Origin of the sequence: Collimonas sp. (genome assembly GCF_039923675.1) — a bacterium.
Taxonomy (GTDB): Bacteria; Pseudomonadota; Gammaproteobacteria; order Burkholderiales; family Burkholderiaceae_D; genus Collimonas.
The window spans coordinates 1-57,671 of record NZ_JBDTCG010000014.1 but is presented as its reverse complement, the minus strand read 5'-3'; the positions used below and the strand labels follow the sequence as shown (position 1 = coordinate 57,671).

The 57,671-nt window shown below is 57.8% G+C and carries 50 protein-coding genes, 1 rRNA gene and 1 riboswitch (1 of these 52 running past the window's edge); of the genes, 20 read left to right on the top strand and 31 right to left on the bottom strand.

Annotated elements, in window-relative coordinates; translation table 11 throughout:
• A protein-coding gene (gene glpD, locus ABI171_RS02715) for a glycerol-3-phosphate dehydrogenase (RefSeq protein ID WP_348091070.1) crosses the window boundary here: on the bottom strand, positions 1 to 411 show its beginning. 1,128 nt of this gene lie to the left of the window's left edge; the window shows 411 of its 1,539 coding nt (coding positions 1–411); its start codon is at positions 409 to 411; its stop codon lies beyond the left edge, outside the window.
• A 297-nt stretch (positions 412 to 708) separates the two neighbouring features.
• Positions 709 to 1,518, bottom strand: coding sequence for a DeoR/GlpR family DNA-binding transcription regulator (locus tag ABI171_RS02710; protein WP_348091069.1), 810 nt, complete (start codon positions 1,516 to 1,518; stop codon positions 709 to 711).
• Positions 1,519 to 1,689: 171 nt separating this feature from the next.
• Between ABI171_RS02710 and ABI171_RS02705 the strand changes: the two genes are divergently transcribed.
• The 8 genes from ABI171_RS02705 to ABI171_RS02670 all read left to right on the top strand — a co-directional run bounded on the left by ABI171_RS02705 (position 1,690) and on the right by ABI171_RS02670 (position 11,983).
• The gene (locus tag ABI171_RS02705) at positions 1,690 to 2,763 is read left to right on the top strand and encodes a LacI family DNA-binding transcriptional regulator (RefSeq protein ID WP_348091068.1); all 1,074 of its coding nucleotides are present in this window, start codon (positions 1,690 to 1,692) and stop codon (positions 2,761 to 2,763) included.
• Positions 2,764 to 2,935: 172 nt separating this feature from the next.
• Entirely contained in the window at positions 2,936 to 4,303 is a 1,368-nt protein-coding gene (gudD, locus tag ABI171_RS02700) for a glucarate dehydratase (protein ID WP_348091067.1), read from the top strand.
• A gap of 40 nt (positions 4,304 to 4,343) precedes the next feature.
• On the top strand, positions 4,344 to 5,231 hold the full coding sequence (locus ABI171_RS02695; RefSeq protein ID WP_348091066.1) for an SMP-30/gluconolactonase/LRE family protein: 888 nt from the start codon (positions 4,344 to 4,346) through the stop codon (positions 5,229 to 5,231).
• Positions 5,228 to 6,016 carry an NAD(P)-dependent oxidoreductase gene (locus ABI171_RS02690; RefSeq protein WP_348091065.1) on the top strand — a complete coding sequence of 263 codons (789 nt, stop codon included), beginning with the start codon at positions 5,228 to 5,230 and terminating at the stop codon, positions 6,014 to 6,016. The genes ABI171_RS02695 and ABI171_RS02690 overlap by 4 nt, the downstream gene beginning before the upstream one ends.
• Complete coding sequence (locus ABI171_RS02685; RefSeq protein ID WP_348091064.1) at positions 6,013 to 6,969, top strand: aldose 1-epimerase; 957 nt, start codon at positions 6,013 to 6,015, stop codon at positions 6,967 to 6,969. The genes ABI171_RS02690 and ABI171_RS02685 overlap by 4 nt, the downstream gene beginning before the upstream one ends.
• A gap of 45 nt (positions 6,970 to 7,014) precedes the next feature.
• Positions 7,015 to 8,292, top strand: a complete 1,278-nt coding sequence (locus tag ABI171_RS02680) for an MFS transporter (protein WP_348091063.1) — start codon at positions 7,015 to 7,017, stop codon at positions 8,290 to 8,292.
• A 22-nt stretch (positions 8,293 to 8,314) separates the two neighbouring features.
• Positions 8,315 to 10,786: a glycoside hydrolase family 31 protein gene (locus ABI171_RS02675; protein ID WP_348091062.1), complete on the top strand. Its 2,472-nt coding sequence runs from the start codon at positions 8,315 to 8,317 to the stop codon at positions 10,784 to 10,786.
• Positions 10,787 to 10,801: 15 nt separating this feature from the next.
• Complete coding sequence (locus ABI171_RS02670) at positions 10,802 to 11,983, top strand: porin (protein WP_348091061.1); 1,182 nt, start codon at positions 10,802 to 10,804, stop codon at positions 11,981 to 11,983.
• 51 nt (positions 11,984 to 12,034) lie between these two features.
• Here ABI171_RS02670 and glcF read toward each other — a convergent pair whose 3' ends face one another.
• From glcF to ABI171_RS02645, 5 genes are all read right to left on the bottom strand, one after another.
• Positions 12,035 to 13,285, bottom strand: a complete 1,251-nt coding sequence (glcF, locus tag ABI171_RS02665) for a glycolate oxidase subunit GlcF (RefSeq protein WP_348091060.1) — start codon at positions 13,283 to 13,285, stop codon at positions 12,035 to 12,037.
• Between the two features lie 20 nt (positions 13,286 to 13,305).
• Entirely contained in the window at positions 13,306 to 14,394 is a 1,089-nt protein-coding gene (gene glcE, locus ABI171_RS02660) for a glycolate oxidase subunit GlcE (protein WP_348091059.1), read from the bottom strand.
• Between the two features lie 8 nt (positions 14,395 to 14,402).
• Positions 14,403 to 15,926, bottom strand: a complete 1,524-nt coding sequence (locus ABI171_RS02655) for an FAD-linked oxidase C-terminal domain-containing protein (RefSeq protein WP_348091058.1) — start codon at positions 15,924 to 15,926, stop codon at positions 14,403 to 14,405.
• A gap of 156 nt (positions 15,927 to 16,082) precedes the next feature.
• Entirely contained in the window at positions 16,083 to 16,970 is an 888-nt protein-coding gene (locus ABI171_RS02650) for a LysR substrate-binding domain-containing protein (protein ID WP_348091103.1), read from the bottom strand.
• 38 nt (positions 16,971 to 17,008) lie between these two features.
• Positions 17,009 to 18,418: an FAD-linked oxidase C-terminal domain-containing protein gene (locus ABI171_RS02645; RefSeq protein ID WP_348091057.1), complete on the bottom strand. Its 1,410-nt coding sequence runs from the start codon at positions 18,416 to 18,418 to the stop codon at positions 17,009 to 17,011.
• 98 nt (positions 18,419 to 18,516) lie between these two features.
• Between ABI171_RS02645 and ABI171_RS02640 the strand changes: the two genes are divergently transcribed.
• Positions 18,517 to 19,074, top strand: a complete 558-nt coding sequence (locus ABI171_RS02640; RefSeq protein ID WP_348091056.1) for a cob(I)yrinic acid a,c-diamide adenosyltransferase — start codon at positions 18,517 to 18,519, stop codon at positions 19,072 to 19,074.
• A 43-nt stretch (positions 19,075 to 19,117) separates the two neighbouring features.
• Here the strand turns inward: ABI171_RS02640 and folE2 are convergent, their stop codons facing one another.
• From folE2 to ABI171_RS02620, 4 genes are all read right to left on the bottom strand, one after another.
• A complete protein-coding gene (gene folE2, locus ABI171_RS02635) occupies positions 19,118 to 19,921 on the bottom strand; it encodes a GTP cyclohydrolase FolE2 (protein ID WP_348091055.1) in 804 nt (267 codons plus the stop codon).
• A gap of 370 nt (positions 19,922 to 20,291) precedes the next feature.
• The gene (gene dxs / locus ABI171_RS02630; RefSeq protein WP_348091054.1) at positions 20,292 to 22,163 is read right to left on the bottom strand and encodes a 1-deoxy-D-xylulose-5-phosphate synthase; all 1,872 of its coding nucleotides are present in this window, start codon (positions 22,161 to 22,163) and stop codon (positions 20,292 to 20,294) included.
• A 12-nt stretch (positions 22,164 to 22,175) separates the two neighbouring features.
• On the bottom strand, positions 22,176 to 23,102 hold the full coding sequence (locus tag ABI171_RS02625) for a polyprenyl synthetase family protein (protein ID WP_348091053.1): 927 nt from the start codon (positions 23,100 to 23,102) through the stop codon (positions 22,176 to 22,178).
• Entirely contained in the window at positions 23,099 to 23,365 is a 267-nt protein-coding gene (locus ABI171_RS02620) for an exodeoxyribonuclease VII small subunit (RefSeq protein WP_348091052.1), read from the bottom strand. The genes ABI171_RS02625 and ABI171_RS02620 overlap by 4 nt, the downstream gene beginning before the upstream one ends.
• Before the next feature lie 500 nt (positions 23,366 to 23,865).
• Between ABI171_RS02620 and ABI171_RS02615 the strand changes: the two genes are divergently transcribed.
• Complete coding sequence (locus tag ABI171_RS02615) at positions 23,866 to 24,978, top strand: aromatic ring-hydroxylating dioxygenase subunit alpha (RefSeq protein ID WP_348091051.1); 1,113 nt, start codon at positions 23,866 to 23,868, stop codon at positions 24,976 to 24,978.
• A gap of 87 nt (positions 24,979 to 25,065) precedes the next feature.
• Here ABI171_RS02615 and ABI171_RS02610 read toward each other — a convergent pair whose 3' ends face one another.
• From ABI171_RS02610 to ABI171_RS02585, 6 genes are all read right to left on the bottom strand, one after another.
• Positions 25,066 to 25,602: a fimbrial protein gene (locus ABI171_RS02610; protein ID WP_348091050.1), complete on the bottom strand. Its 537-nt coding sequence runs from the start codon at positions 25,600 to 25,602 to the stop codon at positions 25,066 to 25,068.
• A gap of 31 nt (positions 25,603 to 25,633) precedes the next feature.
• Positions 25,634 to 26,143, bottom strand: coding sequence for a fimbrial protein (locus ABI171_RS02605; protein ID WP_348091049.1), 510 nt, complete (start codon positions 26,141 to 26,143; stop codon positions 25,634 to 25,636).
• A gap of 36 nt (positions 26,144 to 26,179) precedes the next feature.
• Entirely contained in the window at positions 26,180 to 27,097 is a 918-nt protein-coding gene (locus ABI171_RS02600; RefSeq protein ID WP_348091048.1) for a fimbrial protein, read from the bottom strand.
• 182 nt (positions 27,098 to 27,279) lie between these two features.
• A complete protein-coding gene (locus ABI171_RS02595) occupies positions 27,280 to 30,129 on the bottom strand; it encodes a fimbria/pilus outer membrane usher protein (RefSeq protein WP_348091047.1) in 2,850 nt (949 codons plus the stop codon).
• A 142-nt stretch (positions 30,130 to 30,271) separates the two neighbouring features.
• Positions 30,272 to 31,027 carry a fimbria/pilus periplasmic chaperone gene (locus tag ABI171_RS02590; protein ID WP_348091046.1) on the bottom strand — a complete coding sequence of 252 codons (756 nt, stop codon included), beginning with the start codon at positions 31,025 to 31,027 and terminating at the stop codon, positions 30,272 to 30,274.
• A 213-nt stretch (positions 31,028 to 31,240) separates the two neighbouring features.
• Positions 31,241 to 31,789 carry a fimbrial protein gene (locus ABI171_RS02585; RefSeq protein ID WP_348091045.1) on the bottom strand — a complete coding sequence of 183 codons (549 nt, stop codon included), beginning with the start codon at positions 31,787 to 31,789 and terminating at the stop codon, positions 31,241 to 31,243.
• A gap of 588 nt (positions 31,790 to 32,377) precedes the next feature.
• Here ABI171_RS02585 and ABI171_RS02580 point away from each other — a divergent pair.
• Positions 32,378 to 33,244: a sulfurtransferase gene (locus ABI171_RS02580; RefSeq protein ID WP_348091044.1), complete on the top strand. Its 867-nt coding sequence runs from the start codon at positions 32,378 to 32,380 to the stop codon at positions 33,242 to 33,244.
• 71 nt (positions 33,245 to 33,315) lie between these two features.
• On the opposite strand, the gene ABI171_RS02575 is transcribed toward ABI171_RS02580, so the two are convergent.
• Entirely contained in the window at positions 33,316 to 34,059 is a 744-nt protein-coding gene (locus ABI171_RS02575) for a ZIP family metal transporter (RefSeq protein ID WP_348091102.1), read from the bottom strand.
• Between ABI171_RS02575 and ABI171_RS02570 the strand changes: the two genes are divergently transcribed.
• Positions 33,962 to 34,180, top strand: coding sequence for a hypothetical protein (locus ABI171_RS02570; protein WP_348091105.1), 219 nt, complete (start codon positions 33,962 to 33,964; stop codon positions 34,178 to 34,180). The two genes, ABI171_RS02575 and ABI171_RS02570, sit on opposite strands and share 98 nt — an antisense overlap.
• A 92-nt stretch (positions 34,181 to 34,272) precedes the next feature.
• On the opposite strand, the gene ABI171_RS02565 is transcribed toward ABI171_RS02570, so the two are convergent.
• Together ABI171_RS02565 and polA are read right to left on the bottom strand one after the other, a co-directional pair.
• Positions 34,273 to 35,157 carry a dienelactone hydrolase family protein gene (locus tag ABI171_RS02565; protein WP_348091043.1) on the bottom strand — a complete coding sequence of 295 codons (885 nt, stop codon included), beginning with the start codon at positions 35,155 to 35,157 and terminating at the stop codon, positions 34,273 to 34,275.
• 72 nt (positions 35,158 to 35,229) lie between these two features.
• On the bottom strand, positions 35,230 to 38,019 hold the full coding sequence (gene polA, locus ABI171_RS02560) for a DNA polymerase I (RefSeq protein ID WP_348091042.1): 2,790 nt from the start codon (positions 38,017 to 38,019) through the stop codon (positions 35,230 to 35,232).
• Here polA and ABI171_RS02555 point away from each other — a divergent pair, their 5' ends adjacent.
• The 4 genes from ABI171_RS02555 (at position 38,020) to ABI171_RS02540 (ending at position 41,202) form a co-directional block, all read left to right on the top strand.
• On the top strand, positions 38,020 to 38,757 hold the full coding sequence (locus ABI171_RS02555) for a TIGR00730 family Rossman fold protein (RefSeq protein WP_348091041.1): 738 nt from the start codon (positions 38,020 to 38,022) through the stop codon (positions 38,755 to 38,757).
• 127 nt (positions 38,758 to 38,884) lie between these two features.
• A complete protein-coding gene (locus tag ABI171_RS02550; protein WP_348091040.1) occupies positions 38,885 to 39,322 on the top strand; it encodes a DUF2782 domain-containing protein in 438 nt (145 codons plus the stop codon).
• A gap of 114 nt (positions 39,323 to 39,436) precedes the next feature.
• Complete coding sequence (locus ABI171_RS02545; protein ID WP_348091039.1) at positions 39,437 to 40,393, top strand: homoserine kinase; 957 nt, start codon at positions 39,437 to 39,439, stop codon at positions 40,391 to 40,393.
• Positions 40,394 to 40,404: 11 nt separating this feature from the next.
• The gene (locus ABI171_RS02540; protein WP_348091038.1) at positions 40,405 to 41,202 is read left to right on the top strand and encodes a BPSS1780 family membrane protein; all 798 of its coding nucleotides are present in this window, start codon (positions 40,405 to 40,407) and stop codon (positions 41,200 to 41,202) included.
• A gap of 41 nt (positions 41,203 to 41,243) precedes the next feature.
• Here ABI171_RS02540 and ABI171_RS02535 read toward each other — a convergent pair whose 3' ends face one another.
• Positions 41,244 to 43,523: a UvrD-helicase domain-containing protein gene (locus tag ABI171_RS02535; RefSeq protein WP_348091037.1), complete on the bottom strand. Its 2,280-nt coding sequence runs from the start codon at positions 43,521 to 43,523 to the stop codon at positions 41,244 to 41,246.
• A gap of 260 nt (positions 43,524 to 43,783) precedes the next feature.
• Here ABI171_RS02535 and ABI171_RS02530 point away from each other — a divergent pair, with 260 nt between their 5' ends.
• Positions 43,784 to 45,010: an MFS transporter gene (locus tag ABI171_RS02530; RefSeq protein ID WP_348091036.1), complete on the top strand. Its 1,227-nt coding sequence runs from the start codon at positions 43,784 to 43,786 to the stop codon at positions 45,008 to 45,010.
• 104 nt (positions 45,011 to 45,114) lie between these two features.
• Positions 45,115 to 45,603: a Dps family protein gene (locus tag ABI171_RS02525; RefSeq protein WP_348091035.1), complete on the top strand. Its 489-nt coding sequence runs from the start codon at positions 45,115 to 45,117 to the stop codon at positions 45,601 to 45,603.
• A 16-nt stretch (positions 45,604 to 45,619) separates the two neighbouring features.
• Here ABI171_RS02525 and thiE read toward each other — a convergent pair whose 3' ends face one another.
• From thiE to thiC, 5 genes are all read right to left on the bottom strand, one after another.
• Positions 45,620 to 46,234: a thiamine phosphate synthase gene (thiE, locus tag ABI171_RS02520; RefSeq protein WP_348091034.1), complete on the bottom strand. Its 615-nt coding sequence runs from the start codon at positions 46,232 to 46,234 to the stop codon at positions 45,620 to 45,622.
• A gap of 13 nt (positions 46,235 to 46,247) precedes the next feature.
• Entirely contained in the window at positions 46,248 to 47,054 is an 807-nt protein-coding gene (locus ABI171_RS02515) for a hydroxymethylpyrimidine/phosphomethylpyrimidine kinase (protein WP_348091033.1), read from the bottom strand.
• Entirely contained in the window at positions 47,051 to 47,863 is an 813-nt protein-coding gene (locus ABI171_RS02510) for a thiazole synthase (protein WP_348091032.1), read from the bottom strand. Before ABI171_RS02510 ends, ABI171_RS02515 begins: the two co-directional genes overlap by 4 nt.
• A gap of 173 nt (positions 47,864 to 48,036) precedes the next feature.
• Positions 48,037 to 48,237 (bottom strand): sulfur carrier protein ThiS, encoded by a 201-nt coding sequence (gene thiS, locus ABI171_RS02505; RefSeq protein WP_348091031.1) that lies wholly within the window; start codon positions 48,235 to 48,237, stop codon positions 48,037 to 48,039.
• An 8-nt stretch (positions 48,238 to 48,245) separates the two neighbouring features.
• Positions 48,246 to 50,168 carry a phosphomethylpyrimidine synthase ThiC gene (gene thiC / locus ABI171_RS02500; RefSeq protein ID WP_348091030.1) on the bottom strand — a complete coding sequence of 641 codons (1,923 nt, stop codon included), beginning with the start codon at positions 50,166 to 50,168 and terminating at the stop codon, positions 48,246 to 48,248.
• Positions 50,169 to 50,281: 113 nt separating this feature from the next.
• Positions 50,282 to 50,389, bottom strand: a riboswitch (TPP riboswitch).
• A gap of 237 nt (positions 50,390 to 50,626) precedes the next feature.
• Here thiC and ABI171_RS02495 point away from each other — a divergent pair.
• Positions 50,627 to 53,461 (top strand): valine--tRNA ligase, encoded by a 2,835-nt coding sequence (locus ABI171_RS02495; protein ID WP_348091029.1) that lies wholly within the window; start codon positions 50,627 to 50,629, stop codon positions 53,459 to 53,461.
• Positions 53,462 to 53,530: 69 nt separating this feature from the next.
• The gene (locus ABI171_RS02490) at positions 53,531 to 54,007 is read left to right on the top strand and encodes a DUF2147 domain-containing protein (protein WP_348091028.1); all 477 of its coding nucleotides are present in this window, start codon (positions 53,531 to 53,533) and stop codon (positions 54,005 to 54,007) included.
• Positions 54,008 to 54,112: 105 nt separating this feature from the next.
• Here the strand turns inward: ABI171_RS02490 and ABI171_RS02485 are convergent, their stop codons facing one another.
• The 5 genes from ABI171_RS02485 to rrf form a co-directional block, all read right to left on the bottom strand.
• Positions 54,113 to 54,955, bottom strand: a complete 843-nt coding sequence (locus ABI171_RS02485) for a fumarylacetoacetate hydrolase family protein (protein WP_348091027.1) — start codon at positions 54,953 to 54,955, stop codon at positions 54,113 to 54,115.
• Between the two features lie 164 nt (positions 54,956 to 55,119).
• Positions 55,120 to 55,572 (bottom strand): YaiI/YqxD family protein, encoded by a 453-nt coding sequence (locus tag ABI171_RS02480; RefSeq protein ID WP_348091101.1) that lies wholly within the window; start codon positions 55,570 to 55,572, stop codon positions 55,120 to 55,122.
• 49 nt (positions 55,573 to 55,621) lie between these two features.
• Positions 55,622 to 56,680, bottom strand: a complete 1,059-nt coding sequence (gene ruvB, locus ABI171_RS02475; RefSeq protein WP_348091026.1) for a Holliday junction branch migration DNA helicase RuvB — start codon at positions 56,678 to 56,680, stop codon at positions 55,622 to 55,624.
• 92 nt (positions 56,681 to 56,772) lie between these two features.
• Positions 56,773 to 57,351 carry a Holliday junction branch migration protein RuvA gene (gene ruvA, locus ABI171_RS02470; protein ID WP_348091025.1) on the bottom strand — a complete coding sequence of 193 codons (579 nt, stop codon included), beginning with the start codon at positions 57,349 to 57,351 and terminating at the stop codon, positions 56,773 to 56,775.
• Between the two features lie 217 nt (positions 57,352 to 57,568).
• Positions 57,569 to 57,671 (bottom strand): 5S ribosomal RNA (gene rrf, locus ABI171_RS02465); the annotation flags it as partial.

Here is a 57,671-nt window from a genome sequence, read left to right as displayed (position 1 = left end):
GAGCGGCGCACCGGCAACGTGCTTGCGGAAATCGATCGTGCGTGAACCGGGAAGCAATTCACGCTTGCTGAGGTGATCGTATAAGAACAGGCCGGCGCGTATCATCCAGGCCGGCCGCAAGCTCGATACATGCGGCATCACGAAGCGCAGTGGCGCAATGATATGCGGCGCCAGGCGCAGCAGCAGTTCGCGCTCTTGCAAGGCTTTGCGCACCAGGCTGAATTCGTAATGCTCCAGATAACGCAAGCCGCCATGGATCAGCTTGGTGCTGGCCGAAGAGGTGTGCGAGGCCAGATCGTCCTGTTCGCAAAGCAACACGCTCAAGCCGCGGCCCGCCGCGTCGCGCGCAATTCCGGCGCCGTTAACGCCGCCGCCCACTACCAGCAAATCTACAATTTCACCTGATGCCACAGCTATCTCCTTGTGTCGGTAACTCGCTCATCTGACAAACATTTTTTGCCAATTGACAAAACAGCATGTTCGCAATGTCACCACACATCATAAAATATTTATATTCGAAAGTATATTGTTCGAATTCGAACATTGATAATCATTTATATTTATTAAAAGCAATTATTCGATAGGAATAAACTTATTTGCGGATAGGCAATATCAATCCCTCCACCCTGGCGGTGGTTGGTTGCCCGGTACAAATCAGAAAGGAAGGACGCGCCTCAGCGAGCGCGGAACGAGCGAAAATGGCGGGGATTAGGTGGCTGCGTGGCTATCCGCGACAAAGACGTCGATTTTCGCATCTGAAAAAATGCCGTTCATTTCCTCAGGCACCGGCCGGTCGGTAAACAAGGCATTGATCTTCGATATGTCGCCCAGCCGCACCAGCGCCGGCCGGCGGAACTTGGAGTGATCGGCGACCAGGAACACGGTGCGCGAATGCTCGATGATCGCTTCCGACACTCGCACCTCGCGATAGTCGAAATCGCGCAAGGTGCCGTCGGCCTCAATGCTGGAAATGCCGATGATGCCGAAGTCGACCTTGAAGCGGCGGATGAAATCGATGGTTTCTTCGCCGGTAATCCCGAGATCGCGCGCGCGCACCACACCGCCCGTGATGATCACTTCGCAGCCGGGATAGCCGCTCATGATCGCCGCCACGTTCAGGTTATTGGTGATCACCCGCAGATTGCGGCGCCGGCTCAGCGCCTTGGCCACTTCTTCGTTGGTGGTGCCGAGATTGATGAACAGCGTGGCTTGGTCGGGAATATGCTCGACCACCAGCGCAGCGATACGACGTTTCTCTTCCGAGTACAAACCCTGGCGGGCGCCGTAAGCGATGTTCTCGGCGCTGGACGGCAAGCCGACGCCGCCGTGATAACGCTGCAACAGGTTCATCTCCGCCAGCAGATTGATGTCGCGCCGGATGGTTTGCTGGGTGATCTGGAAACGCGTCGCCAAATGTTCCACCGTAACGAAACCGTCGCGCTGCACATAGCTCAATAACTCTTGCTGACGGCTATTGAGCTGCTGCGTGGATATTTCTGGCTTGAACCCTGCTGGCATAACACCTGTCCTGTACGGATTTTTTTAAAGACTTTTATTATGATGGGAATTCTGCGATATGGGGAGAATGCAGGTTGGATTGTGTCGCGCCAATCCTGTTCAATGACGCAAATTCACCATTCCCTTGCAAAATGGTAACGGTATCATTTTCATTGATGTTAAAATTTCGCCATGGAAAAAGAAACTCTACTGGATGCAGTCGTTGCCGATGTTACCGCCCGCCGTAAAGGTGGCCGCAAAACCGGCGGCTTTACCTTGCGCGATGTCGCCAAGCTGGCCGGCGTAGCGCCGATCACCGCTTCTCGGGCGCTCAACACGCCGGATGCGGTTTCCGCCAAGGTGCTGCAAAAAGTACAAGCCGCGGTACAGCAAACCGGCTACGTGCCGAACCTGCTGGCAGGCGCACTGGCGTCACAAAAAAGCCGGCTGGTGGCGGCTGTCGTCCCCACCTTGTCCGGCCCGATGTTCCTGGAAACAGTGGAGTCGCTGACCGACACCTTGGCCGGTGCGGGATACCAGGTGATGCTGGGCCAGAGCGGCTATGAAAATTCACGCGAAGACGCCTTGCTGGACGCCATCATCGGCCGCCGCCCGGACGGCATCGTGCTGACCGGCATCAACCGCTCCGCACAGGCAAGGCGGCGTTTGCTGTCCAGCGGCATTCCGGTGGTGGAAACCTGGGACCTGACGCCGACTCCGGTCGACATGCTGGTCGGTTTCTCCCATGAAAAGATCGGCGTGGCAGTAGCCCAATACTTGCACGCAGCAGGCCGTCGCCGTGTTGGCGCCATCTGCGCCAACGATGAGCGCAGCCGCCGTCGCGCCAGCGCTTTTTCCCTGGAAGCGATCCGGCTCGGCATGGCGCCGGCGCAAGAAACCGAGGTACCTTCCTGTGAAGTGGCGGCCCCTGCCACGCTCGGCAACGGCCGCAGCGGCTTGCGGAATTTGTTGACCCGCGCGCCCGATATCGATGCCGTGTTTTGCAGCTCCGACCTGCTTGCGTTAGGTGTGATGATTGAAGCGCAAGCCAGCGCTATCGCGATTCCAAAACAGCTGGCGGTGATCGGCCTCGGCGATTTGAGTTTTTCACGCGACCTGCAGCCGCCGCTGACCACGGTGCGCATCGACGGCACCGCTATCGGCAGCACGGCGGCGCGTTTTATCATCGCCCGCTCCGAAGGCAAAAGCGTTGCCGAACCAATTTGTGATATCGGCTTCACCATCATAGAGCGCGCCAGCGTTTAATCCCTACTGATACAAAAAAAATGATTGACAGTCAAAAATGGGACCGCTACCATCTAAATTGGTAGCGGTCCCATTTTTAAGAAATACTGCTGTAAGACGCAATGTCCAATACGCGATGCAGTAGCGACGGCAGCAATCAATTCGACACACATTCAGTCACAGGCAGCCTCACATGACATCTATTTCAACTTCGTCGAACACCAAGTCACCAGTCGCCAGTACTCCGCACATCGTCGACATGCGGGTGGTACCGGTCGCCGGCCGCGACGGCATGCTGCTCAATCTGAGCGGCGCCCATGGCCCTTACTTCACGCGCAACATCGTGATCCTGACCGACAGCGCCGGCAATACCGGCCTCGGCGAGGTGCCGGGCGGCGAGCGGATCCGGCAAACGCTGGAAGATGCGCGACCGCTGCTGCTGGGAAAAGCCATCGGCAATTACCAGGCAATTCTCAACAGCGCCCGCAACGCGTTCAGCGACCGCGATGCCGGCGGCCGTGGTTTGCAAACCTTTGATCTGCGCATCGCGATCCACGCAGTGACGGCGCTCGAAGCCGCCCTGCTCGATCTGCTGGGAAAATTCCTCGACGTGCCGGTAGCGGCCTTGCTGGGCGAAGGCCAGCAGCGCGATGCAGTGAAGATGCTGGGTTACCTGTTTTACGTCGGCGACCGCAACGCCACCGACCTGCCCTACGCCAGCGAACCGGATGCCAGCGACGACTGGCTGCGCTTGCGTCACGAACCGGCGCTGGATGCGCAAGCGGTGGTGGCGCTGGCGGAAGCTGCTTACCAACGCTATGGCTTTAACGATTTCAAGCTCAAGGGCGGCGTCCTGCGCGGTGAAGATGAAATGGAAGCGGTGACGGCGCTCTCCGAACGCTTCCCGCAAGCCCGTATCACGCTGGATCCGAATGGCGGCTGGCTGCTCAAGGATGCGATCCGCCTGTGCCGCGACCAGCATGCCGTGCTGGCCTATGCGGAAGACCCTTGCGGCGCAGAGAACGGCTTTTCCGGACGCGAAGTGATGGCAGAATTCCGCCGTGCCACCGGCTTGCAGACGGCGACCAACATGATCGCCACCGACTGGCGCGAAATGGGCCACGCGATCCAGTTGCAATCGGTAGATATCCCCTTGGCCGATCCGCACTTCTGGACCATGCAAGGCTCGGTCCGGGTGGCGCAGATGTGCCATGAATGGGGCCTGACCTGGGGTTCGCATTCCAACAATCACTTCGATATTTCGCTGGCGATGTTCACTCATGTGGCCGCTGCCGCACCCGGCAATATCACCGCCATCGATACCCATTGGATCTGGCAGGACGGCCAGCGTTTGACCAAAGAGCCTTTGCAAATCGTCGGCGGCATGATCGAAGTGCCAAAAAAGCCCGGCCTCGGCATCGAGCTCGACCTGGCGGAACTGGAAGCCGCACATCAGCTCTACCGCAACATGGGCTTGGGTGCGCGCGACGATGCGATGGCGATGCAATACTTGATCCCGGGCTGGAAATTCGATAACAAGAAACCTTGCCTGTTGCGCTAAGGCGCTCGATCACAGCGACAAAATCCGGGAGCACAGCACCATGATCCAGCAATTTGCCTATCCTTTACGCGTGATCTGCGCCGAGGGCGCAATCGTCGGCGAGTCGCCGGTGTGGTCGCAGCGCGAGCAGGCGCTGTACTGGGTGGATATTCTTAAACCAGCGTTGTATCGCTTTGATCCAGCCTCGGGAGAACAGCAAAGCTGGGTGGCTCCTGCCTCCATCGGCTCCATCAGCCTGGCAAAGAACGGCAAGATTGTCGCCGCGCTGCGCACCGGCTTTCACTGGTTCGATCCCGCCGACGCTAGCTGGACCCTGATCGGACACCCGGAACCTGACATCCCGCATAACCGCCTCAACGACGGCAAAACCGGGCCGGATGGCGCGTTCTGGGCCGGTACCATGGACGACCGTGCCGACAAGCAAGCCTGCGCCTCGCTGTTCCGCCTGGCGCCGGATGGCAGCATCAGCGCCCACGGCAACGGGCTGGTGGTTTCAAACGGACTGGCCTGGAGCCCCGATGGCCGCACCATGTACCACTCCGACTCACGGCGCGCAGTGATCTATCGCTACGATTTCGATGTCGCCAGCGGCGCGCTCGGTCCGCGCGAAATCTTTGTGCAGATGCAGGCGGAATGGGGCCGCCCTGACGGCGGCGCGGTCGATGCCGATGGCTGCTACTGGGGTTGCGGCATTACTGCCGGACGCATCAATAAATTCTCGCCGAAAGGCGAGTTGCTGGGCTATATCCCGCTGCCGGTATCGCGCCCCACCATGTGCGCTTTCGGCGGCGCCGACCTGAAAACCCTGTATGTCACCTCGCTGACCGAAAACATGAGCGCCGACCAGCTGGCGCGCGAACCGTTGGCCGGCGCCTTGTTTGCCATCGACATGCCGCTCGCCGGCACTGTCGTGGCGGAGTTCGGATGATGAAGACCATCGTTCTCACCGGCGCCGCCGGCAATATCGGCAAGGTCCTCAGGGAGCAATGGTCGGATGGCCGTTATCAGCTACGGCTCAACGACATCAAGCCGCTAGGCGAAATTGCGGCCCATGAAACGCTGCACGTCGGCGATTTGCGCGACGCCGACTTTTGTGCAGAACTGTTGAAAGGCGCGGACGCCGTGGTGCACATGGCCGGCATCGGCACCGATCTGGAACTGGACCTGCTGATCGAACACAACCTGAAGGCTTTGCTCTGCCTGTACCAGGCGGCCCGCACGCATGCGGTGCGCGTCATCTACGCCAGCTCCAATCACGCCATCGGCATGTATGAGTGTAAGACCGAAATTGACGAACATGCCGCGGTGCGGCCGGACAGTCTTTACGGCGTCAGCAAAGTCTGGGGCGAAGCGATCGCCAGGCTGTACTTTGACAAGCATGGCGTCGAGTCCATCTGCCTGCGCATAGGATCATTCGAGGTGGAGCCGTTTGAACGGAGGCACCTGCAAACATGGCTGTCGCATCCCGATATGCAGCATCTGACCGAGCGCTGCATCGAAGCGCATAACCCCGGATTCCAGATCATGTACGGTGTATCGGCCAACACGCGCAACTGCTGGCGGCAACGCGACAATCCGATTGGCTATCATCCGCAAAGCAACGCAGAAGACTTTGCCGACCGGATTGCGGGAATTCCGACCCGTGGCGGTCCGCTGGCCGAACTGTTCCTGGGCGGTGGTTTTGCAGCGTCGGATTATTCCAGAAAAACATGACGACGCTCTTGCTGTCGCCTGAATGCAGCCTGCGCAATGGGGAATGGCAGCTGACGCTCTCGCCATCCGCCGGTGGCCGCATCACCTCGCTCAGCTCGACGCGTGAGCAACAGACGACTGACTGGATTGTGCCTATGCCGGAACAATGCCGTCAATACGGCTTTCCTGCAAGCGCATGGCCGAAAGCAGGCATCTATCCCTTGCTGCCGTTTTCCAACCGTATCCGCAACGGCAAATTTTCCTGGGAAAACCTGGTGCTTTCCTTGCCACTGCATCCGGGAGAACCTCACGCCATGCACGGTTTCGGCCACACCGTCGAATGGCAATTGCTGGCTTGCGATAGCAACAGCGCGGAAATGTTATACAGCCACAACTCCGGCGACAACGGCTGGCCCTGGGCGTTCCTGGCAAAGCAGACCATCGTCCTGGAAGCTGGCGCACTAGCCATGAAGATGGAAATAGTCAATATCAGCAGCGATGCGCTGCCGCCGATGCCGCTTGGCGCAGGCTTCCACCCCTATTTCCCGCGGCGCTTTGCGCACCATGTCGGGTTTGATGCACATCAGCTATGGCAAGCCGATGCGGAACATGTCGCCATCGGCGTTGGCGATGTACCCGTCCAATACGATTACCGCGACGCGCGCCCGATTGCGCGAGATGAAGAAATGACGCTGTACTACGGCGGCTGGAAGCGGCAAGCCGGCATCACCGACCAGCAAGGCAATCGCATTGCCATGTCGGCGTCGCCACTCCTGGCGCATCTGGTATTGCACGCGCCGGCAGCGCTCGACTATTTCTGCATAGAGCCGGTGACACATGTCGCAGATGCCTTCAATCTGGCGCAAGCAGGCTTTGCCAATACCGGCTTGCAGCGTTTGCCGAGCGGCCAGACATTCAGCTGCGATATCCGCCTGGACTTTTTTGATGCCATAACCGTTGCGGAATCACCTTGACGCCCGCAGGGCGATCACCTATAAAAACTAACCGAGACAACAAACATGAAACACATCAAAGGCCTGCGCTGGTGGATAATTGCCCTCGTATGTTTTGGCACCATCCTTAACTACATATCGCGCAATTCGCTGGGCGTCCTGGCGGATACCCTGAAACACGACCTGGGATTCAGCACGAAGGAATACTCTTACGTGGTGGCGGCCTTCCAGGTTGCCTACACCATCATGCAGCCGGTGTGCGGCTACATCATCGATTTTCTCGGTTTGAAAATCGGCTTCGCCTTGTTTGCCGCCGCCTGGTCGGTGATCGGCATGTTGCACGGTTTTGCCACCGGCTGGATGTCGCTGGCGTTCTTCCGCGGCATGCTGGGACTGACCGAAGCGGTGGCGATACCGGCCGGGGTCAAGGCAGTATCGGAATGGTTTCCCAAACAGGAGCGCTCGGTGGCGGTAGGCTATTTCAACGCCGGCACCTCCATGGGCGCTGTGATCGCTCCGGTGCTGGTGGCATGGCTTCTGTATAAGCACAGCTGGCAAGCCGCATTTATCGTGACTGGCGCGATGGGCTTCATTTTTGCCGGCCTGTGGTTCTTCTTTTATCGCGCCCCTAAAGACCATCCAAACCTGTCCGATTCGGAACGCGCCTACATTCTCTCCGGCCAGGAAAGCGTCGCCGAGAGCAATTCGCACGCCAAGCCATCCGTCAAGGCCATTGTCAAGACGCGCCGCTTCTGGGGCATTGCCATCACTCGCTTCCTGGCGGAGCCGGCCTGGCAAACCTTCAATTTCTGGATTCCGCTGTACTTTATTTCGGTGCGCGGCATGAACCTGAAAGAATTCGCGATCTTCGGCTGGATGCCTTTCTTCGCCGCCGACATGGGCGGCATCCTGGGCGGCTACCTGTCGCCGTTCCTGATGAAGCATTTCAATTTCAAACTGGTGAATTCACGCATCGCCGGCGTCGCCACCGGCGCTGTATTGATGACCAGCGTCGGCTTTGTCGGCTATGTAGAGAGCCCTTACCTGGCTATCGCCTTGTTTTGCATAGGCGGCTTCTCGCATCAAATGATTTCCGGCCTGGTCAACACCATGACCGCCGACGTCTTCAACACCCGCGAAGTCGGCACGGCAAACGGCCTGACCGGCATGATCAGCTGGATTGGCGGTCTGTCGTTCTCGCTGCTGATCGGACAATTGGCCGAATCGGTAGGCTATACCCCCTTGTTTGCCGCACTGGGAATGTTTGACGTGGTAGGCGCAACGGTCTTGTTCCTGCTGTATCGCGGTTACCAGGACAACAGCGCCACGACGGTCAGAAACTGAACAAAGATGATTGGAGATTTGCATGTCGGTTAATCACATTCCTGAATTTCGCCTGGCTGAAAAGAACGGCGCATCGCTGATGCTGAAAAGCGCCGATGGCCATGTCGCACATATCTTCGTACTGGAACAAGACATCATCCGCGTCATGGTGCTGCCGGATGCGACGCTGCATTTTCCGCGTACCTGGGCCATCGCGCCCGGCACGCAGCAGTTACCGCTGGACGGACGATCACGACTCTCTCTCGCAGGCTTTTCCCAGCCCGACTACACGCTCAGGAATCTTGCCGGCGCGTTGCAGATACAGACCGAAAAAATCCGTCTGACGGTGCAATTGAAGGGATTGTCCTGCAGTTGGGAAACCCGGCCCGATGGCGAATGGAAGCAGGTAGCTCAGGATCGCAGCACCCAACACGTCAATTTCGGCTACTGGGACGACAAGATCTATCACTACTTGAAACGCGACGCCGGGGACGAGATGTATTTCGGCTTGGGGGAACGCAGCGGCGACACCAATCGGCATGGCCGCAGCTATTCGCTGAAAACCATCGATGCGATGGGTTACAACGCCAGCAGCACCGACGCCTTGTATAAGCACATCCCGTTCTACATCACCTGGAGCAAGCGCCAGAAAGCCGCCTTCGGCCTGTTCTACGACACCCTGTCGGAAGGCAAGCTGGATATGGGCTGCGAGCTGGACAACTACCACGGCCACTATCGCTACTTCGTCGCCGAACACGGCGACCTGGATTACTACTTCATCGCCGGCGACAACATGGAACAGGTGGTACGGCGCTATACCTGGATGACCGGCAAGCCGGCATTCACGCCGAAGTGGGGCCTGGGTTATTCCGGCTCGACCATGACCTATACCGACGAGCCCGACGCCCAGGAAAAGATGAATGAATTCCTGGCGAACTGCGAGCAACACGATATGTTGTGCGAGTCGTTTCATCTTTCTTCCGGTTACACCTCGATCGGCAACAAGCGTTACGTGTTCAACTGGAACCGCGACAAATTTCCCGATCCGCAAGCTTTCGCACAACGCTACCTGGAGCACGGCGTGCGGCTGTGCGCCAACATCAAACCTTGCCTGCTGCAAGACCATCCGCGCTTTTCCGAAGCCGAAAGTCTCAAGTTGTTCATCAATGACCAGGATGGCAAGCCGGAGATGGTCCAGTTCTGGGACGAGGTCGGCGCCTATCTGGACTTTACCAATCCGGACACCATAAGCTGGTGGAAGCGGGCGGTGACGACCTCCCTGCTGGAATACGGCATCGCCAGCACCTGGAACGACAACAATGAATTCCAGGTATTGAATCCGCAAGCCAAAGTCCATGGTTTCGGCCAGCCGTTCAAGGCGGTCGAAGCCAAGGGTTTGCAAACCTTGCTGATGATGGCAGCTTCGCAAGAGGCGCAATCCGAGTTCACCCCGGGCAAGCGCCCCTACCTGGTGTCGCGCTCGGGCACTGCAGGCATGCAGCGTTACGTCCAGACCTGGTCCGGTGACAATTACACCTCGTGGCAAACGCTCAAGTACAACATCAAGATGGGAATCGGCCTGGCGCTGTCCGGCATCTCCAACACCGGCCACGATGTCGGCGGCTTCAGCGGCCCGGCGCCGAGCTCTGAACTGCTGTTGCGCTGGGTCCAGTTCGGCATCTTCATGCCGCGCTTTTCAATCCACTCGTGGAACGACGACAAGACCGTCAACGAAGCCTGGATGTATCCCGAAATCACCGGCGCCATCCGCAACCTGCTGAAACTGCGCGCCTGCCTGACGCCGTATTTCTACGATCTGCTGTGGCGTTATCACCAGCACTACGAACCGATGATCAAGCCGACTTTCCTGGCTTTCCCCGACGATCCGAAGTGTTATACGGAAAACGACGACATGCTGATCGGCGCCAATCTGTTGCTGGCTGCGGTGGTTGAACCCGATCAGAAGACCCGCGCCGTCTATCTTCCCGCCGGCGCAGACTGGTATGACTTCTGGAGCGGCGCGCGCCATCAAGGCGGGCAGGAAATCGTGTTACCCGCCGTGGGTGAAGAGCCGCCGCTGCTGGCCCGTGCGGGCAGCGCCATCGCCATCAATATCGCCGAACAACACTTCAACCAGGCCGCGCATCAACAAGGTTTCATGGTCTTTCCGCACCAGCTCGAAGGCAGTTTCGAGACCGAATTTTTCGACGATGACGGCGACGGCTACGGCTACATCGATGGCAAGAACAGCCTATGGAAAATCCACGTGCAAAGCATGCCGTCGATGTTGGAGATAGACCTTGAATGCGCAGGTATTCAGCCGGCATCTGATCTCGTCACACTTCTTTTACCGCAGCATGAAACACGTCAGGTGGTGCTTGGCGCCGCCGCCATTCTAGGAGATGCCATTGTCAATGGACGTCGCGAAATCAAATTGAAAATCAAGCGGCAATCCGATCCGAAATTATCCATCACACAAAAGATCGTCAGCGTTCTTAAGCGATTCAAACAATAACACCACGGAGGAGACATGAAACACAAAACACTAAAACTACTGTTGGCAACGGCTTCGATCACTGGCGCCAGCCATACGCAAGCCCAAACCGGCGTCACCATTTATGGCACGGCCGACGCCGCGATTGTTTATGCAAGCAATCAACGCGGCAATTCCAACATCTACATGAACAGCGGCAACTTGAATGCCAGCAAGCTCGGCTTTACCGGCAGTGAAGACCTGGGCGGTGGCAACAAGGCCATTTTCACGCTGGAGCAGGGATTCAGCATCAATACCGGCGCCCAGAGCAACGCCACCAAAGCCTTCAACCGCCAGGCTTTTGTCGGGCTGAGCGATGCCGGGTACGGCACGTTTACGCTCGGCCGCCAATACACGCCATACTGGCGCTACGTCGGCGGACTGGGACCCACAGGCGTGCTGACCGGCGCCACCGGCGCGCATCCAGGAGATCTTGACGGACTCGACACGACCATACGGATCAACAACTCGCTGGTATACGCGAGCCCGGTTATTTCAGGTTTCCAGGCCAGCGCCTTGTATGGTTTCGGAGAAAATGCCGGCGCCATCAGTTCCGGCAACTCCTCCAGTGCGGCGTTGCGCTATGACTATAATGCCCTGAGCGTGGCCTTGGGATACGTCAAGCTGACCAACAACAATCTCAAGGGCTTTGCACCGTGGGATCCGAATGTGACGTCAGGCAGTTATGCCCAATCGCCGGTCAACGCCGGCTATGCCTCGGCCAGAGCAGTGCAAATGATTGCCGCCGCTGCGCGCTACAGCTTGTCGGACAAATTGATGCTGGGCCTGAATTTTTCCAATGTCCAGATGACGCCGGGAACCGCATCGCTGTTCACGCATCAGGCGACCTTCAATACTGCGGGATTGATTTCAACCTATAAACCGACCCCGGCAGTCACGCTGGCAGCCGGCTATAGCTACACGCGCGAATCGGCAGCGAACGGCATCAGCGATCCGGCACGCTATCAGCAATTTTCGCTGGAACAGACCTATGATTTTTCCAAACGTACCGCGCTGTATTTCTTGCAAGCCTATCAAAAGGCGCGTGGTCAGACCTTGAGCGCCAACGGCGTAACGCCGGTCAACGCCGTGGCGGTTGTCGGCGATTCACAAAATGGTTCGCCGTCTTCCAACGGCAAGCAATTTGTGGGCGCAGTCGGGATCCGCCACCAGTTTTAACTGCCGGGCACGCAGGCGGGATGGCGCTGCGCTCATCTGGCCTGCATGTTTTTATTTTTCCGAAAGCGCCTGATCCAGCAGCTCGATCCAATGCCTGACCGGTGTTTGCGTACCCGATTGCAGGTGCGTAAGACAACCGATATTCGCTGATACGATCATGTCTGGCTGGCTGGCCTGCAAATTTTCCAGCTTGTTATCGCGCAGGCGATACGACAGTTCCGGTTGCAATACCGAATACGTGCCGGCCGAGCCGCAGCATAAATGACTGTCTGTGCATAGTTTCACATCGACGCCGACGCCACGCAGCAAACCTTCGACTTTGCCGCGGATCTGTTGGCCATGTTGCAAGGTGCAAGGCGGGTGATACACAACCCGTTGAGAGAATTTCCCACTCAATTTCTGTTGCAGTTCAACTTCAAACTCAGGCAGGATTTCGCTCAGGTCCTTGGTCAAGGCTGAAATGGCTTTCGCCTTCACAGCATAAAGAGGATCGGCAGCCAGCAAATGGCCGTACTCCTTTACCGTCACGCCGCAGCCGGATGCGGTCATCACGATCGCTTCCACGCCCTGGCCCGTTTGCCCATCCTTGCCAATGACATACGGCCACCAGGCATCGATATTGCGCCGCATGTCGTCGAGGCCGCCCTGCTGGTCATTCAGGTGATAACGGATCGCCCCGCAGCAGCCGGCTTTTGGCGCCACCAGCAATTGCACCTCCAGCGCATCCAGCACTCGTGCGGTCGCACTATTGATATTCGGCGACATCGCCGGCTGCACGCAACCGTCAAGCAACAACATCTTGCGCGCATGTTCCCGCTGCGGTTTGATGCCGGCGTTCTGCTTTGCGGGGATTTTATTTTTCAATTTCTGCGGCAATAGCGGCCGCAACAACTGGCCGCCGGCCATCGCCGGCTTGAACAGCCAGGGACGTGGCAACAACTCCTTGAGTACCGTACGTGTGATTTTCTGACCGAGCGGACGGCCAACCTGCCTCTCCACCACCTCGCGGCCGATATCCAGCAAGCGCCCGTATTCCACGCCGGAAGGACAAGTCGATTCGCAATTGCGGCAGGTCAGGCAACGGTCCAGATGCGTTTGCGTCTTGACGCTGGCCGGCTTTCCTTCCAGCACCTGCTTGATAAGGTAGATGCGCCCGCGCGGCCCGTCCAGCTCGTCGCCCAGCAATTGATAGGTCGGGCAAGTCGCAGTACAAAATCCGCAATGCACGCAGGCGCGCAAGATCGCATCGGCTTCCTTGCCGTCGCGGGTGTTCTTGATGAAATCGGCTAGATTGGTTTGCATGGATGCGCGCTCTGTCTTTGCTAAAAATCCGGATACATACGGCCAATGTTGAAGATTGCCGACGGATCGAAACCGGCTTTCAAATGGCGATGAATTCTGGCGACGGCAGGCGCCAAAGGCTGAAACACGCCGGCGCTCTTGTCGCCACCACGGAATAATGTGGCATGACCACCAGCACCGCTCACCGCATCGCGAATCGCCGCATCGTGAATCGCCGCAGCGCTGGAATCGGAAATCAGCCAGCGCTGCGCTCCACCCCATTCGATCAAAGTGCTTCCGCTCAACGCCAGCGGCGCAGCGGTCGAAGGCACAGACAAGCGCCACAGGGCCTTGCCCGTGGCGGCGCCGGCAAAGAAGGAATGCGTCTGCTCGCGCAGGGCTTGCCAGAATTCACCGGCATCGGCAACGATATCGCCACCGAGCTTTTGTTCCGCAGCGCGCACAGCCGCCTCGGCGCCCGCCAGGCGGATCGTTAACGCCCCATCGTGCCAGCAACTGGCAGCAACCGGCAACGGTTGACCGCCCCATTGATTGAGATTGCGAATCGCCTCGGCCTCATTCATCGCAAAACGGCGGCTGCTGACGGCAACCGGAAGCGGCAACACTTTTATCGAAGCTTCCAGTATCAGCCCCAGCGTCCCGAGCGAACCCGCCAGCAAACGCGAGACATCGTAGCCCGCGACATTCTTCATGACCTGGCCGCCAAAATGCAGCACGTCGCCTTTGCCATCCATCAGTACGGCGCCCAGCACAAAGTCACGCAAGGCGCCAACCGCCTGACGCGAAGGGCCGGACAAACCGCTAGCCAGCATGCCGCCGAGTGTGGCACCGCTGCCGAAATGCGGCGGCTCGAAGGCCAGCATTTGCTGATGCAGCGCCAGCAGCGCTTCAATCTCAGACAGAGGCGTTCCGCAACGGGCGGTGATCACCAATTCTGTCGGTTCGTAGTCGATCACGCCGCTGTAACCGCGCGTATCCAGCACCTCGCCTTGTATTTTCTGGCCGTACCAGTGCTTGCTGCCGCCGCCGCGGATTTCCAGTGCGCCATGATCTGCTGCGGCTTGGAGAATCTGTGCCCGGGCCTGTTCTTTGAATTGTTGTGGGTCCATGTCGTAGGTCAAAACCGAGGCAAATCGGGAAATTTAATCTGGCCGCGCTGCACGTGCATTTTTCCGTACTCGGCGCAACGCTGCAAAGTCGGAATCGCCTTATCCGGATTCAGCAGAAATGCTGTGTCGAATGCGCGCTTGACGTTGAAGAACGCTTCTCGCTCCAAGGGCGAAAACTGCACACACATCGAATTTATCTTTTCAATGCCGACGCCGTGCTCGCCGGTGATGGTGCCACCGACAGCCACACAGAGTTCAAGAATCTCTGCGCCGAATTCTTCGGCGCGATAAAATTCGCCGGGTACATTGGCGTCAAACAGAATCAAGGGATGCAGGTTGCCGTCGCCGGCATGAAACACATTGGCGCAGCGCAAATTGTATTTGCTTTCCATCTGCTCGATGCCGAGTAATACTTGCGCCAGGTTCTTGCGCGGGATGGTGCCGTCCATGCAGTAGTAATCGGGGGAAATGCGGCCGGCGGCCGGGAAGGCATTCTTGCGGCCGGACCAGAAGCGCAGCCGCTCGGCTTCAGAGGTGGAGACTTCGATGCGGGTCGCGCCGCTGGCGCTAAGGACATCGCTCATGCGGGCTATTTCCTCTTCCACTTCTTCCGTGGTGCCATCCGATTCGCATAGCAGGATCGCGGCGGCGTCGGTATCGTAACCGGCCTTGACGAAGGGTTCCACCATGCGTGAGCTGGTACGGTCCATCATTTCCAGCCCGGCCGGGATGATGCCGGCGGCGATCACATTGGCCACTGCATTGCCGCTGGTGACCACGTCGTCGAACGAAGCCATGATGACGCGCGCGGCTTGCGGCTTCGGAATCAGTTTGACCGTCACTTCGGTCACCACCCCCAGCATGCCCTCCGAACCTATGAAAACCGCCAACAGGTCAAGCCCTGGCGCATCCAGCGCACCGCCGCCCAGTTCGACAATCTCGCCATCGATGGTGACCATCCGCACCCGCAGCACGTTATGCACGGTCAAGCCGTACTTGAGGCAATGCACGCCGCCGGAATTCTCGGCGACATTGCCGCCTATGGTGCAGGCGATCTGCGAAGACGGATCCGGCGCGTAATACAGGTTATGCGGCGCGGCAGCCTCGGAAATCGCCAGGTTGCGCACGCCGGGCTGCACCACTGCCGTCCGCGCATACGGGTCGAGCTTGACGATGCGGGTGAATTTGGCAGTGGACAGCACCACACCGTCAGCGATAGGCAAGGCGCCGCCGGACAAGCCGGTGCCGGCGCCACGCGGCACGATCGGTACCTTGAGGTCGCGGCAAGTCTTGAGAATCGCCACCACCTGCGCTTCGTTTTCCGGTAAGGCAACCACCATCGGGCTTTGGCGATAAGCGGCCAGCCCGTCGCATTCGTAGGGGCGTGTATCTTCGTCGTTGAACAGCAGCGCCTGCGGCGGCAGCAAGCTGCGCAGCGCCGCCACCACTTGCTGCTGGCGGGCGGGGTCAAAAGTTGGTTCAGCGGCGCTTGATCTTGATGCTGATGCAGGCGCTGAGGCTGGCAAGTTCATGCTGGCTTCCCGGCTATTGTTTGATTATTGACAGGTATCCGGCCAAGTATAAGGCCATTGTGCAGCCGGAAAAATGCTTTCCTGCCGATTCCGGCTGAAAACCTTGCATGCCGTCTGTGAAATATTTTCAGCCCATGCCAAGCGCTATTAACCTATTCAAATGCGGCTAAAGGTGGTTTTCATCCAGTCGATGAAGGTCGTCACTTCCGGCCGCTCCTGGGGCTTTTGTTGGTACACCAGATAGTAGGCATGCGGCGGCGAAGTCAGGTTGATGTCGAACAACTGCACCAGCTTGCCTTGTTCCATCAGTTCCTGCGCAAAGTGCTTGCGGGTCAGGCCGACGCCGTGGCCATGCCGCACCAGCTCCAGCAGCAAACCCAGGTCGTCGGCGCGCAATCCCGATGACGGTTCCGGCCAGTCTAGTCCGGCGGCCTGGAACCACGGTTGCCATGGTTCCAATGCCGAGCGCAGCAGGCTGGCCTTACGCAAGTCGGCCGGCTTGTTCAAAGGCCCGATTTTCTTCAGGTACTCGGGGCTGGCGACGGCAAAGGTCGGCTCTTCGAACAGCTTTTCAGTCGTCGTGTTGGGATACTTGCCTGCGCCGAAACGCACTTCCAGGTCGCTCTCCGTCAGGCTCAGGTCGTACAATGGCACCGACAGGAATATTTCCACCACGATGTCAGGATGCTGACTGACAAAGCTGTGCAGATGCGGAATCAGCAACTGCCGCGCAAACGTCGGTGGCGCGGTGATCTTGACCCGCGGCTGCACCTGCGCGTGGCGTTGCGGCAGCGGAAACTCCGTCAGCGTACGCAAGGCGCTGCGTACCACTTCCAGATAACGGTGGCCGAATTCGGACAAGGCCACCGTCCGTCCTTCGCGTGAAAACAGGCGCTCGCCGACGAAATCCTCCAGCAAGCGGATCCGGTGCGACAACGCCGACGGGGTAATGCACAGTTCTTCCGCCGCCAGTGCGAACGAATGATGGCGCGCGGCAGCTTCAAAGGCAGACAAGGCATGCACCGGCGGCAGGCGATTGACCAGAGGGGTTTTATTCGACATGGTTGATTTGGACGCTGGGCTTACCACCGGATGATCTTGCCGGGATTCATGATGTTCTTCGGATCGAAAGCGTGCTTCAGCGCACGCATTGTGGCGATGGCCTCGACGCCGTGTTCTTCGATCAGGAAATCCATCTTGTGCAAACCCACGCCATGTTCGCCGGTACAGGTGCCGTCCATGGCAATGGCGCGACTCACCATACGCGCATTGACGCCCTCGGCGCGCGCGATATCGGCGGCATCGTCCGGATCGACCAGCATCTGCACATGGAAATTGCCGTCGCCGACGTGGCCGATGATCGAGTACACCATGCCGTTTGCTTCGCAGTCGGCCTTGGTGTCGAGTATGCATTCCGCCAGGCGCGAAATCGGCACGCAGCAATCGGTGGATATCGCGCGGCTGCCCGGCCGCAATTGCAGCAAGGCGAAATAAGCGTTGTGGCGCGCGGTCCATAACCGCGAGCGGTCTTCCGGCCGGGTGGCCCATTCAAAACCGGTGGCATGATGTTCGGCGACGACTTCCTGGACGATCTCGGCTTGCTCCTTGACGCCATTCTCGCTGCCATGGAATTCAAACAGCAACAGCGGCTGCTCCGGCAGCGCCAGCTTGGAATGGGCATTGATGGCGCGCACGCCGTTTTCATCCAGCAGTTCTACGCGCGCCACCGGCACACCCAACTGTATGGTCTGGATCACCGCATTGACGGCATCGGCGATATTTTCAAACGAACATACCGCGGCGGAAATCGCCTCCGGCTGCGGATACAGTTTGACCGTCACTTCAGTGATTACCCCCAGCGTGCCTTCGCTGCCGACAAAGATCCGTGTCAGGTCGTAGCCCGCCGCCGATTTCTTGGCGCGCGTGCCGGTCTTGATGATGCGGCCGTCAGAAGTCACCACGGTCAGCGCCATTGTGTTCTCGCGCATGCTGCCATAGCGCACGGCGTTGGTGCCGGAAGCGCGGGTGGCCGCCATGCCGCCGATCGAGGCGTCGGCGCCAGGATCGATCGGGAAGAACAGGCCGCTATCCTTGATTTCGTGATTCAACTGCTTGCGGGTGACGCCAGCTTGCACCGTCGCCGTCAGGTCCTCGGCATGGATCGCCAGCAAATGGTTCATGCGCGTCAGGTCGATGCTGATGCCGCCTTGCAGCGCCAGCACATGACCCTCTAGCGAGGTGCCGCTGCCGAACGGAATTACCGGGATCTGGCGTTCGCTGCACAGCTTGATTACCGCTGCCACTTCTTCAGTGGTTTCGGCGAACACGACTGCATCCGGCAACATGGGATCGTACGAAGATTCATCGCGGCCATGCTGTTCGCGCATCGCCAGGGTAGCCGAGAAGCGCTCGCCAAACAAATCCTTGAGCGACGCCAGCAAGGCATCCGGCAGCGCTTTCTTCAAAGCGGCGAGATCGGTGATGTGATTCATGGGCAGGTCTCCTTATCCATGAATTTTACTCTGCAGCCGCATACAGTGCTGGTGTACATTATCAGGATTGCCATTTCAACTTGAATATACTGAAACCCATGGGTAACCGACTTTCCAAGATCGCCACGCGCACCGGCGACAAAGGCAGCACCGGCCTCGGCGATGGCAGCCGCGTCGACAAAGACAGCTTGCGGATCCAGGCCATCGGCGATGTCGACGAACTGAACTCGCAACTCGGTTTGTTGCTTTGCGATCAATTGGATCCGCCGCTGCGTGAGACCTTGCTGTCGATACAACACGACCTGTTCGATCTTGGCGGCGAACTGTGCATTCCCGGTTACACGCTAGTCACTCAAGCGCAGGTAGCGCGGCTTGACGGATTGCTGGAAAAATACAATGACGACCTGCCGCCGCTGAAGGATTTCATCCTGCCGGGCGGCAGCCATGCCGCAGCGCTGGCGCATGTGTGCCGCACCGTCTGCCGTCGCGCGGAACGCAGCATTGTCAGCTTGGGCAAGAACGAGACCGTGAGCGAGCCGATAAGGCAGTATGTGAATCGTTTGTCGGATTTATTGTTTGTGCTGTCGCGGGTGCTGAACCGGATGGATGGCGGCAGCGATGTGCTGTGGCAGAAGGACAGAGCGCGGGATGTCTAAAAAAGCCTGGCGGCATCGCCAAGCCTTTTTGTATTAATCATTTTTACTTGTTACGCTTGTCGTGCTCGATCAATGCGTAGGCCGAGTGATTGTGGATCGACTCAAAATTTTCCGCTTCCAGCACATAGGCCAGAACGCGCGGTTCGTTATTCAGGGCCACAGCCACGTCGCGCACCAGATCCTCGACGAATTTCGGATTTTCGTAAGCGCGTTCAGTCACGTATTTTTCATCGGGACGCTTGAGCAAGCCGAACAGTTCGCAAGACGCTTGCGCTTCGATGCTGGCGATCAGTTGGTCCACCTGGATCTCACCGTCCAGCACGGCATTGACAGTAATGTGCGAGCGCTGGTTATGTGCGCCATAGGCCGAGATCTGCTTCGAACATGGGCACAGACTGGTCACCGGCACCATGACTTTCAGGCTGATTTCCAGCTTGCCCTGGTTGATTTCGCCGGTGAAACCGACTTCATAATCCATCAGGCTCTGCACGCCGGAAACCGGCGCGGTCTTGTTAATGAAATACGGGAAAGTCAGTTCGATGCGGCCACGTTCGGCGTCCAGCAGGGTCACCATTTTGCGCATCAGCTCGCCAAACGAGGCGACGTCCAACGGTCCGTCCAAACCCTCCAGTAGCGCGATGAAACGCGACATGTGGGTGCCCTTCTGCTGTTCCGGCAGATGCACATACATGTTCCAGCTACCGATGGTCGCTTGCGCGGCCGCGCCGGTGCGCACGGTCAGCGGATAGCGCACGCCTTTGACGCCGACGCGCTGGATCGCCAGGTGGCGGGTATCGATGCTGCTTTGCACGTCTGGAATCGTCAGATTCTGGTCACGAGTATTCATTGAGTGTTTAACCTTTGCGCAATGGACAAAAGACCGCAATGGCGGTCTTGTCCCGGCTCGCCGTCATGCGTTGTACGACATAATTTCGCCGCACAACGCCGGCGGAAAACCGGAACGATGGAATATAACTTTGGCTTGAGCGCTGTCGCCCATCGGGCAGCAGCATCCTGGCTGGTGTAAGACCCCGTCAGGAAATAAGTTGGACATTTGTGCTGGCCGTAGCTGGCGCGCTGCCGCGTTGCCCACCGCTTGCAGTGCTCGCACTGCGGCGCGTCGGGCGCCTTGCTTCGCATCCAGCTACGGCCGCCCAAATGCCCAACTTATTCCCTGACGGGCTCTAACTGGAAAAACGGCGGGCGATCAAGCCGGCTTATTTTTGATTGACCACCAGACGCGGCTGGTCCTTGCCAAAACGCTGCCGTATCGATGCGGCGATACCTTCTGCATTCAGGCCGCATTGCGCCAGCAGCAAGCCGGCATCGCCATGATCGATAAAACGGTCCGGCAAACCCAGGTTCAGGATCGGCTTGACGCATCCGGCTGCAGCCAGCGCTTCCGCCACCGCTGCGCCGGCGCCGGCCATGATGCAACCCTCTTCCACCGTCACCAAGGCATCGTGGGTACGGGCCAGTTCCAGCACCAGTTCCACATCCAGCGGTTTGATGAAGCGCATGTTGGCGACTGTCGCATCCAGCAACTCGCCTGCGCCCAGGCTTGGCGCCAGCATGGAACCGAAAGCCAGGATAGCGACACTCTGGCCCTCACGCCGGATTTCGCCTTTACCCAGCGGCAAAACGCTCAGTGCCGGATTGATGGCGGCGCCCGTGCCGGCGCCGCGCGGATAGCGCACGGCAGCGGGACCATGATATTGATAAGCGGTAGATAACATCTGGCGGCACTCGTTTTCGTCAGAGGCCGCCATCACCACCATGTTCGGAATGCAGCGCAGATAGGCCAGATCGTAGTTGCCGGCGTGGGTTGCGCCATCGGCGCCGACCAGGCCGGAGCGGTCCAGCGCGAAGGTGACGTCAAGGTTTTGCAAGGCGACGTCATGGATCAGTTGATCGTAGGCGCGCTGCAGGAAAGTCGAATAGATCGCCACCACCGGCTTCAAGCCTTCGCAAGCCATGCCGGCGGCGAAAGTGACGGCGTGCTGCTCAGCGATGCCGACGTCGTAGAAGCGTTGCGGATAGCGCTTGGCGAAGGTGTCCAGGCCGGAGCCGCCCGACATCGCCGGCGTGATGCCGATCAGCTTGTCGTCCTGCGCCGCCATGTCGCACAGCCAGTCGCCGAACACTTGGGTGTAGGTCATCTTGCTGGCCGTGGCCGGCTTGATGCCTTCGGCCGGGTTGAACTTGCCGGGGCCGTGATACAGCACCGGATCGGCTTCCGCCAGCTTGTAGCCTTGGCCCTTCTTGGTCACCACGTGCAAGAACTGCGGGCCTTTCAGGTTCTTCAGGTTTTGCAGGGTCGGGATCAGCGATTCCAGGTCATGGCCGTCGATCGGGCCGATGTAGTTGAAACCGAATTCCTCAAACATGGTGGCAGGCACCACCATGCCTTTGGCGTGTTCTTCAAAGCGTTTGGCCAGCTGCCGCATCGGCGCCGGCAGGATAGATTTGCCGACGTTCTTCGCCTGCGCATAGAACTGGCCCGACATCAGGCGCGCCAGGTAGCGGTTCAGGGCGCCTACCGGCGGCGAGATCGACATGTCGTTGTCGTTCAGGATCACCAGCATGTTGATGTCGTCGTAGATGCCGGCATTGTTCATCGCCTCGAACACCATGCCGGCAGTCATCGCGCCATCGCCGATCACGGCAATCGCGTGACGGTCGGTTTCGCCCTTGGTCTTCGCTGCCAACGCCATGCCCAGCGCCGCCGAAATCGACGTCGACGAGTGCGCGGTGCCGAAAGTGTCGTATTCGCTTTCGCTACGACGCGGGAATCCGGAGATGCCGTCCAGCTGGCGCAATGTGTGCATGCGGTCGCGGCGGCCGGTGAGGATCTTGTGCGGATAGGTTTGATGGCCGACGTCCCAGACGATCCGGTCTTCCGGTGTATTGAAGACGTAGTGCAAGGCGATCGTCAATTCCACCGTACCGAGGTTGGAAGACAGATGGCCGCCGGTCTGCGACACCGATTCGATGACGAATTCGCGCAGTTCATCGGCCAGCGGCTTGAGTTGCGCCCGTGACAATTGCCGCAGGTCTGCCGGGCTGTCTATTGTGTTGAGTATTTGCATTTGCCCTAAACCTTAAGCTTTCCGTTGCACGATCAAATCCGCCAGCTCACGCAGGCGGCGTGCCTTGTCGCCAAAGATCGCAAGCGCCTGGTGGGCGTCATTGCGTAATTTTTCTGCCAGTGCCTGCGATTCGGGCAAACCCAGAATCGAGACATAGGTCGGCTTGTTGTCCGCGGCGTCCTTGCCGGCGGTTTTACCCAGTGTGGCGGAGTCCGCCGTCGCGTCGAGGATATCGTCGACCACCTGGAACGCCAGGCCGATCGCCGTGCCATACGTTTCCAGCGCCCGGATCTCATTGTGCGCCAACGCCTTGCCGCCCCATGCGCCCAGCAACACCGAAGCGCGCAGCAAGGCGCCGGTCTTCAGCTTGTGCATCTGCTCCAGCTCGCCCAGCGACAAATTCAGGCCGACGCTGGCAAGGTCGATCGCCTGGCCGCCGCACATGCCAAGCGAACCCGAGGCTTGCGCCAGCAAACGCAGCATGACGATCTGGCGTCCGGCATCCATCTCGCCTTCGGCCAGCACCACGAAGGCCTGCGCTTGCAGGGCGTCGCCTACCAGCAAGGCGGTGGCTTCATCGTATTGCACATGCACGGTCGGCTTGCCGCGACGCAAAGCGTCGTCATCCATGCACGGCATATCGTCATGCACCAGCGAATAGGCGTGGATCATTTCAACTGCCGCAGCCGCTCGCTGTGCAACTGTTGTCGGCGCCGCAAATAATTCCCCCGCGGCAAATACAAGCAAAGGCCGCACACGCTTGCCACCATCCAATACGGCATAGCGCATGGCCTGATGCAGTTTGGCGGGTGTATTGTTTTCTGCCGGCAATAATTTGCCGAGCGCAGTTTCCATATCGGACTGTACTTGGCGCATCCACTCGGCAAACGACAATTCGGTGGCTGGCGTTGTCACTGCTAGCTGAGCGGCTGCCGTCATGCGTCTGCTCCGCCGCTGTGATCGTTCAGCGCTTCGCCGGCAAAGGGTTTGAGCATGTCGCCTTCCAGCACCTTGACCTGGCTGTCGACTTTTTCGAGTTGCGCAGCGCAAAACTTGACCAGTTCTGAACCGCGCTTATAGGCGGCAACAGATGCTTCCAGCGGCAGCTCGCCAGCTTCCATTTGGGCTACCAGTTGCTCCAGCTCGGCCATCGCTTGTTCGAAAGAGACCGGGCTGCTGGCGGAAATCGGATTTTTTGGCATAGTAGCGAGGGCCTGTTGACATATGATTTGGGAGTGCGAACACGCGGCAGGCGTTGCAGGCCTAGGCGCGACGACGCGCCGTAGCGGTGCTACGGCAAGGAGTTGCAACAACGGCATGCGACCCCTGCAGCCGTTCCCGGAGGGTTCAAACCAAAACGTGCGCTGGCCGCGTTGCATGGCTTGCAGGGGCGACCTGCCCCTGCTACGCCACGCGCCTTGCCAGCACACGTTTTGGTTTGAACGCATCTCCCAAATCATATGTCAACAGGCCCTAAAAATAGATTAGACCGCTATTTTAGAGCAAAGCTTTATACGCCGTTGAATTTCGACGACAGATTTGGATACCAGGCTCGATAAAATGCCTGAAACGACCCCAAATTCAGCTTTTTTATGGGATAATCCTTGGTTCTGTCCAAAATTTCCGTTTCATATTATTTGAACACAGGTTTTTGCGGATTCTTTCTCTCTTAGGTTGATACAACACATTTGGGGGTGGAGGGATGTCCGATCTGGCTTCTATTACCAAACTCGCGCGCTCCGATGCGCAACTTCCGGTCAACGTCTACTTTGATGAAGCGCTGTTAAAGCGCGAAATCCAGCAACTCTTTCAGAATGGCCCGCACTATGTCGGCCATGAGCTGATGGTGCCCAATGTTGGCGATTACGCCACCTTGGCTTCTGAAAACGAAGGTCGCATGCTGGTGCGCAATCCTCAAGGGATTGAGCTGATTTCCAACGTCTGTCGTCATCGCCAGGCCAAGATGTTCGACGGCCGCGGCAATGCCCGCAATATCGTCTGCCCGCTGCATCGCTGGACTTACGACCTCAAGGGCGAACTGATTGGCGCGCCGCATTTCGGTGAAACGCCATGCATGAACCTGTCCAAGACGCCGCTGCAAAGCTGGAACGGTTTGCTGTTCGAGCAAAACGCCTTCCATGTCGGCGAAAAGCTGCAACAGCTGGGCGTCGCCAAGGACCTGGATTTCAGCGGCTACCTGTTCGACCACGTCGAAGTGCATGAGTGCGACTACAACTGGAAAACCTTTATCGAGGTCTACCTGGAGGATTACCACGTCGAACCGTTCCATCCCGGCCTCGGCAGCTTTGTCAGCTGCGACGACCTGGAATGGCAATTCGGCAAGGATTACAGCGTACAGACCGTGGGCGTCAATCACGGCCTGGCAAAATCCGGTTCGCCTTCCTACAAAAAGTGGCAGGAGCAGGTGCTCAAGTTCAACAACGGCCAGGCGCCGAAGTTTGGCGCGATCTGGCTGACGCTGTATCCGAACATCATGGTGGAGTGGTATCCGCACGTGCTAGTGGTATCGACGCTGTGGCCGCGCGGCCCGCAGAAAACCACCAATGTCGTCGAGTTCTACTATCCTGAAGAAATTGCATTGTTTGAACGCGAGATGGTCGAAGCGGAACGTGCTGCGTACATGGAAACCTGCGTGGAAGATGACGAAATCGCACTGCGCATGGATGCCGGCCGGCGTATCCTGATGGAACGCGGCGTCAGCGAAGTGGGGCCATACCAGTCGCCGATGGAAGATGGCATGCAGCATTTTCATGAGTGGTACCGGCGGGCTAACCTAGTGTCGAGTCACGCCTGAAGTATCGCTCGGCACCCGAACCTGATGCTGAGCGACAAGTCAACACTGTAGACAAGCTACCCCGGCAGCTGACATACGCCAGCAAGACTACAGATACGACATGGTGATGGTCACCCGGCTCGTCAGCTTGCTCGGCGCCGGCACACTGCCGCTGGTATTCCAGTAATACGCCGACAAGCCCAGCGACGCCGTGGAGCCGGTAACCGGTACCGAACGGGTACGCTGCAGGACGCTACCGTTGGCCGGTATCGTAGTGCCGGTGGCCGTGTCCGTCAGCCATAAAGCGATCACCGAAGGGCTGACGCCATTAGCGAAACGCTGGCCGTCCACCAGATGGGGGCTGCCGGAAAAGAGAAAATTCGCGGTCGTGGCATTGGCGCAATTTATCAGGCTCAGCGTAAAATCCTTTTTGCCCGCACTCTGCACGCCGCCGGCAAAGGCCGTGACATTTATCTTGTCCAGAGCGATGGTGCGGTCTACGTCGCCAACGCTGAAATCGCAGGTCGACGTCACCAGACGGCCGGTCACATTGAAGCGTACTGTATCCACGGCATTGGCAGGGCCGGCCAGCCAAAGAAAGAAAGACGCGCATAGCCATGCGGTCAGGGAAGATATTCTGGTCATGCGAAAGCTTTCAATAAAAATACAAAGCTGCTCATATGTAGCTGATCAGCACTGTCGCCACCGCATTGGCAGTGCCGGATGTAATGGCGACTTGGGTCTGCATGTAGCGCGCCTTGAAATCATAGGTTGCGCCCACTGCCCGTGGGCCCCAGTTGATAGATGCGCTGCCGTTGGGGACAGCCTGCTGATTATTGTAGGTCTGAATATCAACCCCGGCCCCTGCGGCGCCGCCAGTCACCGCAAACAGGTTGCTGTTGCCGGCAGCGGCGGTGCCGGTAAACTTCATCTGCACCGTCGTCACATTCGAGCAACCGGTGGACACCAGGCTGAAATTGACCCAGGGACTGGCGCTGCCGATGCCGCTGAACACATTGACGTTCACGTCGCCCAGCGGCACCGCCACGTCCGTGCTGGCGTAGCCGCAAGTAGTCTTTGTAATACTGCCGGTGAAGTTGAATTTCGCCGTCGTGTTGGCGCTGACAGGAGCAGCCAGGGCAACAGCGAGCAACGCATATAGGCCCCAGGAATAGTTGTTAGCCATAAGTGCAGACCTTCTCTAATAAAGTAACAGGCGGCTTCATAGATAACTGATCAGCACGGTCACGACGGCGTTGGCCGCGCCGGCCGTAACAGTCGCTCCACTTTGCATGTAACGTGCGCTGAAATTGTAAGAAGAGCCCGAGGCCTGTGGCGTCCAATTGATAAACGTGCTGCTGTTAGGGACCGCCTGGGCTCCGCTTGCTTGCCAAAGGTTAAGCCCTACTCCCGCAGCGCCGCCGGTCACCGCGAACAAATTGCTATTGCCGGTGGCAGCCGTGCCGGTAAACTTCATCTGCACCGTCGTCACATTCGGACAGCCGCTGGACACCAGTTTGAACTGGACCCAGGGACTAACGCTGCCTATACCGGTAAACACCGTATCGCTGATCGTCCCCATCGGTACGTTCACATTTGTATTGGCGAAAGAACAAGTTGGAGTGATGACGTTAAATGTGGCTCCGGTTAGCCACAAATTGGCTGTGCCTTGCTGGCTTGGATTAGACAAACCGGTCCACTGAAACTGCGCAATGAGTCGCTGAGCGTAAGAATAGCTTCCAGCGCTGAGCGGTCCCGTTCTAATAAATCTGGTCTGCCAGAACCACCCCAAATTAGCTGCTGTTCCGCGATAGGTTTCAAGCTTGGTCGTAGTCAGCGGCAAATACGACGCACCCCAAGGGTCCTTCACATTGACCACATATCCAATACCGGCTACCCCTGTCTGAAAGACAGTAAATGTTTTGCCTGCTTCACTATAGTTCATACCAGCAGATACCCCTTGTGGAATAACGTAGCCAATATTTGGAATGCTTGCGCCATTCGGGCAATCAAAAACTATCGTTGTCGTATTATTGGCTACCCAAGAAGAAATCGGTGAGCCAACGATGAGCGCCGGCGTCACATTCACCGTAATGTTGGCGGCTGGGATGCTATACGAATTTAACACGCGTGGAGGCATAGTGCACAATGCATGCGCATAATTGCCGATCCCGATCCCGCATGCAAAAAGACAGAGGAACGATAGAGTGCGTACAGTGCGACCCACAATGGGACATCTAATAGATTGAAATAATTGCATCAGTTTATTCCTGTGATCGGATAGGTGTATTGCAAATCCATCGGGTTTGCACGATTGAAAAATCAGCCTCCATTACCAACACTCGTAAAAATCAACAAGCCGTCTGCCTGATCCTGTTTTGCTGCGACCGCGCCGGCAGCGGACAATGCCGGTGGAGCTGACGTCACGTCCTGTACTTTGGCCGCGTCGACGGCAGACAATACCGGTGACGCAAGCGGCGCACATACCGCCACAGCCTTGTCAAAGCTGACGCCCTTGGCATCTTTCTGACGCGGCGGCAGGACGTAGCTCAGCGCACAGCTTTGCTTAGGCTGGTCGCCCCACTTGACCGTCAGGCTGCCGCTGTCTTCCGCGCCACGCACAAAGATGCTGCCGCCCTGACCGACCGCACCGAGGCTCTCGCCTTTCGGGTTGAGCACTTCTGCCCCGAACGGCACGGGAGCGCCGTCCTCCAGCGTGCCGTCGATCAGTGCCGCACGACCGTTCACGGTCGCGAATTTCAGTTTGACCACAGAACCGGCACGCGGCGCAATCTGTGCACTGGTGTTGCCGAGTTCGACGTCCAGCGACAAGCCCTTAGGGTCGATCTCCACCGTGTTCATGCTATAAGGCGTCAGATAGGGCACGACCGCATAACCTTGGCTATCCACTTTGGCGCCAACCGAATTGCTGAGTGCAGCGCCAGCCGCATCCTTGGCCTCCACCAGGCCAACCGTTTCGCCCAGCGATTGCGCCAGGGTGACGCCGCCGGCATGCGCGACGATGCCGCCCTGCATGCCGAAGCCGACCTGGTTGAATCCCTGGCCTGCGCTCAGGTTGGCGCTCAAATTGGCGTACGGCGCGCGGTACTGGCCGCTAAAGTTGCCGCTGGTATCGCGGCCGCCGCTGCTGGCGTTGACGCCGACATTGGTCGAATACTGACCGACATCGCCAAAGGTGCTATTCACGCTACTCTGCAGTTGTGCATCGCCGCCGCTGTTGCGGGTCATGCTCACTTGCGCCGAACTGTTCAACGCCGCACTGCCAAGCGGGATGGTGATCCCTGCATACAGCTGCACCGATGACGTACCTTGCAGATCGCGCACGCGGGAAGCGGTGAAGTTATATGAATAATCGCGCCAGATATTGCCGTAGCCGAGCTGAAATTGTTTGTCGACGCCCGTCTGGTTCCAGTAATTCTGCAATGAGGTGTTCAGATACACGGAACCGCCTTTCTCTCCCAGACGCTGGCTCAGGGAGAGCGTGGCGCGGCTGCGCTGGCGGGCGATGCGGTTGGGGTTCTGGCTTTGCTCCAGCTGGTCGCGGGTAAACAAGGCGTCGCGCAAGCCAAAGTACCCGCTGGTGGAATAGCGGTAGGCCGCCAGCGCAAAGTTGGTGCTGGTTTCCGAAATGAGCTTGTTGTAGCTGAGGCCGTAGCTGCTGCCAGTGAAGCTGCCAATGCCAGGCAACTCGGTACGGGCTTGCGTGGCGTCGGCGGAGAATGCCCCCGCCGGTGTCGATACTGCAGCACCGAGCTGGCCGGCCAAGTAGCCGTCAGAACTGACGACGCCGGCATAACCGCTCCAGGTATTGTTGAAGCCATACTGGATAGTGCCCTGCAGCATGCCCAGCTTGCTCTGCAACAGCCGGTCGCGCAGCTGGCCGGCAGTCAGGCTGTAGCGTATGCCGCCTTCGCGCAGCAGGCGCGGCAGGGCGGCGAACGGCATCTTGAAGCGCTGCACCTGGCCATCGGCTTCCATCACTTCGACATCGATATCGCCGCCATAGCCGGTGGGATACAGGTCATTGATTTCAAAGGCCCCCGGAGCCACCGTGGTCTCCAGAAGGATATTGCCGTTCTGGGTAATCTTGACGCGTGCATTGGTGCGTGCGACGCCGCGCACCACCGGCGCATAGCCGCGCAAGGAATCCGGCAGCATGCGGTCATCGCTAGCGATGGTGGCGCCCCGCACAGCGATGCTGTCGAACAGTTCGCCGCTGGTAAACGTGTCGCCGAGGATCAATTGCCCCTTCAGCGCCGGCAAGTCATGTTGCAGCGTGGTGGCGGTGCTCTGGTACTTGAGTCTACCCTTGTTCGGTGCGCCGACCAGCGGATTACCGTTGGCGTCCAGCACCGGCTTGCCGTTGGCATCCACCAGCGGACTGCCATTGACATCGGTGACGGCGCGCCCCGAAGCCTGATCGCTCCAGGTGGCGTTGCCGGTATGGCGCAACAGCCAGGGCCCCAAATGCAAACCGCCATCCAGCCCGGTGTATACCTGGGTGGAGCTGGAATTGCCAGTGCTGCTACGGGTGGCGTTCAGGTTATAACCGAGCGTGGCGGCATTGATACCATCGTCCCACAGTTCCGGGCCGACGTAACCGCGGGCGGAACGGTTGAGCGCGATCTGCGGAATGCTGAGATTCAGACGCAGCTCGCCGCCGTCGTATTCGGCAAAGGCGCCGTCGACAATCTCCGAGATCTGGACACAGGCGGCCGGGTCGGCCAGCTTCTCCTGGCCACCCTCGCGCAAGTGATCCATCTTGACACCCAGCTTGGGCAACAAGTCACGCGTAATGCACGGCACCGCATCGCGCTGCCCCGCCGGGCTGACAAAGCGAATGTCGGCGCGACTGAGCCAATTGCCATTGACAAATATCTCGGTGCGGAAGGTGCCGGGCAGCACCGGATTGCCGCGGCTGAAGCGCGACACATCCAGCGGGGTCGAGCCGGGATTGAAAAAGCCGGAATTGAATTCAACCTGCGCCACCTGCAGCCGCACCGCCGCGGGAGCTACATCGGCATGCACTTCCTGGGCCGACGCATTATTCGTGCTTGCCAGCGCCAGCAACACTAGCGCGCAACATGGGGGGCGGATACCGCTCGGGATATGCTGAGACAGGCGAGCAGATGATGGGAAGAACTGCAACATGGGAAATCCGCTTATATAAATAAAACCAACCGCGATGCGATAACCGCTGTGACTGCCGCTGCGGCAATCACATCGCATGTTTTTTTGAAACCAGGAGAGAGTGGCCCCGCTAAACATCAACCTGCATCAATGCGCAGTGCGTTTATTTGCCGAGACTTACGCCGACGTTGCCTTTTACGCCTGAACCGTAGTCATTGAGCATCAGATATTCAACTTCGAGCGGACCGGTGGGCAAGCTCTTGATATCTTTCACCACAAATTCTTTGGAGGACTGCGGGTCAACCATGCCGAAATCGGCCTCGATTTCCTTGCCTCCCGTCTTGAGCTTCAGATCGCTGAAGCTGGCGTGATAGGCGGTCGGATTGCTGGCCTTGATGGCATAACCATTACCATCTGCCAGTGGCACCAGTTGCCAGGTTACGAGGATGTTTAATGGTGCAGTCAGCGGCGCCAAGCCCTTGGGGCGGAAAAATAATTTAATGCGGGTGCGAAACGCCATCTGCAACAGATTCTGGTCTGCCTTTTCAGGGCTCGGCTTGGGCGGCGCTTCCAGCATGTTCAAGAAATATACCAATTCCTTGTCTTGCGGCAGCGGCTCGCCGGTATGGATTATCCGCAGGGTCTGTCCCTTCTTCGGGTCCAGGCGGAACAGCGGCGGCGTCAAGGTGAAAGGCACTTTGATCGTATCGGGAGCGGCATCAATATCGCCAGTATCCAGCCACACCTGGGCTAAGCCCGGCACCGTTCCTTCGTTAGTCATCTTGACGGTCACTTCACCGTCCTTTTCCGGAAAAATCACACGCGTGCCGGTGATGACGATGCTAGCCCCGGCAGGCAAGGCCGCCAAGGCCGCACAAACTACTACAGCGCTAGACAACAGTCGGAAAATCCTGTTCATGCTTACTCCTGAAATAGCTAACCTGAGTTGTGTTGCAGACGAAATAGTCTGGCTTACACAGATTGATTCAATGAATTGAATCAATTTTCTTGATGCGGATATCCAGCCGGATATCCGCGCTTGCCGCTTTACACTACGTCTACTTCATTGCACCTACCTCTGCGACCGGCTTGACGCTAGTAGCGCATTGCCGCTCACGCAGGAAACCAGGGATTATTGAAAGTCGAGGGTGTAGTTAACGTAGCTGTTGGCTTTACCAGCTGTAGCACTACCGGCTTGCGAGTAATACTCAACGCCATATTGCAAAATAGCTGCGCCGGCGACCAGGCTGACCGGGTTTGCGCCCTGGCTTGCCGCATCCTTCGAAGCGTCGATCACTGTCAGGTCGCTATTGGTCAAACGCAGTTGTACGTTGGTTGCGTCAGGAACACCGGTCCCACCGTTTGGCACGATGTTCAAGGCGCCGTTAGGCGCTATGGTAGGGGTGCTGGTGAAGAATGCACGCACATTGCCAGTGTCTGGCGTGCAATTGGTCAGTGCCAGATTGATGGCCGTATTGCCTGAAGCCGAATTGGCTGCTTGCAGGGTCGATGCAGAAACATTCGGCAGGCTGACGGTAAAATCAGCCGCGCCACCGTTGCCGCTGATGGTGCAGGTATTGGCAACCACTTCACCGTTGAAGGTGATGGTGTTATCTGCGTGAGCGGAAATGGAAACCATCCCGGTTGTGGCTAGTACAGCAATAGCAAGGCTCTTTTTCATAGCGAATCCTATATAAAGATAGAAGAAAGTTAGAAGGAATTAAAATAGTTTGCCAACTACGGCAAACAACCATTTCTATGTCGAAATCGACAACACACACTTTACCCACAACCACTCACAAAAAAAGATAAGATAATTCTTAAAACATGAACTTATCGGCAAAAACATTCCAGGCGACTACACGAAACTGCATTAACAATTAACGGTTTGGAACAGAAACAGCACTTGTAACCAGTATCCGAATAATGGAATGGTTGACTTTCGACAGGTAACCGTGATGTCAAAACCAAGGCAGGATTGAATAACCACCGCCCAAGGCCTGCGCCGATGACCGCTATCGCGCGTCCTTGGCTGGTAAGAGCTTTCATGCAATCGCCCTGAAAGTCGTTCCTGATCTCCGTCCGGCTGGGGACAACGGTCATCCTTGGCGGCGGTTTGCCGGCAACGTTTTATAATCAAAGGAAGGAACGCCCGCCGATAGCGCTGCGCACCGAAAAATCGCTGGCCGAGGACCCGGCCTGACGCTGCTTCAGGCAGGTCAGCGCAGCATCCCATCAACGCGAATAAGACTTACATAGAAGGAATGCCATGTCTCAAGCACATCCCTACACCACGCTGATTTCTGCCGCGAACCTGCAGCAGAATGCGCAGAATCCGAACTGGATCATCGTCGATTGCCGCCATGATCTGATGGATCCCGACGCTGGAAGAAGCGCCTACGACGCCGGCCATATTCCAGAGGCGCGCTTTGCCAACCTGGATCGCGACCTGTCCGGCGCCAAGCAAGCGGCCGACGGCAGCTTCAAAGGCCGCCATCCCCTGCCACAACAAGATGCATTGGTCGCCGCCTTGCGCGGATGGGGCATCAGCGACGACACGCAAGTGGTCGCCTACGACGGCCAGGGTGGCATGTATGCGGCACGCCTGTGGTGGCTGCTGCGCTCCATCGGCCACGCCTCGGTGGCGGTATTGGACGGCGGCCTTGCAGCCTGGCAAGCGGCCGGACAAGGACTATCTACAGTGGAACCGATTGCCGCACCGGGCAACATCAGCGCCAAGCCGGCGCTGACCGCCAGCGTCAACGCGCATGACATCCTGAGCAACCTGACCAACCTGCGACGCACCATCGTCGATGCCCGCGCACCGGATCGCTTCCGCGGAGAAAATGAAACCATCGACCCGGTCGGCGGCCACATTCCCGGCGCCAAGAACCGCTTCTTCAAAGACAATCTGCAAGCCGATGGCCGTTTCAAGCCGGGCCATCAGTTGCATGAGGAATTCGGCGCGCTGATCAGCGAACCGCAAACGGCGGTGATGCAATGCGGCTCGGGCGTGACCGCCTGCCATAACTTGCTGGCGTTGGAAATCGCCGGCTTGCACGGTGCAGCGCTGTATCCGGGGTCGTGGAGCGAATGGTGTTCCGACGCCACGCGGCCGGTGGCCAAGGGCGCGTAAAAATCGGCAGGCGGAAAATGAAACGGGGAAGCGCGCAGATGCGCACTCCCCCGCCTTGCCGATAGCAGATCTTAATGCTGGTGGGCGTGATGCGTCAGGAACAGGACGATAGCGACGCCGGCGCCGATCAGCAGGATCTGCGGGATGGTTTCGCGCCAGGTTGAACGGCGCTGCATCTGCGGCATCAGGTCGCTGACGGCGATATAGATGAATCCCGACGAGGCAAATACCAGCACGTAGGGAATCCACTCCATGCCGCGCTCAAGCGTAAAGTAGCCGAGCAAACCGCCCAGCACCGCCATCAGACTGCAAATCAAGTTGTAGACGTAGGCGCGGGTGCGCGAAAAGCCGGCGTTGAGCAGCACGATGAAATCGCCGATTTCTTGCGGAATCTCGTGCACGATGATGGCCAGGCCGGTGATCAGGCCCAGGTGCGGATCGGCCAGAAAAGCCGCTGCGATCAGGATGCCGTCGGTAAAATTGTGCAAGCCGTCGCCGACCAGGATCATCCAGCCGGCTTTACCGGCTTCTTTCTTGTCATGGCCATGATGGTGGCCATGACCGTCATCTTCGTGGTGATGCGAGTGGCGCAGGATGGCGAATTTTTCCAGTACGAAGAAAGCCAGCAAGCCCCCCAGCAGCACCGCGAACAAAGTGTGGCTGTCGGCGTTCGACTCGAAAGCTTCCGGCAGCGCGTGCAGCAAGGAGGTCGCCAGCATGATGCCGACCGACAGGCTGACCATGCGCTCGACCATCTTGGACAGCAACGCGAACGAAAAAATGGCGGCGGCGGTAATGCTGAAAAGCCCGGCGATGGTAGTCGCCAGGAGAATTGAAACGAGTGTGGAATTAATTTTTGGCCCCAGCAGACAAGCGTTAAATGCAACAATGTTGCAAATTAAAGCACAGCCGCTGCATTTCGGCAAATTTATCTGACAATTCGCTGAGAATTATCTGGCCTGAACCAGGGGAATTTTGTATCCGCATGGCTGCATCCGGATACAAGTCACCAATGACGGCGGCCCGGATCAGCTCACGCCATGCTCTTTAAACCACGCCAGCGTGCGCTTCCAGCCATCTTTTGCATCTGCCTCGACATAGCTGGGACGATAATCGGCATTGAAAGCGTGGCCGGAATTGGGGAACACCACAATTTCCGATTTGCTACTGCCTTTGGCCAAAGCCTCTTTCATCTGTGCCACGTGTTCTTGTGTAATGCCCTGGTCCTTGGCGCCATACAAACCCAGCACCGGCACTTTCAAGGCCGGTGCAATGTCGACCGGCTGCTTGGGCGTCAGTTCGTTGCGCTCCCCGACCAGGCTGCCATACCATGCGGCAGCGGCCTTTACCTTCGGATTGTGGGCTGAATACAACCAGGTGATACGGCCACCCCAGCAAAAGCCGGTAATCGCCAGCTTGTCGATGTTGCCGCCATTTTCCTTGGCCCAGGCCACGCAGGCTTCGACATCGCCCAGCACCTGATCGTCCGGGACTTTTGAAATCACGTTTTTATACAGCTCTGGAATCGATGCGAAGGCAGCCGGGTCGCCCTGTCGCTTGAACAAATCAGGCGCGATCGCCAGATAGCCGAGTTTGGCAAAACGGCGCGTGATGTCGGCGATGTGCTCATGTACGCCAAAAATTTCCGAGATCACCAGCACCACCGGCAAATTGGTTTTGCCTTCGGGCTGAGAACGGTAGATCGGCACGCTCAAGCCGTTCACCTGAATCTCCAGCGGGCCGGCGGTGAGGCCGACGCTATCGGTCTTGATCACAGTTTGCGCCGTGACCGGCATCACCGCAGCGGCAAACCCGGTACCCAGAGTCGTCTTCAAAAAAGTACGGCGGTCGATATCGCCGGACAAACTCGTCTTGGCCACCAGGCTATCGAAATCTTCTTTCAAATTCGGCATTAAAGCTCTCCTTTAAAATTGTCCATCAGTTATCGCATACGGCCTGGCTATTATCAACACTCGGCGCCAGACTTAATGCGCTTCATCCCAATTCTTGCCGACGCCGACTTCGGCAATCAGCGGCACCCGCAACTCGGCGACGCCAGCCATCAGTTGCGGCAACTTCTCCCGCACCAGCGCCAGCTCATCCTGCGGCACTTCGAGCACCAGTTCATCGTGCACCTGCATCACCATCTTGGATTTTAACTGTTCTGTCTCAATCCAGTTTTGCACCGCAATCATCGACAATTTGATCAGGTCTGCGGCGGTACCTTGCATCGGCGCGTTAATCGCGGCCCGCTCGGCACCCTGACGGCGCTGGCCGTTGGGCGAATTGATTTCCGGCAGCCACAGGCGGCGTCCGAATACCGTCTCGACATAGCCTTGCGACTTGGCTTGCACCCGGGTCATGTCCATGAACTGTTTGACGCCGGCGAAGCGCATGAAATATTTTTCAATATACATCTGGGCGGCGGCGCGCTCGATGCCGAGGTTGCCGGCCAGGCCGAATGCGCTCATACCGTAGATCAGGCCGAAATTGATGACCTTGGCGTAGCGGCGCTGCTCGCTGGTGACTTCCGGCGCGGTAGTGCCGAAAATTTCAGCGGCGGTGGCGCGATGGATATCGACGCCTTCGGCAAACGCGCGCAGCATGTTTTCATCGCCCGAGATATGGGCCATGATGCGCAACTCGATTTGCGAATAATCGGCCGAGACGATCACGCTGCCGGCCGGCGCCACAAATGCTTCGCGGATGCGGCGGCCTTCCGCGGTACGAATCGGAATGTTTTGCAGGTTCGGATCGTTCGAGGCAAGGCGGCCGGTAACCGCCACGGCTTGCGCATAATTGGTATGCACCCGTCCGGTATTCGCGTTGACCATCTTCGGCAGCTTGTCGGTGTAGGTAGATTTCAGCTTCGACAAACTGCGGTAGTCAAGCAGCACCTTCGGCAACGGATAATCTTCCGCCAGCTTTTGCAGCACTTCTTCATCGGTCGACGGCGATCCGGACGGCGTCTTCTTGACCACCGGCAGTTTGAGTTTTTCAAACAGGATTTCACCCAGCTGCTTGGGCGAACTCAGGTTGAATGGCTGGCCCGCCAAGTCGTAGGCTTGCTGCTCGATCTCCAGCATGCGCTTGCCAAGTTCATTCGATTGCGTCCCCAGCAAACTGGCGTCGATCAGCACGCCGTTACGCTCGATCTTCTGCAGCACCACCGAGGTCGGCACTTCGATTTTTTCGTAGATGAAGCGGAGCTTGGCGTCGTCGGCGATATGCGGCCACATGGTCAGGTGCAGTTGCAGCGTGATATCGGCGTCCTCCGCTGCATATTCGGTAGCGCGGCCGATCTCGACTTCATCGAAACCGATTTGCGAAGCGCCTTTGCCGCACACTTCCTGGAAGGTGATGGTCTGGTGATTCAAATGGCGCAAGGCCAGGCTGTCCATGTCATGGCTGCGGTGCGATTCGAACACATACGATTCAAGTAGCGTGTCATGGACGATGCCGCGCAAATTTACGCCTTGGTTGGCGAAAATATGGCTATCGTATTTGAGGTTCTGGCCGACCTTCGGCTTGCTGTCGTCTTCCAGCCACGGCTTCATCTTTTGCAGCACCAGCTCGCGCGACAATTGCAGCGGTGCGTCCTGGTAGCGATGCGCCACCGGGATATACGCGGCGGTGCCTACTTCGCAGCAAAGCGAGATGCCGACCAGTTGCGCAGTCATCGGATCGAGCGAAGTGGTTTCAGTATCCACGGCGGTCAACCTCGCCTTGTCGATGCGCTGCAGCCAGACGTCGAGCTGCGCTTCGGTCAGTACGGTTTCATAATGCCGTTCGACGGTATCGAACAAGCCGCTCTGTGCTGGCGCCGCGCTCTCTGCACCGGCAGCAGCAACCCCGACTTCAGGCGTTGCGGTCTTGCCGCTGCCTGCGGTTGCAGCCGCGCCGGACGCGGCTCCGGGAGCGCTCAAGTCACGCAGCCAGGTCTTGAAGTTATAACGAGTAAACAACTCGATCAAGGTGTCGTTGTCCTGCGCCGGCGCGATCAGCGACTCCGGGATCGATACCATGTGTGCGCTGAGGTCGCAATCGGTTTTCACCGTCACCAGTTCCTTGGCCTTGGGCAGCCAGTCCAGCACCTGTCGCAGGTTCTCGCCGACCGCACCGCCGATGCTGGCAGCGTTGGCCATCACTTGGTCAACCGTATCGTATTGCGCCAGCCATTTGACCGCTGTTTTCGGCCCTACCTTGGAAACGCCGGGGATGTTGTCGACGGTATCGCCGATCAATGTCAAGTAGTCGACAATCCGCTCAGGCGGCACGCCGAACTTGGCGATCACGCCGGCGCGGTCGAGCGTCTCGTTGCTCATGGTATTGATCAGCGTGACATGCTCGTTGACCAGTTGCGCCAGGTCCTTGTCGCCGGTCGACACCACTGCCTGCAAGCCATGCTGAACCGCTTGTACAGTCAAAGTGCCGATCACATCGTCGGCCTCTACTCCTTCGACCATCAAGATCGGCCAGCCCATCGCACGCACGGCGGCGTGAATAGGCGTAATCTGTTTAACCAGGTCTTCCGGCATGGAGGCGCGGGTCGCCTTGTAGTCGGCGTACATATCGTCGCGGAAAGTTTTACCTTTTGCATCGAACACACAGGCAAGGTAAGCTGCGGGGTAATCAATACGTAAACGACGCAGCATATTTATGATGCCGTACAGAGCGCCAGTGGGCTCATTGGCGGCATTGCGCATATCGGGCAAGGCATGGAAGGCGCGATAAAGATAACTCGAACCATCAACTAACAGCAGGGTTTTTTGCATATGGAATTGAACGGAAAAAATGTGCCGCGTTTGCGGCAAGTGACGGATATCGAACGCGCAACGTCGAAAAAGGCGCGCGAATCGTGGCATATGTTCACGATTATGGCAGAATTTATCGAGTCGACCGAACGCCTTTCCGAGTTGCATCCGGCGGTATCGATCTTCGGCTCGGCGCGCATCAAGGAAGATAATCCGTATTATCCCCTTTGCAAGGATATTGCTCGGCGCTTTTCCGACGAAGGTTTTGCCGTAATTTCGGGCGGCGGACCGGGTTTGATGGAGGCCGCCAACAAGGGCGCTTTCGAAGGAAAATCACCTTCTGTGGGCCTGAATATTGAATTGCCGCACGAGCAAAGCGGTAACAAATGGCAGGATATCTCTCTCAGCTTCCGCCATTTCTTTGCGCGCAAAGTCGCCTTCGTGCGCTACGCCGACGCCTACGTCGTCATGCCAGGCGGTTTCGGCACCATGGATGAGCTGACCGAAGTCCTGACCCTGATCCAGACCGGCAAGTGCCGCCACATCCCGGTCATCCTGGTCGGCAGCAGCTTCTGGAGCGGTTTGCTGGACTGGTTCCGTACCCAACTGGTGGGCGATGGCATGATTGCCGCCAAGGACATGGACCTGATCCAGGTGCTGGACGATCCGGCCGAGATTCTTGATGCCGTGGTGAAATTCTATGAGGCAGGCGAAACCGTCATGGCGGAATCCGACCGCCATTCCGGCGTGCTGCTGTAATTGGACGCAAATTCAACGCAAATAGACGCAAACAACCCGCTGCTGCCGGTCCCTTATCGCCTATCGGGGCCGGTGGTTTGTTACAATGCAGGCATAGTCTTGTTTTCCTCAAGGTAGCCAAATTCTCATGAACAAATCCAAAGTCTGGCCATTGCTGGCGATATGTCTTGCCTCTCTTGCAACACCGTTGCTGGCAACCGCGCAGCAAGCAACGCCGCCGGCCAAAACCATTGCACCGCCGCCACCCGAGCTGCAAAAGCTGGAAGAAGGTGAAACGCCGTCCGTCACTATCCGCAAACCTGGCGAAAACAGCGGCGACATCACGCAAACGCGCCAGCAGGGCCGGGTTGATGAGGTCAAGGTAAAAAGCGGCGGTAGCACCTATTATGTGAAGACGCCATCGCAGGCCGGCACTTTGCAGCCGACCGATGCGCCGCCGCGTGGCGCGCAATGGCAGATCAAGGAATTCGATCTGGGCCAAAAGGCACATAAGCCAGGCGAAGCGGTACAGTCCGACAGCGACGCCGGATTGCCGCCGCCAGTCATCTCCGAACCAAAGAACTAATCCGGCATAGCTGGTCCTGCAAGCCCCAAGTAGCCATGCGGCTAATGCGCGGAAACCTCCGCGTATTCGCCGCATATTTATTCCGACGAACATTGTCTTTCCGCGGTTTTTCTCATGGCAGTATTTACCCCCGTCACGCTTGACGATCTCACCCAGTGGATCCCCCCTTTTTCCTTAGGCAAGGCACTCGCCATCAGGGGTATTTCATCCGGCATTGAGAACAGTAATTTTTTCATCGACACCGAGCGCGGCGAGTATGTGCTGACGGTATTCGAGAATCTCAGCTTCGCACAACTGCCGTTCTACCTGGAATTGATGCGTCACCTGGCCCGCCGTGGCGTACTGGTGCCGGCGCCCATCGCCAACCAGCAAGACCAGATCATCAATCCTCTGCACGGCAAGCCGGCCGCCATCGTCACCAAATTGGAAGGTGATTGCCAGATGGCGCCGGGGCCGGTCCATTGCGCGGCAGTAGGCGCGATGCTGGCAAAAATGCATCTGGCGGCGCAAGACTTTCCAATCCGGCAACCGAATTTACGCGGACTGCCCTGGTGGCGCGCAACTGCGCCAGTGGTGTTGCCCTATCTGCCGGCGGATGGCCAACAGCTATTGCGCGATGAGATGGCCTTCCAGGAAGCGTTTGCCGCCTCCGATACGTTCGGTCAGTTGCCCAATGGCCCGGTGCACGCCGACCTGTTCCGTAACAATGTCATGTTCAACGGCGAGCAACTGAGCGGATTTTTCGATTTTTACTTTGCCGGCTGCGATACCTGGCTGTTCGACCTCGCCGTCACCGTCAACGACTGGTGCATCGACCTGGCTACCGGCCAACTTGACATTGTCCGGGTACGCGCCATGCTGGATGCATACCATGCCGTACGGCCATTCAGCGCCCCCGAACAGGAAGCCTGGCAACCGATGCTGCGCGCCGGCGCCCTGCGCTTCTGGCTGTCGCGGCTCTACGACTTTTACTTACCGCGCACGGCAGAAATGTTGACGCCGCACGATCCCGGTCACTTTGAACGGATCCTGCGACAACGCGTGGCTCACCCGGCTCCGAACCTGTACTGATTAAATAAACAATGGATAAACTGCCTGCCAAAACCGGATGGATCTGGATCAAGGAAGGATTTGCGCTATTCCGCAAGCAACCGGCCGAAATATCCACGCTATTCCTGGCGTATATGTTCACGATGCTGCTGCTCAATTTCATTCCGCTACTGGGACAAGTGTTGCCGATAATCCTGGTGCCGGTGTTCGCCATGTCCTTCATGCAGGCTTGCCTGAATATTGAACAAGGAAAACGCGTCTACCCCAACCTGCTGATGATCGGTTTTCGCTCTCCGGCGCTGCAGAGACTGCTGCTGCTGGGGGTTCTGTACCTGGTCGCCGCGGTTATCGCGCTGGCGGCGTCATCCTTGATCGATGGTGGCATGTTCTGGCAGATGGTCACCGGCCAGAGCACACCCGACCCGAAGGAGATACAGGATTCCAGCATATCGCTGGCGATGATGTTTTCCGCGGCCGTTTACATCCCGGCGGCCATGGCGTTCTGGTACGCGGCGCCGCTGATCATGTGGAAAAAAATGGGCCTGTCGAAAGCTGTTTTCTACAGCTTCTTTGCGGTCTCGCGTGAAATGAAAGCATTCGCCATATATGGGCTGGCATGGGCTGCGATTGGCGTAGTGCTGCCGGCCATCGTCAGTGTGCTGATCGCGGCCGTGATTGGCAGCCCATCGGTGACGATGATGGTGCTGCTGCCATTATCGATCGCACTGACTGTCGTGATGTATTGCTCTTTCTACCCAACCTATACCCACATCTTCGGCAAACCTGAAGAAGACTTGCCGCTACCGCTAGAAGCCGGCAGTAAAGAGTAAAGAACCTATATAGGGCGGGATCATCATCCCGCCCGCTCTTCCTAGGCGACCTTTTCCAGCTTCGCCACGCTCAGATCCAGCAGTTTCATGCCATGCTTGCCGAAGTTGATATGGGCACGGGCGTTGCCGCCGCTGCCTTCGATATTGACGATCACGCCTTCGCCGAACTTCAGGTGCGCGACATTTTCACCGATGCGCCAGCCAATATCGCGCCGTCCGAAATTCTTTGCAATGTTGTTGGCTGCCTTTTCAGGCGCCTCATCCCAGGCCGATTTGGTATTCGCAAACCAGCTATGCTGCTGCACTTTCGGCGACAGCCATTTCAAGGCATCTTCCGGCAACTCATCAAAGAATCGCGAACGCATGTTGTAACGGGTCTGGCCGTGCAGCATCCGCGTCTGCGAAAAACTCATGTAGAGACGTTTCTTGGCGCGCGTGATGGCGACATACATCAGACGCCGCTCCTCTTCCACACCAGCATCTTCCTTCTGCGAATTCTCGTGCGGGAACAAGCCCTCTTCCAGGCCCGTAATGAATACCGCATCAAACTCCAGCCCTTTGGCGGAATGCACTGTCATCAGCTGCAAGGCATCCTGCCCGGCCTCGGCCTGATTGTTGCCAGCCTCAAGCGACGCATGCGACAGGAATGCTGACAAGGGCGACATCACAGCCGACAGCGGCGCATCGGCATCGAATATCTCGATGCCGTCGGCATTCGTGATCGCCGCCCCTGACACTACTTGCGCCTTCGGACCAAGCAAGGCCGGCGCGTCGACGCCAAAGCCTTCTTCCGAGACAAACAGGGTCGCAGCATTCACCAGCTGCTCCAGATTCTCGATGCGGTCGGCGCCCTCTTTTTCATTGCGGTAGTGCTGCATCAGGCCGCTCATGTCGAGCACGATCTGCACCATTTCCGGCAACGGCAGTTGCTGGGTTTCAAAGCGGCCGCCTTCGATCAGCTTCAGGAAGGAGCCAAGTGTGGCGCCGGCCTTGCCGGCCACATACGGCACCGCCGCGTACAAGGAAATGCCATACTGCTTGGCGGCGTCTTGCAATTGTTCCAGCGAACGTGCGCCGATACCGCGCGCGGGGAAATTCACCACGCGCAGGAAGGCCGAATCATTGTGCGGATTGTCCATCAGCTGCAGGTAGGCGATCGCATGCTTGACTTCAGCGCGCTCGAAATAACGCTGGCCGCCATATACGCGATACGGAATTCCGGACGCCACCAGCGCATGCTCGATCACCCGCGACTGCGCATTGGAGCGGTACAGCACAGCGATTTCACTACGGGTAGCGCCTTCATTGATCAAACTCTTGGTTTCTTCGATGATCCACTGCGCTTCCTGCAAATCGCTGGTGGATTCATAGATGCGGACCGGCTCGCCGTGGCCGGCGTCGGTACGCAGATTCTTGCCGAGACGCTTGCTGTTGTTGGCGATCAGGGTATTGGCGCTATCCAGGATGTGACCGTGCGAGCGGTAGTTCTGCTCCAGCTTGATCAGATTTTCGACCCGGAATTCGTGCTCGAAGGCAGTCATGTTGCCGACATTGGCGCCGCGGAAAGCATAAATGCTTTGGTCGTCGTCGCCCACCGCAAATACCGCGCCACGCTGGCCGGCCATCAGCTTCAGCCACTTGTATTGCAGGTCGTTGGTATCCTGAAACTCATCCACCAGGATATGCTGGAAGCGCGCCTGGTAATGCTCGCGCAGCGGCTGGTTGCGACTCAGCAGCTCATAGGTGCGCAACAATAATTCGGCAAAATCGACCACGCCTTCGCGCTGGCATTGCTGGTCGTACAAATCGTACAGCTCGACGAATTTACGGTTGTAATCGTCGTTGGCTTCGACTTCATTGGCGCGCAGGCCTTGGTCCTTGGCGCCGTTGATGAAGTACATCAGGTTACGCGGCGGATATTTCTCATCGTCGACATTCATCGCCTTCAGCAGGCGCTTGATGGCTGACAGCTGGTCTTGCGAATCGAGGATCTGGAAAGTTTGCGGCAAGGCGGCGTCGCGATAATGCGCGCGCAGCAGGCGATTGCACAAACCATGGAAAGTGCCGATCCACATGCCGCGCGTATTGATCGGCAACATCGCCGACAAGCGCGTCATCATTTCTTTCGAGGCTTTGTTGGTGAAGGTCACCGCCAGCACGCCGGACGGCGACACCTGGCCGGTCTGGATCAGCCAGGCGATGCGGGTGGTCAATACCCGCGTCTTGCCGGAGCCGGCGCCTGCCAGGATGAGTGCGGATTGCGCCGGCAAGGTGACTGCCGCGAGCTGTTCTGGATTGAGGTTATGAAGAAGATTTTGCATGCCCACATTATAAGCTGCGCGAGTGATCGCCTGACGATCTGATCAAAACGTGACCGAGACCGCTTGTCTTTTAATCGTTCCCTTACGGATTTCCTATGTGGCGCCAGTCCGCACAAGGAAGGCGGGAATAAAACGCCTTATTTCCGTCTTTAACTTCGCCAGAGGTAGCGCTACCAGCGCAATCCCGGCCAGCGGAGTAAAATACTGTATTGCATCATTGTCCACACACCTCCGCAACATTCAACCAATCGTCGTCCGCCATGTCCGAAGAAGTCCGTCTCGACCGCGCCAGCCAGCCGCTGTCTGAGAGTAGTGTCACGTTTCATATCGTTTCCACAGCATTTTTCACATTTATTTGCTATCTGGCAATTGGCATTCCGCTAGCGGTGCTGCCCGGCTATGTCCACGTCGATCTTGGCTATAGCTCGGTGCTGGCAGGCCTGGCGATCAGCATGCAATATCTGGCAACCTTGCTCAGCCGGCCATTCGCCGGCCGCATGGCGGACTCGGTCGGACCTAAAACCGCAGTCTTGCGCGGCTTGATCGGCTGCAGTATCAGCGGCGTATTCCTGCTGGTAGCGGCATGCTTTACCCATCTGCCGGCGCTGAGCCTGGCCATCCTGCTGATCGGCCGCCTGGTGCTGGGTTGCGGCGAGAGCATGGTCGGCACCGGCGCCATCACCTGGGGCATCGGCCGGGTTGGCGCGCAACATACCGCACGGATGATTTCCTGGAACGGCATCGCTACCTATGGCGCGTTGGCCATCGGCGCCCCGCTGGGCGTGGTGATCTCGCATGCCTGGGGCTTGGCAGCGGTTGGCGCGACGGTGACTGTGCTGTCGATAGGCGGTTTCCTGCTGGCGCGCACGAAAGAAGCGACGGCCGTGGTGCGTGGCGAACATTTGCCATTTGGTCGCGTGTTGCGCAAGGTTTTCCCGCACGGCATGGGGTTGGCCTTGGGTTCGATCGGCTTCGGTTCGATCGCCACTTTCATCACCTTGTTCTATGCCAGCCATCAATGGCCGAACGCGGCATTTGCGTTGACCATGTTCGGCACCTTCTTCGTCGGTGCGCGGCTGTTGTTCGCCCACACTATCTCGCGCTTCGGCGGTTTCCGGGTTTCGATTGTCTGCTTTTCAGTGGAAGCGCTGGGCCTGTTGCTGCTGTGGCAAGCCGGATCGCCATTCTTTGCATTGTTGGGCGCAGCGCTCACAGGATTCGGCTTTGCCTTGATCTTCCCCGCGCTTGGGGTTGAAGCGGTCAACCTGGTGCCGGCCCATAATCGCGGCAGCGCCTTGGGTGCTTACTCAGTGTTCCTCGACCTTGCGCTCGGCGTTACCGGCCCGCTGGCAGGCTTGATCGTGAGCCAATTCGGCTATCCCGAAGTGTTCCTGTTTGCCGCGGTGGCATCGATGGCGGCGGTGGCGCTGACTGTCAGTATGTATCGGCGCTCGCAAGCAAGCGTGGCTGGCGTCGTCGCCGGTTAGCGCCCTACGAAGAAAAAGCGCGTATTTCTTTGCTTGCGGCGAATTGACATAAAATCGGGGTGCAAGTGTCTCATTCAACCGTCACAGTTAGAAGGAGCAGCACCATGGCAAAGAAGAACGTTGCAGTCATCGATATCGGCATCAGCGACAAGGATCGCAAGAAAATCGTCGATGGCCTCAGCAAGCTGCTGGCCGACACCTACACCCTGTACCTGAAAACCCATAATTTCCATTGGAACGTCACCGGACCGATGTTCAATACCTTGCACCTGATGTTCGAAGTGCAGTACAACGAGCTGTGGCTGGCGGTGGACTTGATCGCCGAGCGGATACGCGCACTGGGCTATCCGGCGCCGGCCACCTACAAGGCGTTCGCGAAACTGACGTCGATTTCGGAAGAAGAAGGCGTACCGACTGCCACCGCCATGATCCAGCAGTTGGTGCAAGGCCAGGAATCGGTTACCCGCACGGCCCGTTCGATCTTCCCGGTGGTGGATGCGGCGGCCGATGAACCGACCGCCGACCTGCTGACGCAGCGCATGCAGCTGCACGAAAAAAATGCGTGGATGCTGCGCAGTCTGCTGGAAACCTGATCACGCTTACAGGTGCCTATCTGCTGTCGAACAAAGCCACGAAACTACGCGCCGCGGCGGTCGGATCTTGCGCCAGGTAAACGCTGCTGATCGCCGCCACCATGTCGGCACCGGCGGCGATCAGCGGGATGGCATTCTCTTGCGTCATACCGCCGATCACCACATTCGGCAAAGCGACTTCCGCATTGGAACGCGTCACGATATCCACTGGCGTCGTCACCGGATATTTCTTGACGCGCGACGGATAAAATCCGCCGAACGCGACGTAGCTGGCGCCTGTGCGCTGTGCGGCATGCGCCAGCTCCAGATCGCCGTAACAGGAAGCGCCGACGATCTTGTCCGGCCCGACCAGCGCGCGCACTTCCGCCACGCTGGCATCGGTGCCGCCGACATGAATGCCGTCGGCGTCCAGCGCCAGACAGAGGTCGACATAATCGTTAATGATGAAAGGCCGCTGATAACGGCGGCAGAGCGCCAGTAATGCTTCTGCCTGTTCCCGGCGCAATGCTGCATCGGCGGTCTTGTGGCGATATTGCAGCAATGCCGCGCCGCCTTGCAATGCCTGCTCACTGACTTCCAGCAATCTGGCGGTGTCATCCCAATCGGGCGTGACGATGTATAAGCCCTTCATGGCTTTATCCTCATTATTTCAAGAACGGTAACGTCCGGTTCGGTATCTGCTGGCCGGCAGCAATCGCGTACGATGCCGCCAGCGTTTTCTGGCAATAGATTTGTGCGCCATCGATCGCCTGTTCAATATCCAGCCCTTGTGCCAACAGTGCCGCGAGTGCCGCCGCCAAGGTGCAGCCGCTGCCGTGAAACTCGCCTGACAAGCGCGGCCAGCGCCAGCTGCGCTGTTGTCTTTTGCTAATCCAGCGATTCAAGACCTCATCTTGCTCCGGTCCGTGGCCGCCCTTCAGCAACACGTTCTGGCAGCCACCTTCAAGCAGCAACGCGGCTTGTTGTTCAGGATTGGTTTCGGGACTACACAAGCGATCGGCTTCGAGCCGGTTTGGCGTAATGACCGTAGCCAATTCGAACAGGGGAGCAACAGCGGCAATCGGATCTTCGCTGGCAAGGCTGTCGCCGTGGCCGTTCGCCAGCACTGGATCAAAGATCACCGGCAAATCCGGTTGCCGTGAACGCAGATCGCGAATGATCGTTGCGATCACTCCAGCATTGGCGCGGTTGCCGACGATGCCAAGCTTGACCGCCGCAATCGGGATACGGTCGACCAGCGCCTGCGCCTGTTGCCGCACCAGTTCCGCCGCCACCGGATAGACGCCAAACACGCGTTGGTTATCCTGCACCGTCAGCACCGTCAATACCGAGAGCGGATGCGAGCCGAGCGCCGCGATCGCGGTGATGTCGGCCTGCATGCCGGCGCCGCCGCTCGGATCCGAGCCGGAAAACACCAGCACGCAAGCTGGCGCAATTGCTCCTGCACTCACTTGAGTCGTCCGGCCATCGGTGAAGTTGGCGACGCCGCGAAGCGCTTGGGAATCCGCCCCGCCAGAAAAGCTTCGCGACCGGCTTCAATCGCCAGCCGCATCGCCCTCGCCATACGGATCGGATCCTGCGCGCCGGCAATCGCGGTGTTCATCAGCACGCCGTCGCAACCCAGCTCCATCGCAATCGCGGCGTCGGATGCCGTACCGACGCCGGCATCGACTAGCACTGGCACCTTGGCCTGTTCGATGATCAGCGACAGATTCCACGGATTCAGGATGCCCATGCCGGAACCGATCAGCGACGCCAGCGGCATCACCGCGATGCAGCCGATGTCTTCCAGGATGCGCGCCTGGATCGGATCGTCGCTGCAATACACCATGACGTCAAAACCGTCTTTCACCAATGCTTCTGCGGCTTTCAAGGTTTCCGGCATATTCGGGAACAGTGTGCGCTCGTCGCCCAAAACCTCGAGCTTGGCCAGCTTGTGTCCGTTCAGCAGTTCGCGCCCGAGCTGCAACGTATAGATCGCATCGGCGGCGGTGTAGCAACCGGCGGTGTTGGGCAATATCGTGTAGCGCGACGGCGGTACGACATCGAGCAAATTGGGCGCGTTGGGATCCTGCCCGATATTCACGCGCCGGATCGCCACCGTGATGATTTCCGCGCCACTGGCTTCGGTGGCGGCGCGCGTCTGTTCCAGGTCGCGATACTTGCCGCTACCGACCAGCAGCCGCGAGCTATAGGTTTTACCGGCAATGGTCAGGCCGGTGTCCCGTTGCCCCGTCTCGGGCAGAGAATTGATATCCATTACAAATCCTTTAAAAGATTCCTACGATTTCTGGTGAGCCCCCGAATAACTCTGTGCCACCTCCAGAACCGTAGCGAGCGGCTCAAGGTCTGGGTAAGAAGCGCAGCCGTACGACAGTACGGTGAGCATCGCAGCCCGGAGATTGAGTCGCGCAGCCGGTTTATGGAGGTGGATTACCCACCGCCTATTGCGCGCACTACGTCAACCTTGTCTTCAGATTGCAAGATACGTTGCGACCACAAACTGGCCGGCACCACCTGCCGGTTGACCGCCACCGCAACCGCCTTGCCGGCCAGCTCCAGCGCCACGATCAGTTGCTGCAGGTTCTCACCTTCAGCCAGCGGATGCGGCGCACCGTTAAGTACGATTTCCATCGGCAGCCTCACTGCTTGCTGTAGATTTCCGCACCGTTCTTGACGAACTCGATGGCTTTCACTTCCATCCCCTGCTTGAGTGCGGCGATATCGGAAATGCCTTGCGCGGCGGCGTATTCGCGGACTTCCTGGGTGATCTTCATCGAACAGAAATGCGGGCCGCACATCGAGCAGAAATGAGCGACCTTGGCGGAATCCTTGGGCAAGGTTTCATCATGGAATTCACGCGCCTTGTCTGGATCGAGGCCGATATTGAACTGGTCTTCCCAACGGAATTCGAAGCGCGCCTTCGACAAGGCGTTGTCGCGGATCTGCGCACCCGGATGGCCCTTGGCCAGATCGGCTGCATGGGCGGCGATCTTGTAGGTGATGATGCCGTCCTTGACGTCGACCTTGTTCGGCAAGCCCAGATGTTCCTTCGGCGTGACGTAGCACAGCATCGCCGTACCGTACCAGCCGATGGTGGCGGCGCCAATGCCGGAAGTGATGTGGTCGTAGCCTGGCGCGATGTCGGTGGTCAATGGCCCGAGCGTGTAGAACGGCGCTTCGTGGCACTGTTCCAGCTGCAGGTCCATGTTTTCCTTGATCAGATGCATAGGCACGTGGCCCGGGCCTTCGATCATCACTTGCACGTCGTGTTTCCAGGCGATCTGTGTCAGTTCGCCCAGTGTTTTCAGCTCGCCCAGTTGCGCTTCATCGTTGGCGTCGTAGATAGAACCTGGACGCAAGCCATCGCCGAGACTGAAGCTGACGTCGTAGGCCTTCATGATTTCGCAAATGTCTTCGAAATGGTCGTACAGGAAAGATTCGCGATGATGCGCCAGGCACCACTTGGCCATGATCGAGCCGCCGCGGCTGACGATGCCGGTCAGACGCTTGGCAGTCATCGGCACATATTGCAGGCGCACGCCGGCGTGGATGGTGAAGTAGTCGACGCCCTGTTCGGCTTGTTCGATCAAGGTGTCGCGGAAAATTTCCCAAGTCAGGTCTTCCGCCTTGCCGTTGACTTTTTCCAACGCCTGGTAGATCGGCACCGTGCCGATCGGCACCGGCGAATTGCGGATGATCCATTCGCGCGTTTCGTGAATGTGCTTGCCGGTCGACAGGTCCATCACGTTGTCGCCGCCCCAGCGGATCGCCCAGGTCATCTTTTCGACTTCTTCGCCGATCGACGAGGTCACCGCCGAATTGCCGATATTAGCGTTGATCTTGACCAGGAAATTGCGGCCGATGATCATCGGCTCGATTTCAGGGTGATTGATGTTGGCGGGAATGATGGCGCGGCCGCGGGCGATTTCATCGCGCACGAATTCCGGCGTGACGAAATCACCTGCGGCCGGCAGCGAAGCGCCGAACGACTGGCCCGGATGCTGGCGACCCATCAGCTCGGCCAGCTTGTTGCCCATCGGGCCAGAGGCTTTCAGCTCTTCCAGGTATTCCTTGCGGCGCATGTTTTCGCGGATCGCGACGAATTCCATTTCCGGCGTGATGACGCCCTGGCGCGCATAGTGCATTTGCGAGACGTTCTTGCCGGCCTTGGCGCGGCGCGGCTTGCGGTGCAGGTTGAAGCGCAGCTCGGCCAGCTTCGGATCGTTGAGGCGTTCGATGCCGTATTCCGAACTCGGGCCCGGCAGTTCTTCGGTATCGTCGCGTTCCATGATCCATGGCAGGCGTGGCGTCGCCAGGCCGGAGCGGATATCGATCTTGACGTCGGGATCGCTGTACGGTCCCGACGTGTCGTAGACGTAGATCGGCGGATTCTTTTCGGCCCCGAATGAAGCCGGCGTATCAGACTGGCTGATCTGCCGCATCGGTACCCGGATATCGGGGCGCGACCCGGTGATATAGATCTTGCGGGAATTCGGCAGCGGGTGGATTGCAGCTTCATCCACCGTGGCTGTGGCGGACAGGAATTTTGGGTTGGCGTTCAATTTTGGCTCCTTTGCTTGTATTTCATGGCTTGGAGCCAGCAAAGGAGTTTTCGAGTCTGGCGGTGCGGGACTACTGCATATGTAGGATGAACAATATGCGGTAAATCGGCCGACAACATTCTCGACAGCTTCCCTTCGCTGGCATTACCCAGATCAGGTTCGAGGGTATTTCTCACCCGATTGCATGACTATTTCAGCAATCAGGACCCCTAGCGTTGTGCTGCCCGGTATGTGAATCCCGAAGCAGCGGTAAGGATTTTACACCCGCAATCGGCTCGCGGTATATCAAAAATGTGGGGTTCCTTATCCCCGGTCAAGTATAAAAGACCCGCATCCGTGGCAAATCAATCCACATGCTTGTCTTTACGCCAAAAAATTCCCGCTCGCGGCCTGCAATGTTAGGAGCAGTCGGCTGCGTACTTTATAATCATCGTTTTAGCAAAAAACACTAACAGATCATGGAATTAGCCAAGTCTTTCGACCCTGCCGAGATTGAACAATTCTGGCGTACGGAATGGGAAAAGCGCGGGTACTACACCGCCACCACCGACGCCGACAAACCATCCTTCAGTATTCAGTTGCCGCCACCCAACGTGACCGGCACGCTGCACATGGGCCACGCGTTCAACCAGACCATCATGGATGGCTTGACCCGTTATCACCGCATGCGCGGTTTTAACACCGCATGGATTCCAGGCACCGATCACGCCGGTATCGCCACGCAAATCGTGGTCGAACGGCAACTCGATGCGCAAAAAATATCGCGCCATGATCTGGGCCGCGAGAAATTCGTTGAAAAGGTCTGGGAGTGGAAAGAACAATCCGGCTCGACCATCACCGGCCAGATGCGCCGTATGGGCGCCTCCACCGACTGGAGCCGTGAATACTTCACGATGGATGACAAGCTGTCCGGCACGGTGGTGGAAGTGTTCGTGCGCCTGTTTGAGCAAGGCCTGATCTATCGCGGCAAGCGGCTGGTCAACTGGGATCCGGTGCTGGGTACGGCTATCTCCGGACTGGAAGTCGCGTCGGAAGAAGAAGACGGCTTTATGTGGCACATCCGTTATCCGTTCGCCGACGGCAGCGGCCATTTGACGGTAGCGACCACGCGTCCTGAGACCTTGCTGGGCGACGTTGCGGTTGCGGTCGACCCGACTGACGAACGCTATATCCATCTGGTCGGCAAAATGCTCAAGCTGCCGCTGACCGATCGTGAAATCCCGATTATCGCCGACAGCTATGTCGACAAGGAATTCGGCACCGGCTGCGTGAAGATCACCCCGGCGCATGATTTCAACGACTATGCAGTGGGCCAGCGTCACAAACTGCCGCAGATTACCATCTTGACGCTGGACGCCAAGATCAACGAAAACGGCCCGATACAGTATCAGGGCATGGACCGCTTCGTGGCGCGCAAACAGATGGTTGCCGACCTTGATGCCCAGGGCTTGCTGGAATCAGTCAAGCCGCACAGGCTGATGGTGCCGCGCGGCGACCGTACCGACGTGGTGATCGAACCGATGCTGACCGACCAATGGTTTGTCGCCATGAGCAAACCGGCGCCGGAAGGCACGCACTTCCCGGGGCAGTCGATTGCCGAGGTGGCCCTGGAAAAAGTCGCTAACGGCGAAATCCAGATGATTCCGGAAAACTGGAGCAACACTTACAATCAGTGGCTGAATAATATCGAAGACTGGTGCATTTCCCGCCAATTGTGGTGGGGCCATCAGATCCCGGCCTGGTATGCCGACGACGGCAAGATTTATGTCGCTCGCAACGAAGCGGAGGCGCAAGTCAAAGCTGTCGCTGCCGGTTACAGCGGCAAACTGACGCGCGACGACGATGTGCTGGATACCTGGTTCTCCTCGGCGCTGGTGCCGTTCTCGACCCTGGGCTGGCCGGAGGAAACCCCGGACTACAAGATGTTCCTGCCATCGTCGGTGCTGGTGACCGGCTTCGACATCATCTTCTTCTGGGTGGCGCGGATGGTGATGATGACCACCCACTTCACCGGCAAGGTGCCGTTCAAGACTGTGTACGTACATGGTCTGGTACGAGATGGCAACGGCCAGAAGATGTCCAAGTCGAAGGGCAATACGCTTGACCCTATCGATCTGATCGACGGTATCGATCTGGAGACGCTGGTGGCCAAACGCACCGTCGGCCTGATGAAGCCGAAGGAAGCGGAACGCATCGCGAAAGCTACGCGCAAGGAATTTGCGGATGGCATTCCTGCCTTCGGCACCGATGCACTACGCTTCACTTTTGCCTCGCTGGCGACGCTGGGCCGCAACATCAATTTCGATCTGGGCCGCTGTGACGGCTATCGCAATTTCTGCAACAAGCTGTGGAACGCCACCCGTTTCGTGCTGATGAACACCGAAGGCAAAGACTGCGGTTTCGATGGCCATACACCAGGCGAATGCGACAAGGAAAAGCTGCAATTCTCGCAAGCCGACCGCTGGATCGTTTCGCTCTTGCAGCGTACCGAAGCTGAAGTCGCCAAGGGTTTCGCCGACTACCGTTTCGACAATATCGCTTCCGCCATCTACAAGTTCGTCTGGGATGAATATTGCGACTGGTATTTGGAAGTCGCCAAGGTGCAGATCCAGCAAGGCAACGAAGCGCAGCAACGCGCCACCCGCCGCACCCTGTTGCGCGTACTCGAAGTGGTGCTGCGCCTGGCGCATCCGATCATCCCGTTTGTCACCGAAGCCCTGTGGCAAAGCGTGGCGCCGCTGACCGGCAAGACACTGGATCCGGCTGGCGACTCCATCATGCGCCAGCCTTATCCGGAAGCGAATCTGGAAAAGATCGACGACAGTGCAGAAGCCTGGATGACACAGCTGAAGTCGCTGACCGATGCTTGCCGCAATCTGCGCGGCGAAATGCAATTGTCGCCGGCAGTGCGGGTGCCGCTGATTATCGCCGGTTCGGCTGAACAGCAAGCGACCTTGCTGTCGTTTGCGCCGTATCTGCAGGCACTGGCAAAATTGGCAGAAGTGCAAGTAGTAGAGACTCTACCCGAATCGCCGGCGCCGGTCTCGATAGTCGGCGATGCTAAGCTGCTGCTCAAAGTAGAAATTGATGTTGCAGCTGAGCGTGAACGTCTGGGCAAGGAAATTACCCGCATCGAGGGTGAGATCGTCAAAGCCCAGGCGAAACTGGGCAATGAAAGCTTTGTCGCCAGAGCGCCGGCACAAGTGGTGGCGCAGGAGCAAGAGCGTATGGTCAATTTTTCGAGTACCCTTGAAAAGTTACGCGAACAGTTTGCAAAATTAAAAGTATCTTGATTTCTTAATAATATACTGACGCCAGCTTGCAGCAGTGCAACTGGCGCTACAGATACCAGGAGACAAAACATGAATAAACTTTTAATCAATAAACTATTATTGCCGCTTTTGTTGACGGCGGTTGCGAGCGGCACCCTGCTGACTCCTACCGCTTTTGCCCAAGACCCCAATTCTGCGGTCGGCCTGTGGAAAAATATCGACGATCACACCGGCAAACCAAAAGCGCTGATACGCATCAGTGATGTCAACGGTGTTCTCAATGGGAAAATCGAAAAGCTGTTGCGCGATCCTAGCGAAGATCAAAATCCGAAATGCATCAAATGTGAGGGCGAGCTGAAGGACCAGCCTATCCTGGGCATGACCATCATCACCGGTATGCAAAAAGATGGTGGCGAATACAACGGCGGCAAGATTCTTGATCCGGATAACGGCAAAGTTTACAAGAGCAAAATGTCGCTGCAGGACAATGGCCAGAAACTCGACGTGCGCGGGTATATCGGCGTGCCGATGCTGGGCCGTACGCAAACCTGGTTGCGCCAGGAATAACTCCGCTTGAACAATTTCGGCGTCTTACGGACGCTGCAAAAAAATGCCGTTCAAGCTTTTTGGCTGAACGGCATTTCTGTATGCCAACGCTATCAGGACGCCGCGTCAGACGAATGACACTGTGAGTCCCGGCAGCGCGATTCCCGAAAAAGCAGTGACCCAGGTCTGTCCTGCCTGTACCGGATAGGCATCGGTCCATGTCCCGGTGGTAATGATTTCGCCGGCTTGCAATGGCGGGAATTGCGGTTGCGTTTTCAGTACCTGGTGCAGATGCCACAAGGCGTGTACCGGGCTATCCAGTACATCGCTGCCGAAACCGGCGCCGCATAAAGTGACGGAATCCTCCGTGCAGCATGAGAGCGAAACGCTGGCGTTGGCCAGCATGCTGGCCAGATTGCGGCGGGTGGCGCTAGACAGCATGTGCGGCTCGCCGATGATCAAGGTACCGTGCAAACCGAATGCCGCGATCGCATCGACCGCCTCGAATTTCCAGTCTGGGAAAGGGCACACCACGATCTCGAAGGCATGCGCCATCCACTCGATGCAATCGGCAATTTCTTCCAGGCCGGCATCGGGCGCAGGTGTTCTACCCAGGCTGAAAACCACTTCGGGTTCAATCCGCGGCTGCACTGCCCCTTCAAGACTTTGAATGCCGCGGTTATCTTCGGCGTAACGCACCGTGGTATCGAATACGTGCGCCCAGATCGGTGCACTGATAGATTCGGCGATGCCATATTTTTGCCAGATTGCGCGGTTGCAGAATCCGAGCTTGCGCCCGACCGGATTCGAACCTTGGCCGATGTTAGCATCCAGAATCCGCTTGCCGATCTCATAACCGTCCATGACCGACAGGGCGTCTGCTGCGGACAACAAGGGCATCAGTTTGGCTTGCGCTCGCGCGTCCAAAAGCTGATGGGCATAACGGCTAGCTTTGGTAGACATAAGCATGGTTGACTTGCACACTATTAGTGAAGACTATCGTATTGTCTGTGACGTTTAATTTTTACACAAGCACCGAAATGGTGACATTTCGACACCTGCACCGCGGGACGGCACGATGCCCGCGCATTTACGGCTATCAACCGTGATTAGAGACGATCATCAAATACAGATCATCGAATTCGCGATTTCTGCAAAAACTGATCAAGCTGTGATGCGAACAAATGGCGATCGCTTTGACTGAATGTCGTCGGACCGCCGGTTTCCACGCCGCTGCTACGCAATTCCTCCATGAAAGTGCGCATCGTCAGGTGCTGCTGGATGTTGTCTTTGGTATAAAACTCGCCACGCGGATTGAGTGCTTTCCCGCCCTTTTCCAGTACATCTGCCGCCAGCGGGATATCTGCCGTGATCACCAGGTCGCCGGCCTGCAGCAAGCGGACAATCTCGTTATCGGCGACATCAAAGCCGGCCGGCACTTGCACAGCTCTGATAAAACGCGACGGCGGTACTCTCAACAACTTGTTGGCGACCAGCGTGACGGTAATCTGCAAACGGTCGGCAACCCGGAATAAAATATCTTTGATAACATTCGGACAAGCATCGCCGTCAACCCAGATCTGCATGGCGGCTGGTTGCGGCGCCGGCATCACAACATCGGTACCTGGCGGCGGATTAATTTTGCCCCCATAGCTCGCCATTGGGTCCGGTGCGCGGCGCCGTGACGCCAAAATGCGTATAGGCCGCGGGCGTTGCAATGCGACCCCGCGGTGTCCGTTGCAAATAGCCTTGCTGGATCAGATAAGGTTCAAGTACGTCTTCGATGGTGTCGCGTTCTTCGCCGATCGCCGCAGCCAGGTTATCCAGGCCGACCGGACCGCCGCCAAATTTGAACAGCACCGCTTCCAGCAATTTTCTATCCATCACGTCGAAACCCACCGGATCGACATCCAGCATGACCAGCGCCGCATCGGCAATGGTCTTGGTGATTTCTCCATTGCCTTTGACTTCCGCATAGTCACGCACACGACGCAACAAGCGGTTGGCGATACGCGGCGTGCCGCGGCTGCGCTTGGCAATTTCGAAGGCGCCGTCATCCATGATCGGAGCACCCAATAAAGAGGCGCTGCGAGTCACGATCTTGCCAAGTTGCTGCGGTGTGTAAAACTCAAGACGGGCGACAATCCCGAAGCGGTCGCGCAGGGGATTGGTCAACATCCCCGCCCGCGTGGTCGCACCCACCAATGTGAAAGGTTGCAGATCCAGACGCACCGAACGTGCGGCAGGACCTTCGCCAATCATGATATCTATTTGATAATCTTCCAGGGCCGGATACAGAATTTCCTCTACCACCGGCGACAAGCGGTGAATCTCGTCGATGAACAAGACGTCGTTGGCTTCCAGATTGGTCAACAACGCGGCCAAGTCGCCGGCGCGCTCCAGCACCGGACCTGAAGTCTGGCGCAAATTGACGCCCATTTCACGCGCGATGATATGCGCAAGTGTGGTCTTGCCCAAGCCCGGAGGGCCGAATAATAGCGTGTGGTCCAGCGCCTCGCGCCTTTGCCGCGCGGCGGTGATGAATATCTGAAGCTGATCGCGTATCTTTTCCTGGCCGACATATTCGTCCAGTTGCTTCGGTCGCAAGGCGCGTTCGATCGCCTCTTCATTCGGCGATGCCGGCGTGGCGGCAATAATGCGTTGTTCGGTGAAATCGTCGGTTTGGATACTCATGATCGGATTGTAGCCAGAGTGCGGCGATTAAATAGGAAAAAAGACTTCGCTCCGTCGATAAAACACAAATGATGTTGCTTTGTTCCGTCCAATTACAGTTTCGAGAGCACTTTCAGCGCCAATTTGATACCTTCCGAGACTGTAGCCTCCAGCGGCAGTTGTTTGAGCGCCAACAATGCTTCCTTGTCAGAATAACCAAGTGCAATCAGGGCGTTCAGGATATCGCCGCTGGCGTCGCTGCCATGAGGACTGCCAACCGGTCCCAGATCCGCTCCCAGTTTGCCTTTCAGTTCGAGCAACAGGCGTTCTGCGGTTTTCTTGCCGATACCTGGAACTTTGGTAAGCCGGCCGGCTTCCTGCAAGGTAACCGCCTGCGCCAGATCTTGCACCGACATGCCTGACAAGATGGACAGGGCAGTGCGGGCACCAACTCCGCTGATCTTGATCAGCTGCTTGAATACGTTCCGTTCTTCAGCTGTGCCAAAACCGTACAGCACATGGGCATCTTCGCGTATCGCCAGATGCGTCAGCAGTGCGACTTTTTCACCGAGCCCCGGCAAATTATAGAAAGTGCTCATCGGCACCCCGACTTCATACCCGACGCCATTGCAGTCGATAAGTAATTGGGGAGGATTTTTCTCGAGCAGAGTGCCTGAAAGACGACCGATCATCGCAGTATGGCCTAAATGTGAATCAATGAATCATACAGGACAACTGGTTAAAAACACAGTAGTTTTGTTGCTGGAATGCTGAAATTACAGAAAGTGATGGGTAAATCCGGTCTGTGCCACGCAAAAATAAATGTACAAACAGGTTTTGCAAATCTGAAATTCCAAAGCGCAAAGCAAAAACCCTCCCTGCATGCGCGGGGAGGGTTTTCTAATAAAAGCCTGACGATGACCTACTTTCACACTGGTTGCAGCACTATCATCGGCGCAAAGTCGTTTCACGGTCCTGTTCGGGATGGGAAGGGGTGGTACCAACTCGCTAT

Excerpts from the sequence above, each read along its gene's own strand:
- ABI171_RS02530 (WP_348091036.1), top strand. The coding sequence starts at position 43,784 with ATGTCCGAAGAAGTCCGTCTCGACCGCGCCAGCCAGCCGCTGTCTGAG.
- ruvA (WP_348091025.1), bottom strand. The coding sequence starts at position 57,351 with ATGATCGGTCGTCTTTCAGGCACTCTGCTCGAGAAAAATCCTCCCCAA.
- ABI171_RS02545 (WP_348091039.1), top strand. The coding sequence starts at position 39,437 with ATGGCAGTATTTACCCCCGTCACGCTTGACGATCTCACCCAGTGGATC.
- ABI171_RS02710 (WP_348091069.1), bottom strand. The coding sequence starts at position 1,518 with ATGCCAGCAGGGTTCAAGCCAGAAATATCCACGCAGCAGCTCAATAGC.
- ABI171_RS02610 (WP_348091050.1), bottom strand. The coding sequence starts at position 25,602 with ATGACCAGAATATCTTCCCTGACCGCATGGCTATGCGCGTCTTTCTTT.
- ABI171_RS02675 (WP_348091062.1), top strand. The coding sequence starts at position 8,315 with ATGTCGGTTAATCACATTCCTGAATTTCGCCTGGCTGAAAAGAACGGC.
- ABI171_RS02550 (WP_348091040.1), top strand. The coding sequence starts at position 38,885 with ATGAACAAATCCAAAGTCTGGCCATTGCTGGCGATATGTCTTGCCTCT.
- ABI171_RS02685 (WP_348091064.1), top strand. The coding sequence starts at position 6,013 with ATGACGACGCTCTTGCTGTCGCCTGAATGCAGCCTGCGCAATGGGGAA.
- ABI171_RS02590 (WP_348091046.1), bottom strand. The coding sequence starts at position 31,027 with ATGAACAGGATTTTCCGACTGTTGTCTAGCGCTGTAGTAGTTTGTGCG.
- ABI171_RS02605 (WP_348091049.1), bottom strand. The coding sequence starts at position 26,143 with ATGGCTAACAACTATTCCTGGGGCCTATATGCGTTGCTCGCTGTTGCC.
- ruvB (WP_348091026.1), bottom strand. The coding sequence starts at position 56,680 with ATGAGTATCCAAACCGACGATTTCACCGAACAACGCATTATTGCCGCC.
- glcE (WP_348091059.1), bottom strand. The coding sequence starts at position 14,394 with ATGGACCCACAACAATTCAAAGAACAGGCCCGGGCACAGATTCTCCAA.
- ABI171_RS02585 (WP_348091045.1), bottom strand. The coding sequence starts at position 31,789 with ATGAAAAAGAGCCTTGCTATTGCTGTACTAGCCACAACCGGGATGGTT.
- thiS (WP_348091031.1), bottom strand. The coding sequence starts at position 48,237 with ATGGAAATCGTACTTAACGGTGCGCCGCATCCGCTGGCTGAAGGTGAG.
- ABI171_RS02655 (WP_348091058.1), bottom strand. The coding sequence starts at position 15,926 with ATGAACTTGCCAGCCTCAGCGCCTGCATCAGCATCAAGATCAAGCGCC.
- thiE (WP_348091034.1), bottom strand. The coding sequence starts at position 46,234 with ATGAAGGGCTTATACATCGTCACGCCCGATTGGGATGACACCGCCAGA.
- folE2 (WP_348091055.1), bottom strand. The coding sequence starts at position 19,921 with ATGAATACTCGTGACCAGAATCTGACGATTCCAGACGTGCAAAGCAGC.
- ABI171_RS02490 (WP_348091028.1), top strand. The coding sequence starts at position 53,531 with ATGAATAAACTTTTAATCAATAAACTATTATTGCCGCTTTTGTTGACG.
- ABI171_RS02625 (WP_348091053.1), bottom strand. The coding sequence starts at position 23,102 with ATGACGGCAGCCGCTCAGCTAGCAGTGACAACGCCAGCCACCGAATTG.
- ABI171_RS02540 (WP_348091038.1), top strand. The coding sequence starts at position 40,405 with ATGGATAAACTGCCTGCCAAAACCGGATGGATCTGGATCAAGGAAGGA.
- ABI171_RS02555 (WP_348091041.1), top strand. The coding sequence starts at position 38,020 with ATGGAATTGAACGGAAAAAATGTGCCGCGTTTGCGGCAAGTGACGGAT.
- glcF (WP_348091060.1), bottom strand. The coding sequence starts at position 13,285 with ATGCAAACCAATCTAGCCGATTTCATCAAGAACACCCGCGACGGCAAG.
- ABI171_RS02670 (WP_348091061.1), top strand. The coding sequence starts at position 10,802 with ATGAAACACAAAACACTAAAACTACTGTTGGCAACGGCTTCGATCACT.
- ABI171_RS02620 (WP_348091052.1), bottom strand. The coding sequence starts at position 23,365 with ATGCCAAAAAATCCGATTTCCGCCAGCAGCCCGGTCTCTTTCGAACAA.
- ABI171_RS02595 (WP_348091047.1), bottom strand. The coding sequence starts at position 30,129 with ATGTTGCAGTTCTTCCCATCATCTGCTCGCCTGTCTCAGCATATCCCG.
- ABI171_RS02600 (WP_348091048.1), bottom strand. The coding sequence starts at position 27,097 with ATGCCTCCACGCGTGTTAAATTCGTATAGCATCCCAGCCGCCAACATT.
- dxs (WP_348091054.1), bottom strand. The coding sequence starts at position 22,163 with ATGCAAATACTCAACACAATAGACAGCCCGGCAGACCTGCGGCAATTG.
- ABI171_RS02640 (WP_348091056.1), top strand. The coding sequence starts at position 18,517 with ATGGGTAACCGACTTTCCAAGATCGCCACGCGCACCGGCGACAAAGGC.
- ABI171_RS02615 (WP_348091051.1), top strand. The coding sequence starts at position 23,866 with ATGTCCGATCTGGCTTCTATTACCAAACTCGCGCGCTCCGATGCGCAA.
- ABI171_RS02535 (WP_348091037.1), bottom strand. The coding sequence starts at position 43,523 with ATGCAAAATCTTCTTCATAACCTCAATCCAGAACAGCTCGCGGCAGTC.
- ABI171_RS02695 (WP_348091066.1), top strand. The coding sequence starts at position 4,344 with ATGATCCAGCAATTTGCCTATCCTTTACGCGTGATCTGCGCCGAGGGC.
- ABI171_RS02495 (WP_348091029.1), top strand. The coding sequence starts at position 50,627 with ATGGAATTAGCCAAGTCTTTCGACCCTGCCGAGATTGAACAATTCTGG.
- ABI171_RS02510 (WP_348091032.1), bottom strand. The coding sequence starts at position 47,863 with ATGGATATCAATTCTCTGCCCGAGACGGGGCAACGGGACACCGGCCTG.
- ABI171_RS02645 (WP_348091057.1), bottom strand. The coding sequence starts at position 18,418 with ATGAATCACATCACCGATCTCGCCGCTTTGAAGAAAGCGCTGCCGGAT.
- ABI171_RS02680 (WP_348091063.1), top strand. The coding sequence starts at position 7,015 with ATGAAACACATCAAAGGCCTGCGCTGGTGGATAATTGCCCTCGTATGT.
- ABI171_RS02570 (WP_348091105.1), top strand. The coding sequence starts at position 33,962 with ATGATGCCGACCGACAGGCTGACCATGCGCTCGACCATCTTGGACAGC.
- polA (WP_348091042.1), bottom strand. The coding sequence starts at position 38,019 with ATGCAAAAAACCCTGCTGTTAGTTGATGGTTCGAGTTATCTTTATCGC.
- ABI171_RS02525 (WP_348091035.1), top strand. The coding sequence starts at position 45,115 with ATGGCAAAGAAGAACGTTGCAGTCATCGATATCGGCATCAGCGACAAG.
- ABI171_RS02480 (WP_348091101.1), bottom strand. The coding sequence starts at position 55,572 with ATGCAGATCTGGGTTGACGGCGATGCTTGTCCGAATGTTATCAAAGAT.
- ABI171_RS02705 (WP_348091068.1), top strand. The coding sequence starts at position 1,690 with ATGGAAAAAGAAACTCTACTGGATGCAGTCGTTGCCGATGTTACCGCC.
- ABI171_RS02565 (WP_348091043.1), bottom strand. The coding sequence starts at position 35,157 with ATGCCGAATTTGAAAGAAGATTTCGATAGCCTGGTGGCCAAGACGAGT.
- ABI171_RS02690 (WP_348091065.1), top strand. The coding sequence starts at position 5,228 with ATGATGAAGACCATCGTTCTCACCGGCGCCGCCGGCAATATCGGCAAG.
- ABI171_RS02485 (WP_348091027.1), bottom strand. The coding sequence starts at position 54,955 with ATGCTTATGTCTACCAAAGCTAGCCGTTATGCCCATCAGCTTTTGGAC.
- gudD (WP_348091067.1), top strand. The coding sequence starts at position 2,936 with ATGACATCTATTTCAACTTCGTCGAACACCAAGTCACCAGTCGCCAGT.
- ABI171_RS02580 (WP_348091044.1), top strand. The coding sequence starts at position 32,378 with ATGTCTCAAGCACATCCCTACACCACGCTGATTTCTGCCGCGAACCTG.